This window comes from Pseudomonas sp. rhizo25 (assembly GCF_031931935.1).
Lineage (GTDB): Bacteria > Pseudomonadota > Gammaproteobacteria > Pseudomonadales > Pseudomonadaceae > Aquipseudomonas > Aquipseudomonas synxantha.
In genome coordinates, this window is record NZ_JAUJXA010000019.1 from 1 (window position 1) to 56,220 (window position 56,220).

General features: G+C 61.6%; 53 protein-coding genes (1 of these 53 only partly in view). 29 read left to right on the plus strand and 24 right to left on the minus strand.

Annotation, left to right across the window (positions count from 1 at the left end; genetic code table 11):
- Positions 1-171: 171 nt before the first annotated feature.
- Positions 172-3,246: an efflux RND transporter permease subunit gene (locus tag QZR30_RS25040; RefSeq protein WP_059396921.1), complete on the minus strand. Its 3,075-nt coding sequence runs from the start codon at positions 3,244-3,246 to the stop codon at positions 172-174.
- Positions 3,247-3,248: 2 nt separating this feature from the next.
- On the minus strand, positions 3,249-4,355 hold the full coding sequence (locus tag QZR30_RS25045; RefSeq protein ID WP_046068565.1) for an efflux RND transporter periplasmic adaptor subunit: 1,107 nt from the start codon (positions 4,353-4,355) through the stop codon (positions 3,249-3,251).
- Between the two features lie 101 nt (positions 4,356-4,456).
- Here QZR30_RS25045 and QZR30_RS25050 point away from each other — a divergent pair, with 101 nt between their 5' ends.
- The 4 genes from QZR30_RS25050 (at position 4,457) to QZR30_RS25065 (ending at position 8,705) form a co-directional block, all read left to right on the plus strand.
- A complete protein-coding gene (locus QZR30_RS25050) occupies positions 4,457-5,662 on the plus strand; it encodes a Bcr/CflA family efflux MFS transporter (RefSeq protein ID WP_274354868.1) in 1,206 nt (401 codons plus the stop codon).
- 75 nt (positions 5,663-5,737) lie between these two features.
- Positions 5,738-6,604, plus strand: coding sequence for a pirin family protein (locus tag QZR30_RS25055; RefSeq protein WP_059396923.1), 867 nt, complete (start codon positions 5,738-5,740; stop codon positions 6,602-6,604).
- A gap of 124 nt (positions 6,605-6,728) precedes the next feature.
- On the plus strand, positions 6,729-8,174 hold the full coding sequence (locus tag QZR30_RS25060; RefSeq protein ID WP_056846261.1) for a mechanosensitive ion channel family protein: 1,446 nt from the start codon (positions 6,729-6,731) through the stop codon (positions 8,172-8,174).
- Between the two features lie 93 nt (positions 8,175-8,267).
- Positions 8,268-8,705 (plus strand): carboxymuconolactone decarboxylase family protein, encoded by a 438-nt coding sequence (locus QZR30_RS25065; RefSeq protein WP_043051565.1) that lies wholly within the window; start codon positions 8,268-8,270, stop codon positions 8,703-8,705.
- A 19-nt stretch (positions 8,706-8,724) separates the two neighbouring features.
- Here QZR30_RS25065 and QZR30_RS25070 read toward each other — a convergent pair whose 3' ends face one another.
- Positions 8,725-10,875, minus strand: a complete 2,151-nt coding sequence (locus QZR30_RS25070; protein ID WP_274354867.1) for a TonB-dependent siderophore receptor — start codon at positions 10,873-10,875, stop codon at positions 8,725-8,727.
- Positions 10,876-11,065: 190 nt separating this feature from the next.
- Between QZR30_RS25070 and QZR30_RS25075 the strand changes: the two genes are divergently transcribed.
- Positions 11,066-11,845, plus strand: a complete 780-nt coding sequence (locus QZR30_RS25075; RefSeq protein WP_274354866.1) for an acetoin reductase — start codon at positions 11,066-11,068, stop codon at positions 11,843-11,845.
- A 131-nt stretch (positions 11,846-11,976) separates the two neighbouring features.
- On the opposite strand, the gene QZR30_RS25080 is transcribed toward QZR30_RS25075, so the two are convergent.
- Positions 11,977-13,833: a sigma-54-dependent Fis family transcriptional regulator gene (locus tag QZR30_RS25080; protein ID WP_274354865.1), complete on the minus strand. Its 1,857-nt coding sequence runs from the start codon at positions 13,831-13,833 to the stop codon at positions 11,977-11,979.
- A gap of 309 nt (positions 13,834-14,142) precedes the next feature.
- On the opposite strand from QZR30_RS25080, the gene QZR30_RS25085 reads away from it, so the two are divergent.
- Genes QZR30_RS25085 through QZR30_RS25095 form a run of 3 tightly spaced genes read left to right on the plus strand, consistent with a single transcriptional unit; the run spans position 14,143 to position 17,266 of the window.
- Positions 14,143-15,120, plus strand: coding sequence for a thiamine pyrophosphate-dependent dehydrogenase E1 component subunit alpha (locus tag QZR30_RS25085; protein WP_311904461.1), 978 nt, complete (start codon positions 14,143-14,145; stop codon positions 15,118-15,120).
- Between the two features lie 26 nt (positions 15,121-15,146).
- Positions 15,147-16,166, plus strand: a complete 1,020-nt coding sequence (locus tag QZR30_RS25090) for an alpha-ketoacid dehydrogenase subunit beta (protein WP_059396929.1) — start codon at positions 15,147-15,149, stop codon at positions 16,164-16,166.
- The gene (locus tag QZR30_RS25095; RefSeq protein WP_274354864.1) at positions 16,163-17,266 is read left to right on the plus strand and encodes an acetoin dehydrogenase dihydrolipoyllysine-residue acetyltransferase subunit; all 1,104 of its coding nucleotides are present in this window, start codon (positions 16,163-16,165) and stop codon (positions 17,264-17,266) included. The genes QZR30_RS25090 and QZR30_RS25095 overlap by 4 nt, the downstream gene beginning before the upstream one ends.
- 118 nt (positions 17,267-17,384) lie before the next feature.
- Here the strand turns inward: QZR30_RS25095 and QZR30_RS25100 are convergent, their stop codons facing one another.
- Entirely contained in the window at positions 17,385-18,281 is an 897-nt protein-coding gene (locus QZR30_RS25100) for a helix-turn-helix domain-containing protein (RefSeq protein WP_311904463.1), read from the minus strand.
- 138 nt (positions 18,282-18,419) lie between these two features.
- On the opposite strand from QZR30_RS25100, the gene QZR30_RS25105 reads away from it, so the two are divergent.
- From QZR30_RS25105 to QZR30_RS25120, 4 genes are all read left to right on the plus strand, one after another.
- On the plus strand, positions 18,420-19,778 hold the full coding sequence (locus tag QZR30_RS25105; protein ID WP_311904464.1) for a glutamine synthetase family protein: 1,359 nt from the start codon (positions 18,420-18,422) through the stop codon (positions 19,776-19,778).
- 25 nt (positions 19,779-19,803) lie between these two features.
- Positions 19,804-20,892 carry a polyamine ABC transporter substrate-binding protein gene (locus tag QZR30_RS25110; protein WP_311904465.1) on the plus strand — a complete coding sequence of 363 codons (1,089 nt, stop codon included), beginning with the start codon at positions 19,804-19,806 and terminating at the stop codon, positions 20,890-20,892.
- On the plus strand, positions 20,889-22,181 hold the full coding sequence (locus QZR30_RS25115; RefSeq protein ID WP_311904466.1) for an NAD(P)/FAD-dependent oxidoreductase: 1,293 nt from the start codon (positions 20,889-20,891) through the stop codon (positions 22,179-22,181). Before QZR30_RS25110 ends, QZR30_RS25115 begins: the two co-directional genes overlap by 4 nt.
- 216 nt (positions 22,182-22,397) lie before the next feature.
- Positions 22,398-23,282, plus strand: a complete 885-nt coding sequence (locus QZR30_RS25120; RefSeq protein WP_311904467.1) for an EamA family transporter — start codon at positions 22,398-22,400, stop codon at positions 23,280-23,282.
- Between the two features lie 104 nt (positions 23,283-23,386).
- Here QZR30_RS25120 and QZR30_RS25125 read toward each other — a convergent pair whose 3' ends face one another.
- Positions 23,387-24,325: a LysR substrate-binding domain-containing protein gene (locus tag QZR30_RS25125; protein ID WP_046068551.1), complete on the minus strand. Its 939-nt coding sequence runs from the start codon at positions 24,323-24,325 to the stop codon at positions 23,387-23,389.
- Positions 24,326-24,435: 110 nt separating this feature from the next.
- On the opposite strand from QZR30_RS25125, the gene QZR30_RS25130 reads away from it, so the two are divergent.
- From QZR30_RS25130 to QZR30_RS25140, 3 genes are read left to right on the plus strand one after another with little or no spacing between them, the layout of a single operon-like run.
- On the plus strand, positions 24,436-25,440 hold the full coding sequence (locus tag QZR30_RS25130) for an aldo/keto reductase (RefSeq protein WP_059396935.1): 1,005 nt from the start codon (positions 24,436-24,438) through the stop codon (positions 25,438-25,440).
- 18 nt (positions 25,441-25,458) lie between these two features.
- Positions 25,459-26,256 carry an SDR family NAD(P)-dependent oxidoreductase gene (locus tag QZR30_RS25135; protein ID WP_046068549.1) on the plus strand — a complete coding sequence of 266 codons (798 nt, stop codon included), beginning with the start codon at positions 25,459-25,461 and terminating at the stop codon, positions 26,254-26,256.
- Between the two features lie 25 nt (positions 26,257-26,281).
- Positions 26,282-26,698, plus strand: coding sequence for an SRPBCC family protein (locus QZR30_RS25140; RefSeq protein WP_046068548.1), 417 nt, complete (start codon positions 26,282-26,284; stop codon positions 26,696-26,698).
- Positions 26,699-26,704: 6 nt separating this feature from the next.
- Here the strand turns inward: QZR30_RS25140 and QZR30_RS25145 are convergent, their stop codons facing one another.
- Positions 26,705-27,223: an AAA family ATPase gene (locus QZR30_RS25145; RefSeq protein ID WP_068967370.1), complete on the minus strand. Its 519-nt coding sequence runs from the start codon at positions 27,221-27,223 to the stop codon at positions 26,705-26,707.
- A gap of 157 nt (positions 27,224-27,380) precedes the next feature.
- Between QZR30_RS25145 and dapF the strand changes: the two genes are divergently transcribed.
- Positions 27,381-28,184 carry a diaminopimelate epimerase gene (gene dapF / locus QZR30_RS25150; RefSeq protein WP_059396938.1) on the plus strand — a complete coding sequence of 268 codons (804 nt, stop codon included), beginning with the start codon at positions 27,381-27,383 and terminating at the stop codon, positions 28,182-28,184.
- Here dapF and QZR30_RS25155 read toward each other — a convergent pair.
- Together QZR30_RS25155 and QZR30_RS25160 are read right to left on the minus strand one after the other, a co-directional pair.
- Entirely contained in the window at positions 28,181-29,314 is a 1,134-nt protein-coding gene (locus QZR30_RS25155; protein ID WP_059396939.1) for a PAS domain-containing sensor histidine kinase, read from the minus strand. The two genes, dapF and QZR30_RS25155, sit on opposite strands and share 4 nt — an antisense overlap.
- Complete coding sequence (locus QZR30_RS25160; protein WP_059396940.1) at positions 29,307-30,119, minus strand: alpha/beta fold hydrolase; 813 nt, start codon at positions 30,117-30,119, stop codon at positions 29,307-29,309. The genes QZR30_RS25155 and QZR30_RS25160 overlap by 8 nt, the downstream gene beginning before the upstream one ends.
- Before the next feature lie 131 nt (positions 30,120-30,250).
- Here QZR30_RS25160 and QZR30_RS25165 point away from each other — a divergent pair, with 131 nt between their 5' ends.
- The gene (locus tag QZR30_RS25165) at positions 30,251-31,450 is read left to right on the plus strand and encodes a TPM domain-containing protein (RefSeq protein ID WP_068967369.1); all 1,200 of its coding nucleotides are present in this window, start codon (positions 30,251-30,253) and stop codon (positions 31,448-31,450) included.
- 177 nt (positions 31,451-31,627) lie between these two features.
- On the opposite strand, the gene QZR30_RS25170 is transcribed toward QZR30_RS25165, so the two are convergent.
- On the minus strand, positions 31,628-32,119 hold the full coding sequence (locus QZR30_RS25170) for a GNAT family N-acetyltransferase (RefSeq protein WP_046068542.1): 492 nt from the start codon (positions 32,117-32,119) through the stop codon (positions 31,628-31,630).
- A gap of 367 nt (positions 32,120-32,486) precedes the next feature.
- Positions 32,487-33,902, minus strand: coding sequence for a purine-cytosine permease family protein (locus tag QZR30_RS25175; RefSeq protein WP_311904473.1), 1,416 nt, complete (start codon positions 33,900-33,902; stop codon positions 32,487-32,489).
- Positions 33,903-34,154: 252 nt separating this feature from the next.
- Between QZR30_RS25175 and QZR30_RS25180 the strand changes: the two genes are divergently transcribed.
- Positions 34,155-35,066: a LysR substrate-binding domain-containing protein gene (locus tag QZR30_RS25180; protein ID WP_056846247.1), complete on the plus strand. Its 912-nt coding sequence runs from the start codon at positions 34,155-34,157 to the stop codon at positions 35,064-35,066.
- A gap of 119 nt (positions 35,067-35,185) precedes the next feature.
- Here the strand turns inward: QZR30_RS25180 and argE are convergent, their stop codons facing one another.
- From argE to QZR30_RS25205, 5 genes are all read right to left on the minus strand, one after another.
- Positions 35,186-36,331, minus strand: a complete 1,146-nt coding sequence (gene argE, locus QZR30_RS25185; RefSeq protein ID WP_311904474.1) for an acetylornithine deacetylase — start codon at positions 36,329-36,331, stop codon at positions 35,186-35,188.
- Positions 36,328-37,005 (minus strand): DUF1028 domain-containing protein, encoded by a 678-nt coding sequence (locus tag QZR30_RS25190; RefSeq protein WP_046068538.1) that lies wholly within the window; start codon positions 37,003-37,005, stop codon positions 36,328-36,330. The genes argE and QZR30_RS25190 overlap by 4 nt, the downstream gene beginning before the upstream one ends.
- Before the next feature lie 11 nt (positions 37,006-37,016).
- Positions 37,017-37,427: a RidA family protein gene (locus tag QZR30_RS25195; RefSeq protein WP_046068537.1), complete on the minus strand. Its 411-nt coding sequence runs from the start codon at positions 37,425-37,427 to the stop codon at positions 37,017-37,019.
- A 24-nt stretch (positions 37,428-37,451) separates the two neighbouring features.
- Entirely contained in the window at positions 37,452-38,783 is a 1,332-nt protein-coding gene (locus tag QZR30_RS25200) for a flavin-containing monooxygenase (protein WP_411741014.1), read from the minus strand.
- A 130-nt stretch (positions 38,784-38,913) separates the two neighbouring features.
- Entirely contained in the window at positions 38,914-39,516 is a 603-nt protein-coding gene (locus QZR30_RS25205) for a LuxR C-terminal-related transcriptional regulator (RefSeq protein WP_046068535.1), read from the minus strand.
- Positions 39,517-39,699: 183 nt separating this feature from the next.
- On the opposite strand from QZR30_RS25205, the gene QZR30_RS25210 reads away from it, so the two are divergent.
- Positions 39,700-41,313, plus strand: coding sequence for an ATP-binding response regulator (locus QZR30_RS25210; protein ID WP_046068534.1), 1,614 nt, complete (start codon positions 39,700-39,702; stop codon positions 41,311-41,313).
- Here the strand turns inward: QZR30_RS25210 and QZR30_RS25215 are convergent.
- Entirely contained in the window at positions 41,303-41,638 is a 336-nt protein-coding gene (locus QZR30_RS25215; protein ID WP_046068533.1) for a hypothetical protein, read from the minus strand. The two genes, QZR30_RS25210 and QZR30_RS25215, sit on opposite strands and share 11 nt — an antisense overlap.
- A 175-nt stretch (positions 41,639-41,813) precedes the next feature.
- On the opposite strand from QZR30_RS25215, the gene QZR30_RS25220 reads away from it, so the two are divergent.
- Positions 41,814-42,296, plus strand: a complete 483-nt coding sequence (locus QZR30_RS25220; RefSeq protein WP_311904475.1) for a GNAT family N-acetyltransferase — start codon at positions 41,814-41,816, stop codon at positions 42,294-42,296.
- Here QZR30_RS25220 and QZR30_RS25225 read toward each other — a convergent pair.
- The 3 genes from QZR30_RS25225 to QZR30_RS25235 all read right to left on the minus strand — a co-directional run bounded on the left by QZR30_RS25225 (position 42,280) and on the right by QZR30_RS25235 (position 44,092).
- Positions 42,280-42,771, minus strand: coding sequence for an HIT family protein (locus QZR30_RS25225; RefSeq protein ID WP_046068531.1), 492 nt, complete (start codon positions 42,769-42,771; stop codon positions 42,280-42,282). The two genes, QZR30_RS25220 and QZR30_RS25225, sit on opposite strands and share 17 nt — an antisense overlap.
- Positions 42,772-43,001: 230 nt before the next feature.
- Positions 43,002-43,484: a copper chaperone PCu(A)C gene (locus QZR30_RS25230; RefSeq protein ID WP_046068530.1), complete on the minus strand. Its 483-nt coding sequence runs from the start codon at positions 43,482-43,484 to the stop codon at positions 43,002-43,004.
- A complete protein-coding gene (locus QZR30_RS25235; protein WP_043050409.1) occupies positions 43,484-44,092 on the minus strand; it encodes an SCO family protein in 609 nt (202 codons plus the stop codon). Before QZR30_RS25235 ends, QZR30_RS25230 begins: the two co-directional genes overlap by 1 nt.
- Before the next feature lie 194 nt (positions 44,093-44,286).
- Between QZR30_RS25235 and QZR30_RS25240 the strand changes: the two genes are divergently transcribed.
- The 5 genes from QZR30_RS25240 (at position 44,287) to QZR30_RS25260 (ending at position 51,112) form a co-directional block, all read left to right on the plus strand.
- On the plus strand, positions 44,287-44,670 hold the full coding sequence (locus QZR30_RS25240; RefSeq protein ID WP_046068529.1) for a DUF2946 domain-containing protein: 384 nt from the start codon (positions 44,287-44,289) through the stop codon (positions 44,668-44,670).
- 62 nt (positions 44,671-44,732) lie between these two features.
- Positions 44,733-45,278 carry a putative natural product biosynthesis protein gene (locus tag QZR30_RS25245; RefSeq protein WP_046068528.1) on the plus strand — a complete coding sequence of 182 codons (546 nt, stop codon included), beginning with the start codon at positions 44,733-44,735 and terminating at the stop codon, positions 45,276-45,278.
- A 152-nt stretch (positions 45,279-45,430) separates the two neighbouring features.
- Entirely contained in the window at positions 45,431-45,988 is a 558-nt protein-coding gene (locus QZR30_RS25250) for a cytochrome b (RefSeq protein WP_056846240.1), read from the plus strand.
- Positions 45,989-46,342: 354 nt separating this feature from the next.
- Positions 46,343-50,815, plus strand: a complete 4,473-nt coding sequence (locus QZR30_RS25255) for a hypothetical protein (protein ID WP_311904478.1) — start codon at positions 46,343-46,345, stop codon at positions 50,813-50,815.
- Positions 50,816-50,905: 90 nt separating this feature from the next.
- Entirely contained in the window at positions 50,906-51,112 is a 207-nt protein-coding gene (locus QZR30_RS25260) for a hypothetical protein (protein WP_046068526.1), read from the plus strand.
- A 169-nt stretch (positions 51,113-51,281) separates the two neighbouring features.
- On the opposite strand, the gene QZR30_RS25265 is transcribed toward QZR30_RS25260, so the two are convergent.
- The 3 genes from QZR30_RS25265 to QZR30_RS25275 form a co-directional block, all read right to left on the minus strand.
- Positions 51,282-51,758, minus strand: coding sequence for a hemerythrin domain-containing protein (locus tag QZR30_RS25265; protein ID WP_056846237.1), 477 nt, complete (start codon positions 51,756-51,758; stop codon positions 51,282-51,284).
- A 322-nt stretch (positions 51,759-52,080) separates the two neighbouring features.
- Positions 52,081-52,641, minus strand: a complete 561-nt coding sequence (locus QZR30_RS25270; RefSeq protein WP_046068524.1) for a type 1 glutamine amidotransferase domain-containing protein — start codon at positions 52,639-52,641, stop codon at positions 52,081-52,083.
- A 30-nt stretch (positions 52,642-52,671) separates the two neighbouring features.
- On the minus strand, positions 52,672-53,175 hold the full coding sequence (locus tag QZR30_RS25275; protein ID WP_043050416.1) for a DUF4142 domain-containing protein: 504 nt from the start codon (positions 53,173-53,175) through the stop codon (positions 52,672-52,674).
- 197 nt (positions 53,176-53,372) lie between these two features.
- Here QZR30_RS25275 and QZR30_RS25280 point away from each other — a divergent pair, with 197 nt between their 5' ends.
- The 4 genes from QZR30_RS25280 (at position 53,373) to QZR30_RS25295 (ending at position 56,016) form a co-directional block, all read left to right on the plus strand.
- On the plus strand, positions 53,373-53,597 hold the full coding sequence (locus tag QZR30_RS25280; RefSeq protein WP_046068523.1) for a hypothetical protein: 225 nt from the start codon (positions 53,373-53,375) through the stop codon (positions 53,595-53,597).
- A 2-nt stretch (positions 53,598-53,599) separates the two neighbouring features.
- Positions 53,600-54,031: a DNA methylase gene (locus QZR30_RS25285; RefSeq protein WP_311904481.1), complete on the plus strand. Its 432-nt coding sequence runs from the start codon at positions 53,600-53,602 to the stop codon at positions 54,029-54,031.
- Positions 54,028-54,774 (plus strand): DUF72 domain-containing protein, encoded by a 747-nt coding sequence (locus tag QZR30_RS25290; protein WP_235577305.1) that lies wholly within the window; start codon positions 54,028-54,030, stop codon positions 54,772-54,774. The genes QZR30_RS25285 and QZR30_RS25290 overlap by 4 nt, the downstream gene beginning before the upstream one ends.
- 81 nt (positions 54,775-54,855) lie before the next feature.
- A complete protein-coding gene (locus QZR30_RS25295; protein ID WP_046068521.1) occupies positions 54,856-56,016 on the plus strand; it encodes an alpha-hydroxy acid oxidase in 1,161 nt (386 codons plus the stop codon).
- A gap of 192 nt (positions 56,017-56,208) precedes the next feature.
- Here QZR30_RS25295 and QZR30_RS25300 read toward each other — a convergent pair whose 3' ends face one another.
- Positions 56,209-56,220, minus strand: partial view of an alpha/beta hydrolase gene (locus QZR30_RS25300; RefSeq protein WP_046068520.1) — the final stretch only. 915 nt of this gene lie beyond the right edge of the window; 12 of the gene's 927 nt are visible here — the last part of the coding sequence; its start codon lies off the right edge, out of view; it ends in the stop codon at positions 56,209-56,211.

A 56,220-nucleotide genomic window follows, 5' to 3' on the forward strand; every position in this document is an offset into this window, starting at 1 on the left:
CCAGCTCGTGTTCGATAGCGGCGATGTGGGTGGCGTGGGTCATCCGCGACCACTCCCCACGGGAGACGGCCACGCAACCAGCGCACTAACAAGAAAAACCATCTGCAATCCCTCGCACTGTTCAGTCAGGCGAGGGACTTTGCAGAGGTTTGCAGGGAGGGGGAGTAGAGCTTATCCGGCGTTTACGTGGGACGTTTCAGCAACCTCGTCGCGTAGCACCAGGCTGCACAGCGCCGGCAGGAACAACAGCGTCAACACCGTGCCCACCAACACTCCGCCGATGAGTACATAGGCCAGGGACGACCAGAACACCGACAGCGTCAACGGAATAAACGCCAGCGCCGCCGCCAGTGCGGTGAGGATCACCGGACGCGCTCGACGCACCGTGGCTTCGATGATTGCCTCGCGAATCGCCATGCCGTGGTCCTGGTTCTGGCGAATCTGGTCGGTGAAGATCAGCGTGTTACGCATCAGGATGCCGCCAATGCCGATCAGGCCCAGGATCGCGTTAAACCCAAACGGTTGATTGAACAGCAGCAAGGTCGGCACTGCGCCAATCAGGCCCAAGGGCGCGGTGGCGAAGACCATGAACATCACGCCGAATGAGCGCACCTGGAACATGATCACCGTGAGGGTCAGCAAGATCATGATCGGGAACAATGCCGCCAGCGCCACGTTGGCCTTGGCGCTTTCTTCCACCGGGCCGCCGATGTCGATGTGGTAACCGGTCGGCAGCTTGGCGATCAGCGGTTGCAGGTCTTTGTATACGGCCATTTCCACATCGGGCGGTTGTACCCCGTCGATGATGTCGGCGCGCACTTCCACGGTGGTTGCGCGGTTGCGGCGCTTGAGGATCGGCTCTTCCATCACTGCCTGGAAATGCCCGACCTGAGCCAGCGGCACCGACGTACCGGCGCTGTTGGTCAGGGTCATGTTGTTCAGGTTGGCGAGGTCCTCGCGCTGGCTGCCTTGGGCGCGGGCCACCACCGACACGGTGCGGTTGCCCTCGCGCACTTCGGTGATCGGGTTGCCGCTGAGCAGGGCGTTGAGCTGGGACTTGACCTCGTCGGGGGTGAAGCCGAGTAAGCGCAGGCGATCCTGGTCCAGCACCAGGCGATAACCGCTGGCGCGCTCGCCCCATTCGAGGAAGGTGTCGCGGGTCAGCCGATTGGCGGCCACCACTTGGCGCACTTGCTCGGACAGCCCGCGCAGCTCGTCCAGGTTGGGCCCGGATACACGGAACACCACGGGGAACGGCACCGGCGGGCCGAACACCAATTGCGTGACACGCACCCGCGCCGCTGGAAACTCACCAGCCGCGATGCGCTCGCGCATGCGCACTTTCAACGCGTCACGGGCGTGGGAGTCCGGGGTTTGCACGATTAACTTGGCGAATGCCGGGTCGGGCATTTCCGGGTTCAGCGACAGAAAGAACCGCGGTGCACCGCCGCCTACGTAGGTGTCGACCATGCTGGTCTGCGGCTCCTGCAACAGGGCTTTCTCCACCTGCGCCGCCACCGCTTCAGTGCTTTTGAATGCGCTGCCGGGCGGCATATACACTTCCAGGATCAGCTCCGAACGGTCGGAGTCGGGGAAGAACTGTTTCTTCACCACCGCCATACCCAGGCCGCACAGCACAAACGCGGCCACCACCAGCCCGGTCACCAGCCAGCGCCCGCGCACGCAGGCCTCCACCAAGCGACGGAGTTTCTGATAATAACGCCCGGCATAAATCGCATCGTGCCCACCGGGCACAGGCTTGATCTGCGGCAACAGCTTCACGCCCAGATAGGGCGTGAACACCACCGCCACCAACCACGATGAAATCAAGGCAAAGCCGACGATCCAGAAGATATTCCCGGCGTACTCGCCTGCACCGGAGCGCGCAAACCCCACGGGTAAAAAGCCGATGATCGTCACCAGCGTACCGGTCAGCATGGGCGCAGCTGTGGAGCTCCAGGCGTAGGTCGCCGCATGGATACGATCAAAACCTTCTTCGAGTTTCACCACCATCATCTCGATGGCAATGATCGCGTCATCCACCAGCAGGCCCAGGGAAATGATCAGCGCGCCCAGGGTCACGCGGTCGAATTCGCGCCCGGTGACCAGCATGATCACGAACACGATCGACAGCGTCAGCGGCACGGCTGCCGCCACCACCAGGCCCACGCGAAAGCCCAGGGCCAGCAGGCTGATCAGCATCACCACGGCCAGGGCGACGAAGAACTTGAGCATGAACTCATTCACCGCCAGGCTGATGTTTTTCGCCTGGTCGGAGACCTTGACGAAGTTCACGCCCAGGGGCAGGTCGGCGCGGATTTTGGCTTCCTGGGCCTGCAGGCTCTGGTCCAGTTCCAGGCCGTTCCAGTGTTTCTCCATGATCACCCCGAGCATCAGCGCCGGGTCGCCCTGGTGGCGGATGCGGTAGCTGGGCGGGTCCTCATAACCGCGGCTGACGCTGGCGACATCGGCAATGCGCAGCACGCGGCCATTGACTTGCAGGGGCACGTTTTCAATCAGCGCCAGGCTGTCGAAGGCTCCGTCGATACGGATATACGCACGGGCACCAGCGGTCTCGACAAAGCCTGAGGGCGCCACCGCGTTTTGTGCGGCGAGGGCGGCGAAAATCTGCTCGGGCTTGATGCCCAGGGTCGCCAGGCGCTCATAGGAAAACTCGACAAACACCCGCTGGGCCTGCTCGCCAAGAATATTGACCTTCTTCACCCCCGGCAGGTTGAGCAAACCCTGGCGCAGGGTCTCGGCCATTTGCACTTGCTGACGATGGGGCAGGTGTTCGGCTTCCAGGGCGTACAGCGCGAAATACACATCAGAGTATTCATCGTTGAAAAACGGGCCGATCACGCCTTTGGGCAATTGCGCGGCTTCGTCACTGAGCTTCTTGCGGGTCTGGTAGAACAGTGCCTGGATTTCGCTCGGGCGCGTGGATTCGAGAAAGGTCATGCGCATCGACACAAAGCCTGGCTGGGCGATGGTCTCGACGCGGTCGTAGTAGTCCAGCTCCTGCAGGCGCTTTTCCAGGCGGTCGGCCACCTGTTCCTGCATCTCCTGGGCGGTGGCGCCCGGCCAGGCGGCGGTGATGGTCATGACCTTGACGGTAAACGAGGGGTCTTCGGCGCGCCCCAGTTTGCCGAACGCGAACATTCCGGCGACCAGGATTGCAATGAGCAGGAACAGCGTCACTGCGCGGTGTTTGACTGCCAGTTCGGAGAGGTTGAGCCCGCGCATGGTCATTGGTCCTGCTTGCGGTTGAGGGCCAGCGCCTGGGCGGGTAGCAAGCGCACCTTGTCGTCGCCGTGCAGCAGGTGCGCCCCCAGGGCGACGATGGTTTGCCCAGGCAGGACGCCGCTGTCGAGCAGGGCGTCTTCCTGGCCGAGGCGGGCGACTTTCACCGGCGCGAAGGTCAGCGTGTTGTCATCGCCGATCAGCCACACGCCGGGGCCCTGGCCTGCGTCCTGCAACGCGCCAATCGGCACGCGGGTTTGCGCGGCCTGGCCGTTGCCTTGCAGGCGTACGGTGATGGTGGAACCGAGGGCGAAACGCTCGACGGCACCGTGCAACACATAGCGGGCGCGGTAGGTGCGCGTGATGGGGTCGGCGCTGGCGGACAGCTCGCGCAGGCTTGCGGCCACGGCCTGATCGGGGGCGCCGAAGGGGAAGGCCAGGGCTTTTTGCGCGGCCAGGTCGCGCTGGTTTTCCGGCAGGTTGACGATGGCTTCACGGGCGCCGTCGTGGGCCAGGCGCGCGACGATTTGCCCTTCGGCCACCACTTGGCCGCGGTCTGCTCGCACGTCGGTGATGATGCCGTCGCCATCGGCCTTGAGCACCGAGTAGGTGCGGCGGTTTTCGATCTGGCTGGCATCGGACTGCGCCGCGGCCAGTTCCGCCTCGGCAACACGCAGGTTGGTGGCCGACTGGTCGAAGATCTGCCGTGACACTGCGCCGGTACTGGCCAGGCGCTGGTAGCGGTTTTCATCGTCGCGGCGTTGGCGCAGCTGGGCCTGGGCGGCGTTGACGCGATTCTTGGCCGAGCGCAGCGCCAGTTCGAAGTCGCCGATGTCCAGCACCAGCAGGGTATCGCCACGGGCAACGCGCTGGCCGGGGTCGACCTTGCGCTCGATCACCTTGCCGCTGACCCGGAAGCCCAGGTCGCTTTCGGTGCGGGCAGCGACCACACCGGTATACGCGCTTTGCTGGGTGCCAGCGGCTTCGACGGTGGCCGCCAATACGGGACGTGGCTGCGGCGCTTGAGCGGCGTTGTCAGCTTGGCTGTGGCAGCCACCGAGCACCATCAACAGGGCCAGGGGCGTGAGAAGACGCAGGGGGAGAGGGGGCATGGCGGGCTCCAGGGGTAACCATTGGGCAAAAAATTATGGACATAATTTTTTACTCATATTATGGTCGAAATATAAATTAATCCAGCCCCCGGATAATCCCCATGGCAATCGCCCCGGCACCTTCACGCAGCTTGTTGTTATTACTGGTTGCCTTAACGGCCTTGGGTGAAGTCTCGACCCAGTTGATCATTCCGGGCCTGGGCGCCATCGAGCAGGCGCTGGCGGCGCCGGTGGGCTCGGCACTGCTGGCGCTGTCAGCGTTTGTCGGTGCCTTTGGCCTGGGGCAGTTGCTGTTCGGGCCGCTGTCGGACCGTATTGGCCGACGCCCGGTATTGATCGCCGGCCTGGCGTTGTATGTGCTGGCCACGTTATCGATGCTGCTGGTCAGCGATATCCAGCAATTTATCCTCGCCCGCGTGTTCCAGGGCCTGGGTGCGTGCACCGCGTTGGTATTGGCCCGCACGGTGGTGCGGGATGTGTGGAAAGCCGAGGCGGGGCCGGCCCTGGCGCTGACCATGATCGGCATGCTGTATGCCATCGTCGTCGCGCCGATGCTTGGCGGCTTGTTGATCAAGCTACTGGGTTGGCGAGCACCGATCAGCCTGGCGTTGGTGATCGGCAGCCTGGTGCTGGTGCTGGCGCTGCTGTTCTTCCGTGAGAGCAACCACCACCTCGATCCCAAAGCCGCTCACTGGCGTACCCTGGGCGGGCAATACCTGGACCTGCTCAAGGGCCGCCAGTACCGGGCCTATGCCGTGGCCCTGGCCTGCACCTACGGTGCGATGTTTGCGGTGATCGCCGGCTCCTCGGCGGTGTTCATCAACCTGCTGGGGTTCAGCAGCCTGGAGTACGGCCTCAACTTCGGATTGATCGTGTCGATGCTGATCGTGGGCTCCACCTATACCCGGCGTAATATCCAGCGCCTGGGGCCGCAGCGGATTGTGGCGATGGGCGTGACAATGGTCGCGGTCGGCGGGGTGGCGGCGCTGGTGATCTACGCGCTGTTCGGGCTGTCGGTAGTAGGGCTGGATGTGCCCATTGCCGTCGCTACTCTCGGCGGTGGGCTGGTGTTGCCCGGTGCGGTGACCGGCGCGGTGATGCCCAATGCGCACCGTGCGGGTTTGGCGGCAGGGCTGATGGGCTTTGCGCAGATGTTCGGTGCCACCTGCAGCGGTTTGCTATTGAGCCAGCTGCGCGATGGCAGTGCCGCGCCGATGGTGATTATTCAAGCCGGTTTTGCGCTGTCGGCCTTTGTTGCATTTCACCTGTTGCGCCAGCGCCAGGTTAAAATATTGTCCTATACATAGAACGATCAGGGCCGGTTTTGCCGTCTAGTGCTTAGGAGTGAGGCGATTTATTGTGTACCCACTTTGGAGGTACACATGAAAAAGCTGATTGGTATCTACACCAGCCCTCGCGCCCACTGGGTCGGCGATGGCTTCCCGGTACGCACTTTGTTTTCCTACGACACCATGGGCAAGCACATCAGCCCATTCCTGTTGCTGGACCACGCCGGGCCGGCCGAATTCACGCCCACCGAACAGCGCCGTGGCGTCGGTCAGCACCCGCATCGCGGCTTTGAAACCGTGACTATCGTCTATGACGGCGAAGTCGAGCACCGCGATTCCACCGGTGCCGGCGGCAAGATCGGCCCCGGCGATGTGCAATGGATGACCGCGGCCAAGGGCATTCTCCACGAGGAGTTCCACTCCCAGGATTTCGCCCGTCGCGGCGGGGCGCTGGAAATGGTGCAACTGTGGGTCAACCTGCCGGCCAAGGACAAAATGGCCGATGCCGGCTACCAGACCATCATCGATGGCGATATTCCGGTGCTGCCACTGGCGAACGACGCTGGCAACCTGCGCCTGATCGCCGGTGAATTCGCCGGTGCTCATGGCCCGGCCCGTACCTTTACGCCGATTGACGTGTGGGACTTGCGCCTCAATGCCAATAAGGCGGTCACGCTGGACCTGCACGCCGGGCGTAATACGGCGCTGGTGATCCTCAGCGGCACTGTGCTGGTCAATGGCGATGAAGTTGCGCGCCAAGGTCAGCTGGCGCTGTTCGAGCGTGACGGTGACCAGGTCACGCTGGAGTCGAATGACGACGCCAAGGTGTTGCTGCTCAGCGGCGAACCCATCGACGAGCCCATCGTCGGCCACGGTCCGTTCGTGATGAACACCGAGCAGGAGATCCATCAGGCGTTCGCCGACTTCCAGTCGGGCAAGTTCGGGCAGATGCACGCCTGAATGCCGGGTTGGTTTAAATAACCCTTGTGGGAGGGGGCTTGCCTCCTCCCACATTTTTTCCTGCGCTATACCCGTCTTATCGATTTCATGCGATCTTCTCGGCATTCGCCCTGGAGTCGCCTGGATGCCCTCATTTATCGCTGATCACCCGATGCTGTGCGCCGTGGCGTTGATCTTTATCGACATCGCCGTGTGGCGTCTTATCTCCGCCGACCTGGCCAACTGGAAACTCGCCGCGCGGTTGGTGATCTTCGCGGTATTCAGCGTCGTGTTGTTCAACGACGGCATGAACCCCATGCAAGGGGCGCCCTATGCTGACGACACCACCTTGCACCTGGCCGCCACGGCGTTGCAGATCGGCTGGTGGTTGTTCGCTGCGCGCACCCTGACGGTGTTGCTCGGCGCGGTGATGATGCAGCGGGTCGGGCATACCGGGCGCTTGTTGCAAGACCTGATGGGCGCGGTGATCTTCCTGATCGCGATCATCGCCGCCATGGCCTATGTGCTCGACCTGCCGGTCAAGGGCGTGCTGGCCACCTCCGGTGCGGTGGCGATCATCGTCGGCCTGGCGTTGCAAAGTACCTTGAGCGACGTGTTTTCCGGGATCGTCCTCAATACCACCAAGCCTTACCAGATCGATGACTGGATCTCCATCGACGGCACCGAAGGCCGTGTCACCGATATCGACTGGCGCGCCACGCGTTTGCAAACCTCCCAGGGCAGCCTGGCGGTGATCCCCAACTCCCTGGCGGCCAAGGCCAAGATCATCAACTTCTCGCGCCCGGCGGACATGTTCGGCCTGGCAGTGAGCCTGCAAGTCAGCCCCCACGCACGTCCGCAAACCGTGATCGAGGCCCTGGAACGGGCAATGCAGGGCTGCCGGCCATTACTGGCCCAGCCCGCCCCGAGCGTGGCGTTCAAAGCCTCGACCAGTGGCGGCGTCGAATATGAAATCAGCGGGTTCGTACCGGCCATGGGCCTCAAGCGCGAAACGCGCAACCTGCTTTACGATTTGGCCTACCGGCACTTGCAGGCGGCGGGCGTGGGGCTGCTGTCCGCCACCGAGGGCAGCACGCCGCCAACCGTGTCCGGCGCCCGGGCGTTGCTGGAACGCTCGTCGATTTTCTCCACCTTGCGCCAGGAAGAAAAAGACACCTTCAGCCAGAACATGACCCTGCATACCTACCGCGCCGGCGAGATGATCCTGGCGGCGGGGGAGGTCAGCGATCACTTGTTCATCATCGAATCCGGCGTGGTCTCGGTGCTGTTGGTCAAGGACGGGCACAAGTTCGAGGCTGGGCGCATGGGCCCCGGGGAGGTGATCGGCGAATCCGGCATCCTTTCGGAACAGGCGGCGCTGGCAGATTTTTCGGCCAAGACCTACTGCACGCTTTATCGCATCGAAAATGAATACCTCAAGCCCTGCCTGGACGCACGGCATGATATCGGCGAAGCCATGAAGGCGCTGCTGGACTTCCGTCGGCATGCCGCCCAGGCCCTGACCGAAGACGCGCCGGTGGTGCCGGTGAAGAAGGGTTTCCTGCAATGGCTGCGCAAGCGTGGCCTGTAGATTGGTCACCTGTTCTTCGCCCGGATTGGCTATTCCTCCAGGACGCCTTGGTGACTAACCTGCTCACCAATCCCACCGTTCTGGAGCAACACCATGCAAACCCGTACCGATTTCTACACCGCTTCCCCAGACGCCATGAAAGCCATGCTGGCGCTGGAAGCAGCGGTCGGCAAACTCTCCATCGAATTGCCGCTGCTCGAATTGGTGCGCCTGCGCGTCTCGCAGATCAACGGCTGCGCGTTCTGCCTGGACATGCACACCGCCGACGCCCGCAAGGGTGGCGAAACCGAGCGGCGTTTGTACACCGTGTCGGCCTGGCGCGAGACCCCATTCTTTACCCCGCGTGAACGCGCTGCGCTGGGCTGGGCTGAAAGCCTGACCCTGCTGAGCCAGACCCACGCCCCGGATGAAGACTTCAATGCCCTGGCCGCCGAGTTCAGCCCACAGGAACAAGTCGACCTGAGCGTGGCCATCGCCACCATCAACAGCTGGAACCGCCTGGCGGTGGGCTTTCGCAAGATGCCCAAATAACCCCGGTAGGGCGGGTGAATCAGAAATTCACCGATGCACTCAAGCGCGCCGTCAACGGCGCGCCCTGGAACAGGTAGTCATCGCCCATGTACTCGCCCGCATCGCGCCAGTAGCGCTTGTCGAACAGGTTGTCGACGCTCAGGCGAAACACCGTTTCATACCCTTCGACCTTGGTGGTGTAGCGGCTGCCGAGATTGACCACTGCATAGTCGCCCACCTCCACAGTGCCGTTGCGGTTGGCCGACTTCCTGGCGCTGTATTGCACACCGCCCAGCACCGCCAGGCCATTGACCCACGGCAACGCATAGTCGGCGTACAGGCTGGCGCGCAGCTTGGGTACGTTGATCGCCTGGTGGCCTTCATAGTCCGGGGTGCCGCTGCCGCTCACCCGTGCGCGGATGGCGGCCACGCTGGTTGCTATTTGCAGGCGCTCGGTGGCCCAGCCGTTGGCGGACAGTTCCAGGCCGGTGTTTTTCTGCTCGCCCTGTTGCACATAGGTAAAGTTGCCCGCGCCATCCGGCTTCGAATATTGGTAGGCCTGGCGTGTCTGGAATACGGCAGCGGCGAAACTGATGCGGCGCCAATCGTACTTCACCCCGGCTTCGATCTGCCGTGAAGTGGTGGGCGCCAGGGTTTCGCTGCTGTTGGTGGCAAACCACGGCGCGGTGCCGCCCAGAGACAGGCCCTTGCTGTAGCTGGTGTAGAGCGAGATGTTCTCAATCGGTTTATAGATCAGCGAGGCCTGGGGCAGGAATACATACTGCTGAGTATGCCGTGACTCAGTGCCGTTCTTGTCGAAAGCCTTTTCGTCCAGGCGCACTTCACGCCCACCCAGAATGGTTTGCCATTGCTCATTGAAGCGAATTCGGTCGGTGACGAACAACCCGTACTGGCGGCTGTCGAGGTTGCGATGGCTATCATTGAGCGGCTTGTCGGTGGGAGGGAAGCTCGGCGCATCCTGATGGATATTGCCGCTGCCGATGTATTCATTGACCGAGTCGCGCTTGTCGACCACCCGGCGAAATGCGCTGGTGCCGAAGGTCAACTCATGACCCAGGCCCGCGGTGTCGAATAGCCCGGTCATGGCTGCCTGGATTTCATCATCGCGGCGGGTGTCGTCGGGGCTGCGATAGTCGTAGATGTCGTAGTCACCTCCGGGGCTGAAGGTGTTGGCATTGCAGTTGCTGACGTAATAGCAGCCCCACGCAAACGAACTGTAGTCATCAATCACCACCTTGCTACGCGCCGCGCTGACAGTGCCTTTCCACTGGTCGCTGAAACGGTACTCGAACTTGCCGTTGAGGTTCAGCGAGTCGATCCCCACTTGCTTGCCGCCGCTCTGATGCCCCAGCAGCTTCTTCGGCGAGGCGTCGTGGGGCACTTCGGTGCCACCCAACAGTTGGTAACCCGGCACCGAGCGCTGTTGCTTGTTCTGGTATTCGGCATCCAGTTGCAGCAGGGCGTCGGGGCTGATGTTCCAGTCCAAGGCCAGGGACACAAAATCGCGCTGGCCATTGGCGTGTTCCACATAGGAATTGAGGTCTTCATGGGCGACATTGGCGCGCAGGCCCAATTGCTGCTCGCTGCCAAACCAGCCACCGACGTCCGTGGCGATATAGCCGCTGCCGCGATCATCGGTAGAGACGGTTACCGAGCGTACATCCTCGGGGCGCTTGGTCACGTAGTTGATCACGCCGCTGGGCTCGGAAATGCCGCTCTGCAACCCGGCCAGGCCCTTGAGCACTTCCACCTGCTGCTTGTTTTCCAGGGCGACGTTCTGCTCGCCGGTGATGGTGCGCCCGTTGATCTTGTAGCTGCTGGCCGCGTTCAGCGAGAAGCCACGCACCACGAAATTTTCGTAATAGCCAATCGGCGCATAGCTGTCACCCACCGACGCATCGTTGCGCAGCACTTCACTGAGCAGGCGCGCTTGCTGGTCCTTGATCAGGGCGGCGTTGATCACCGTAATCGAGGCCGGCGTGTCCAGCAACGGTGCTTCATCGAAACCGCCCACCGAGGCAGTTTCGTTACGGTAGCCGGACTCATCCTGCCCCTGGACCTTGACCGCCGGCAGTTCAATCTCCGCGGCCAGGCTGCTGCCGATGCCGCCGCTGAGCAGCAGGCCGAGAGCCAAACGTGTACTGACGACGGGACGAAAACGCAAAACCATGGGGCAGGGCCTTATAGCGCAGGGCGGGGGCGCATAAGCTAGGCATAACGGCCAGGTTTTACAAGCGTTCGGTACGCGCGCGCGTGCTGAGACACAGCGTCTCAACCTCTACGCCAAACCCCTTGCGCCTCGACAGCGCCGGCAGGCATCTGCGATAGACAAGGCTCTTTCACCGTTGCAGGAGATCGTCATGAGTATTGCTGGAAAAGTTGCGCTGGTGACCGGCGCCGGGCAGGGCATTGGCCGGGCCATCGCCCTGCGCCTGGCACAGGACGGTGCCGACATCGCCCTGGTCGACATCAATGGCGCCAAGCTTGAAGCCGTGGCAGCAGAAGTAGTGGCCTTGGGGCGCAAGGCCTCGGTGTTTATCACCGACGTGTCCAAGCGCGATCAGGTGGTGGCGGCAGTTGAGCATGCGCACCAGACCCTTGGCGGCTTCGACATCATCGTCAATAACGCCGGTATCGCGCAGATCGACTCATTGCTGGACGTCAGCCCTGAACAGGTTGAGCGCACCCTCGGTATCAACGTGCAGGGCGTGCTGTGGGGTATCCAGGCCGCCGCCAAGAAATTCAAGGCGCTCAAGCAAAAGGGCAAGATCATCAATGCCTGCTCTATCGCCGGCCATGAAGGCTTTGCGCTGCTGGGCGTGTACTCGGCCACCAAGTTCGCCGTGCGTGCCCTGACCCAGGCGGCGGCCAAGGAACTGGCAAGCGCCGGGATCACGGTCAATGCCTACTGCCCAGGCGTGGTGGGTACCGATATGTGGGTGGAGATCGACAAGCGCATGGCCGAGATTACCGGGGCTGAAGTGGGGGCGACCTACAAGAAGTACGTGGACGGAATTGCCCTGGGCCGTGCACAAACGCCCGAGGATGTAGCCGGGTTAGTGGCCTACCTGGCCGGGCCGGATGCGGATTACATGACTGGGCAAGCGCCGTTGATCGACGGTGGCTTGGTCTACCGCTGACCTCTCAAGACCTGCTCGGCCGAATGTGGGAGGTGGCTCGCCCCCGATGGCGTCAGCCCAGCAAACATAGATGTTGGCTGACCCACCGCCATCGGGAGCAAGCCCCCTCCCACATGTTTAATTCCGTTGTGTCAGTGCTTGCGGGGCATGTCGATGCCCAGTTGGTTGACCCGGCGGTACAGGGTTGCCCGGGAAATACCCAGCGCCTGCGCCGTCGGCAACGGCTTCCAGCGGTGCCGGACCAACGCGTCCAGCACCACCTGACGTTCGGGGCTCACGCGAGGTTCTGCAGCCAGCGAAACCTGTTCGCCGCGCACCTGCACCGGTAGATCCGCCAACTGGATGGTCCCGCTCTCACACACGGCACAGGCATACGCCAGTACGTGGTGCAACTGGCGCACATTGCCCGGCCAGGCATAGCCCAGCAGCCGTTCCAGTGCCGCCTGGCCGATGCCCACCGAGACGCCGCCGCGTGCTTGCTGCTCCAGCAACCGGTTGATCAGTGCCAGCTTGTCACTGCGCTCGCGCAGCGGCGGCAGGCAAAAGCGCGCGCAGCCGAGGCGGAAGTACAGGTCTTCGCGAAAGCGCCCGTCGCTGACCAGCGCGGCCAGGTCACGGTGGCTGGCGCAGATCACTTGGATGTCCACCGTGCGGCTCTTGGCCCCGCCCAGGGGCGCGACTTCACCTTCGGCCATCACCCGCAGCAGGCGCGTCTGCAACGCCAGCGGCATATCGCCGATTTCATCGAGGAACAACGTACCGCCATCGGCCTGTACCAACAGCCCCTGCATGCCTTTGCTGGATGCACCGGTAAAAGCCCCTGCCACGTAGCCGAACAGCTCGCTTTCAATCAGGTTCTCGGGGATCGCTGCGCAGTTGACCGCGACAAAGGGCCCCGTACGCCGGGCGCTGCGTTCGTGCAGTTGGCGAGCGAAAACTTCCTTGCCGGCGCCGGTTTCCCCCTGCACCAGTACCGGCAGGTTGCGGTCCTTGACGCGCACGGCCAGGCGCAGGTGTTCTTCCACCCGCGGGTCGACCTGAGCGTGCGCAACGGCTCGCGGCGGTTTGCGTCGCGGGGTATTGACCCGCACGTGCAATACGCCAGGCTCGCCCAGCCATGGCAGGTGTTGGGTCGATTGGTCCGTCACCGAGCGCAACGCATTCAGGTCGAACACTTCACCGATGTAGTCGGGCACCTGGCCGAAGCGCCGGCGCAATGCCTGGCGCGCCTTGCTGTTCAGGGCCTGTAGCCGGCCGTCCTGATCCCATGCCAGCAGCAGGTCCGGCTGGCTGTCCACATAGCCCGGTGTGCTGTGGGCCTGGAGCACCCAATGCTCGCGGGCGCTGTGCATGAAGAAGGCGTTTTCGATGGCTTGCGCACTCTGCGCCACCATCTGCCGCACCAGGTGCTGGCTGCGCCGGTCATCCGGGGATTTGAGCGCCGAGGCATCCATTACCCCCAGCAGGTTGCCCTGGGGGTCGAAGATCGGGGCGGCGGAGCAGGTCAGGCCAATAAAGGCGGCACGGAAATGATCGCGCTTGTGCACGGTCACGGCGGCTTTGCTGGTCAGCACCGTGGCCACGCCGCAGGTGCCTTCCTCGGCTTCGGACCAACAGGTGCCGAGATACAGGCCGGCTTTGCGACAGTCGCTGCGAATGGCGGTGTCCACGCGGTGGTCAAGGGTCTGGCCCTGGGCGTCGGTGAGCATCACGCAGTAGTCGGCGTGGCGCACACGGTGGTGCAGTTGCCCGACTTCTTCGCCGGCGATGCGCATGAACAGCTCAGCGCGTTCGCGACATTCCTTGAGCAAGGGTTCGGTGAGAATGCGCGGCCCCTGCAGCGAGCCGGGGTCGAGGTGGTATTGCTCCATGGAACGGCGCCATGAATCGAAAATCAGCGACGGCACCGGCGCCTGGGGCAGTCGATCGGCATTGCGGACCACGCGACTGACACAGTCGACGTGTTCTCTGGAGTTCGCGGCGAGCATAAGGCCTCCGGTTCTCGATCCTTGTTGTTATGCCCGCCATTAAGCGCCCATGGGCGCCGACCGACAAGGTTGGCCTGACCAACAGCCAGAGCTGAGACGCAGCGTCTCAGTCCGCCTGAGACGGAGCCTGCACTGTGCAATGGCGGGTCTCATTCTGCGCTGGCATGGCGCAGCGGTACAACCGTTCGGCACTGCTCTGGGTCAAGGCTTTGCCGGTTTTTCGTGGGCCTTGGCACAGCCTGTGCTCAAGCGCTTACAGCTGGCCGCAGCCAGCCTTTTGTGTGTCGAGACAACCTGGAGAACAACAAGATGTCCACTCACCTGTCCACCGATCAATTGCTGCATGCCTACACAGTGATGCGCACCATCCGTGACTTCGAAGAACGCCTGCATGTGGAATTCGCCACCGGCGAGATCCCTGGTTTCGTGCACCTGTATGCCGGCCAGGAAGCCAGCGCCGCCGGGGTCATGGCGCACCTCAACGATGAAGACTGCATCGCCTCCAACCACCGTGGTCACGGCCATTGCATCGCCAAGGGCGTGGACGTGTTTGGCATGATGGCCGAGATCTACGGCAAGAAAACCGGCGTGTGCGGCGGCAAGGGCGGCTCCATGCATATTGCCGACCAAGAGAAGGGCATGCTCGGCGCCAACGGCATTGTCGGTGCCGGTGCGCCGTTGGCGGCAGGCGCTGCGCTGGCCTCCAAGCTCAAGGGCAGCCAGGGCGTGGCCGTGGCGTTCTTCGGCGACGGCGGCTCCAACGAGGGCGCGGTGTTCGAGGCGATGAACCTGGCGTCGATCATGAAGCTGCCGTGCCTGTTCGTCGCCGAGAACAACGGCTATGCCGAGGCCACCGGTTCCGGCTGGTCGGTGGCGTGCAAGGACATTGCCGAGCGGGCAGTGGGCTTTGGCATGCCGGGGGTGATTGTCGATGGCAATGATTTCTTCGCGGTGTACGCGGCGCTGGGCGTGGCGGTGGAGCGCGCACGCCAGGGCGACGGGCCGACCTTGGTGGAAGTGAAGCTCAGCCGCTTCTATGGCCACTTCGAAGGCGATGCACAAACCTACCGCGGCCCGGATGAAGTCAAGAACCTGCGCGAATCCCACGACTGCCTCGCCCTGTTCCGCCAGCGCTGCAATGCCGAAGGCTGGCTCGATGCCGCGCAGTTCGAACGTATCGACGGCGAGGTCGCGCAGTTGATCGACGACGCCGTGCGCCTGGCCAAGTCCGATCCCAAACCCCAGGCCGTCGACCTGCTCAGTGATGTCTACGTCGCTTACCGCTAATAACAACAACAGGTGGAGAAAATCCCATGGCTCGCAAAATCAGCTATCAGCAGGCAATCAACGAAGCCCTCGCCCAGGAAATGCGCCGGGACCAGAGCGTGTTCATTATTGGCCAGGATGTGTCCGGCGGCACCGGTTCGCCCGGCGAGCAGGACGCCTGGGGTGGTGTGCTGGGGGTGACCAAAGGCCTTTACCCTGAGTTCCCGGAGCGCGTACTCGACGCGCCGTTGTCCGAAGTCGGCTACGTCGGCATGGCCGTCGGCGCCGCCACTCGTGGCATGCGCCCGGTGTGCGAGTTGATGTTTGTCGACTTTATCGGCTGCTGCCTCGACCAGTTGCTCAACCAGGCCGCCAAGTTTCGCTACATGTTCGGCGGCAAGACCACCACGCCGCTGGTAGTGCGCGCCATGTACGGCGCCGGCCTGCGCGCGGCCGCCCAGCATTCGCAGATGCTCACCTCGATGTGGACGCACATTCCCGGCCTCAAGGTGGTGTGCCCGGCTACGCCGTATGACGCTAAGGGCATGTTGATCCAGGCGATCCGCGACAACGACCCGGTGATCTTCCTAGAACACAAGATGCTCTACAGCCTGCAAGGCGAAGTGCCGGAAGAGCTCTACACCGTGCCGTTCGGCGAGGCCAATTTTGTGCGCGAAGGTCGCGATGTGACCCTGGTGACCTACGGGCGCATGGTGCACGTCGCCCTGGAAGCCGCCGCCAACCTGGCGCGCCAGGGCATCGACTGCGAGGTGTTGGACCTGCGTACCACCAGCCCGCTGGACGAAGACAGCATCCTTGAGAGTGTGGAAAAAACCGGGCGCCTGGTGGTGATCGACGAGTCCAACCCGCGTTGTTCCATCGCCACCGATATCAGTGCGTTGGTGGCCCAGCAAGGCTTTTCTTTCCTGCGTGCGCCGATCGAGATGGTCACTGCGCCGCACACGCCGGTGCCGTTTTCCGATGCCCTGGAAGACCTGTACATCCCCAACGCAGCGAAGATCGAGGCCGCGGTGCTGAAGATCGCCGACAGGAGGAATGCCGCATGATCCATACCTTGACCATGCCCAAGTGGGGGCTGTCGATGACCGAAGGCCGCATCGATGTCTGGCTCAAGCAGCCCGGCGACCGGGTGGAGAAGGGCGAGGAGTTGTTGGACGTGGAAACCGACAAGATCTCCAGCAGTGTCGAGGCGCCGTTCAGCGGTGTATTGCGCCGAGTGCTGGCGCTGAGCGACGAGACCTTGCCGGTGGGTGCGCTGCTGGGGATCGTGGTGGAAGGTGAGGCCAGCGAGGCGCAGATCGATTCGGTGATCGACAGCTTCAACGCCGGCTTTGTTTCCAGCCGCACCGAAGCCGAAGCCACCGGGCCGAGTGCGCAGAAGATCGAGGTGGGCGGGCGCCTGTTGCGCTATCTCGACCTGGGCGAAGGCGCTACACCGCTGGTGCTGGTGCATGGTTTTGGCGGCGACTTGAACAACTGGCTGTTCAACCAACCGGCCCTGGCCGCCGAACGCCGGGTGATCGCCCTGGACCTGCCAGGGCATGGCGAGTCGGGCAAGGCCCTGCAAACGGGGGACGCCGAGGAACTGAGCCAGGCGGTGCTGGCCTTGCTCGATCACCTGCAGCTCGACCGCGTGCACCTGGCCGGGCACTCCATGGGCGGGCTGGTCAGCCTGACGGTTGCGCGCCAGGCACCCGCGCGCGTTGCCTCCCTGACCCTGATCGCGAGCGCCGGGTTGGGGGCGGCTATCAATGGCGATTACCTGCACGGTTTTACCGAGGCCAACAACCGTAATGCGCTCAAGCCGCAACTGGTACAACTGTTCAGCGACCCGGCGCTGGTGACGCGGCAGATGCTGGAGGACATGCTCAAGTTCAAGCGCTTGGAAGGCGTGGATCAGGCCTTGAAGCAACTCAATGCGCAGTTGTTTGAAGGCGGGCGCCAGCGCCTGGATTTGCGCAACGTGGTGGGGCAGCAACCGAGCCTGGTGATCTGGGGCAGTGACGATGCAATCATCCCGGCCGACCATGCCCAGGGCCTGGAGGCCCAGGTGGAGATACTGCCGGGGCAGGGGCATATGGTGCAGTTGGAAGCGGCGGAACAGGTCAACCAGCTGATCGCAACCTTCCTCAAATCCCAGCCTTGAAATGCGATCCCCTGTGGGAGGGGGGCTTACATCCCGATAGCGTTGGGTCAGTCTCAGTATCAGGTGACTGATCTACCGTCATCGGGAGCAAGCCCCCTCCCACATTTTTGACTGCATTTCAAAGTGAGCGCTTGAGCGTTTCGCTGGGCAGTTCCTTGAACAATCCCCGATAGCTGTTAGAGAACCGCCCCAAATGCCAGAACGACCAGTTCATCGCCACTTCGGCAACCGTCGTGTTCGTCGCGCTCAACAGCTCCCGCCGCGCCCCATTCAAGCGGCGCATCCTTAACCACTGCGCCGGGCTCATCCCGGTATAGGTCTTGAAACCTTGCTGCAATTGGCGCAACGGCACGCCGGCAATCTGCGCCAGTTCCAGCAGGTTGACGCTTTCATCCGGCGCATCCGCCGTCCATTCGCCGATGCGCGCCATCAACCGGCGTGCTTCGCTGCGCTTTTGCAATGAGTCGCGGTCCAGGCACACGCAGGCGTTGTCGAGGATAAACAGGCAGTCGTCGAGCAGTTGCTGGGTAAGGGCATCGCGGCTGATGGGGTCGGTCAGTGCCGACAAACGCGTCAGCGTGCCACTGAGCCAGCGGGTGAACAGCGCGTTCTGCTGGCACCTCAAGGGAGCCATGAACAACCCTTCAAGTTTTGCTACGTCCAGCCCATGTCGCTGTACAAACTGCGGGCCGAACACCACCGCCACTTCACGGTAGTTTTCCGGGGTGATCCAGGTATTGCGGCTTTCGCCATTGAGCATATACAGGCTGTTGTCGCTGCCGTCGAAACAGAACGCCAGGGCCCCGGGTGGTGCATTGAAATGCTGTTCCACGCGGGTGTTCATGCACTCCTCGTATACCTGCACGCCTTGCAGGTCGAGGTAGCGTACCCGCCCGGAAAAATGCCCGGGGGACATCTGCTGGTACTGCTGCATCCAACCGGGTGTCGCACTGCATTGGGCGGCCACATCGCCGGTAGCGAAGGCCTGTACGCGCAAAGCGGTTGCCTGTGTCATGGGTGATCCGTGCGCACTCTATTGGTGCGTTGTGCTGCGTGCAAAGTGGATAGATGCGGTTTGAAGGCTGGCCCAAGATAGACCTCAATGCGCCGCAAGTACAAGCCGGCGTCGCATCCCACCCAAGACGAGGTCCTTATGAACGCCCCCTTCGATCAGCTCTCCACCTGGCTGAAAGAACACAAGATTACCGAAGTTGAATGCGTGATCAGTGATTTGACTGGCATCGCGCGCGGCAAGATTGCACCCACCAACAAGTTCCTGCATGAGCGAGGCATGCGCCTGCCGGAAAGTGTGTTGCTGCAAACGGTAACCGGGGACTTTGTCGACGACGATATCTACTACGACCTGCTCGCCCCGGCCGATATCGACATGATCTGCCGCCCGGTGGCCAACGCCACCTACGTGGTGCCCTGGGCCATCGAACCCACTGCCATCGTGATCCACGACACCTTCGACAAACAGGGCAACCCCATCGAACTGTCGCCGCGCAACGTGCTCAAGAAAGTCTTGCAGCTCTACACCGACCAGGGCTGGCAGCCGATTGTCGCGCCGGAAATGGAGTTCTACCTGACCCAGCGCTGCGAAGACCCGGACCTGCCGTTGAAGACCCCTATCGGCCGCTCCGGGCGTGCCGAAACCGGGCGCCAATCGTTTTCCATCGACGCCGCCAACGAATTCGACCCGCTGTTCGAAGACGTCTATGACTGGTGCGAAGCCCAGGGCCTGGACCTCGACACGCTGATCCACGAAGACGGCCCGGCGCAGATGGAAATCAACTTTCGCCACGGCGATGCCCTGGACCTCGCCGACCAGATCACTGTGTTCAAGCGCACCCTGCGTGAGGCCGCGCTCAAGCATAACGTCGCCGCGACCTTCATGGCCAAGCCGGTGGCCGATGAACCGGGCAGTGCCATGCACCTGCACCAGAGCGTGGTGGAGATCGCCACCGGCAAACCGGTGTTCGTCGATGCCGATGGCCGCATGACCCCCTTGTTTTTGCATCACATCGGCGGCTTGCAGAAGTACATCCCCAAGCTGCTGCCGATGTTTGCGCCCAACGTCAATTCGTTCCGCCGCTTCCTGCCGGACACTTCGGCGCCGGTCAACGTCGAGTGGGGCGAAGAGAACCGCACCGTTGGCCTGCGTGTGCCCACCTCCAGCCCGGAGGCGATGCGCGTGGAAAACCGCTTGCCGGGCGCCGATGCCAACCCGTACCTGGCGATTGCCGCCAGCCTGCTGTGTGGCTACCTGGGCATGATCGAGCAGATCGAACCCAGTGCGCCGGTGGAAGGCCGCGCCTATGAACGGCGCAACCTGCGCTTGCCGTTCACCCTTGAGGATGCGCTGGCACGCATGGAGGACTGCGACACGGTCAAGCAGTACCTGGGAGAGAAATTCGTGCGCGGCTACGTCGCGGTCAAGCGCGCCGAGCACGAGAATTTCAAGCGGGTGATCAGTTCCTGGGAGCGTGAGTTCCTGCTATTGAGCGTCTAAAAACAATCATAAAAGGGGTGTCGATATGCGTCTTGTGAACAAGCTTCTCCCGCTGGCCCTGGTGGCGGCATTCAGCAGTGCCGGTCAGGCCGCGCCGACGGTCAGCGTCTATAACTGGACTGATTACATTGGCGAGACCACCTTGGCGGATTTCCAGGCGAAAACCTCGATCAAGGTGATCTACGATGTGTTCGACTCCAATGAAACCCTGGAGGGCAAGTTGCTTGCCGGGCGTACCGGCTATGACGTGGTGGTGCCGTCCAACCATTTCCTGGCGCGCCAGGTGAAGGCCGGCGCGTTCCTCAAGCTCGACCGTGCGCAGTTGCCCAACTTCAAGAACCTCGACCCCAAGCTGCTCAAGTTGCTGGAGCAGAACGACCCGGGTAACGCCCACTCGGTGCCTTACCTCTGGGGCACCAATGGCATCGGCTACAACGTCGACAAGGTCAAGCAGGTGCTGGGCATCGACCATATCGATTCGTGGGCGGTGCTGTTCGAGCCCGAGAACATCAAGAAACTCAACCAGTGTGGCGTGGCCTTCCTCGACTCGGCGGACGAACTGTTCCCGGCGATCCTTAACTACATGGGCAAGGACCCACGCAGCGAGAACCCCGAGGACTACAAGCAAGCCGAGGCCAAGTTGCTGACGTTGCGGCCCTACGTTACCTATTTCCATTCCTCCAAATACATTTCGGACCTGGCCAACGGCGATATTTGCGTCGCGTTCGGCTATTCCGGCGATATATTCCAGGCCGCCAACCGCGCCAAGGAAGCCAAGAATGGGGTGAACATTGCCTACTCGATTCCCAAGGAAGGCTCCAACCTGTGGTTCGACCTGCTGGCGATCCCGGCAGACGCCACCAACCCCAAGCAGGCCCACGCCTTTATCAACTACCTGCTCGACCCCGAAGTGATCGCCAAGGTCAGCGCCTCGGTGGGCTACGCCAACGCCAACCCGGCGGCGAAGCCGTTCATGGCCCCGGAACTGGTGGACAACCCCGAGGTGTATCCGCCCCAGGCAGTGCTCGACAAACTCTATATTTCCACCACGCCGACCCCGGCAACCATGCGCCTGATGACCCGCGCCTGGAGCAAAGTGAAGACCAACAAATGATGCTGTCCCATGACCACGCCCAGTCCTATTATCGCGCCTCGGCCCACGCATTCCCTGAGCGTGCCGCCCTGGGTACAGACCTGAGCGCCGATGTGTGTGTGATCGGCGGCGGTTTTACCGGCGTCAACACCGCCATCGAACTGGCCCAGCGCGGGCTCTCGGTGATCCTGCTGGAAGCTCGGCGCATTGGCTGGGGTGCCAGTGGGCGCAACGGCGGGCAGTTGATCCGTGGCATCGGCCATGATGTCTCGGGGTTTGCCAAATACGTGGGTGAGGAGGGCGTGCGTTACCTGGAGCGGGCCGGCATCGACTCGGTGGCGTTGGTGGGCCGGCGCATTGTCGAGCATGGCATTGATTGCGACCTGCGCTGGGGCTTCTGTGAGCTGGCCAACACCCCGGCGCAGTTTGCGGCGTTCAAGGGCGAACAGGCACATTTGGCGGCCATGGGGTACGCCCATGAAACGCGACTGGTCGGCCCCCAGGACATGGCGCAGGTGGTGGGCTCGACGGTGTATGCCGGCGGTCTGGTCGACATGGGCTCAGGACATCTGCACCCGCTCAACCTGGTGCTGGGCGAGGCCCAGGTGGCCGAGGCCCTTGGCGTGAAAATCTTCGAGCACACGAAAGTGCTGGAACTGATCCATGGCGACACCGTGCAGGTGCGCTGCGCCGCGGGCACTGTGCGCGCCGCCCAACTGGTGCTGGCGTGTAATGCGCATTTGGAAGACCTGGAGCCGCGTTTGAGCGGCAAGGTGCTGCCGGCCGGCAGTTACATCATTGCTACCGAGCCGCTGCCTGAACGCGTGGCGCAACAGTTGATCCCACAGAACCTGGCGCTGTGCGACCAGAAAGTCGGCCTGGATTACTACCGGCTTTGCGCTGACCGACGCCTGTTGTTCGGTGGCGCCTGCCATTACTCGGGGCGCGATCCCCAAGACATCGCCGCGTATATGCGCCCGAAAATGCTCAAGGTGTTCCCGCAACTGGCCAACACCGCCATCGAGTTCCAGTGGGGCGGCAAGATCGGCATCACCGCCAACCGCTTTCCCCAGGTCGGACGGTTGCAGCAGTACCCGAATGTGTTCTATGCCCAGGGCTATTCCGGCCATGGCCTCAACGTCACGCACTGGTGCGCACGGCTTCTGGCCGAAGCGATTCACGCCGGCAGCAGCCGCGGCCTGGATATATTCAGCCAGGTGCCGCACATGACCTTCCCGGGCGGCAAGGCACTGCGCTCGCCGCTGCTGGCGCTGGGCATGTTGTGGTATCGCTTGCGCGAGATGCTCTGACCCCAGGCGGTGTTTAAAGGGGCGGGGCATTGTGGCGAAAAGCGGAAGGGCTTTTTTCAAGACACTTTTTCCGTCCCTTGGCTACTGACCGTACGGTTAGTTACCCGCGTGCAGATCTTTGCGTAAATTTCGCCCCGCACAAGCTGCGGTCCAGGGAGGAGCTTATAGACAGCCCCCGTGCCGCCCAAGACGCTGGCATAACGGGGGGGAAGGGCCATGCGCCTGAGTAAATCCGATTTAATCGCAGGGCTGGCGGTAACGATAATCTGGGGCGCCAACTTCTCGGTCATTGGCCTGGGCCTGGAGGATTTGGACCCGTTTGTGCTGACCCTGCTGCGGTTCACCTTCTGTGCGTTACCCCTGGTGATATTCATTCCTAAGCCACAGGGCGCTTCCTACGTCCTGCTGGCCGCCTATGGCGTGTTGTTCGGCGCCGGGCTGTGGGGCGTGGTCAACGTGGCGATGCACAACGGGCTGTCGGCGGGGATGTCTTCGGTGTTCCTGCAGTTCAGTGCGTTCTTCACCCTCATCATGAGCCGGTTGTTTCTCAAGGAACCCATAAGCAGGGTCCACGGGGCGGGAATGCTGTTGTCTGCGCTGGGGCTGTTCATGATCCTGCACCTGTCGGCACACGTCTCGACCACGCTGGGCATTTTGCTGGTGTTGCTGGCGGCGTTGTCGTGGTCGTTGTGCAACTTGATCGTCAAGGTCAACCAGCCTGAGGACATGGTGGCCTTTATCGTCTGGTCCAGCCTGTTTTCGACCCCCGTCCTGTTGTTGATGACCTTGTGGTTCGAGGGTGCCGAGCCGCTGACCCACCTGGTCACCGATCTGACCTGGGGAGCGGGGTTCTCGATTGTGTTCCAGTGCTATATCACTACCATCGTCGGGTACCGGGTATGGAACAACCTGATGAAGAAATACCCGGCTTCGCGGGTGGCGCCGTTGTTGTTGATGGTACCGGTGTCGGGGCTGTTCACGTCCTATGTATTCTTCGGTGAACAGCTGAGCCTGGGGCAGGGGGTTGCGATTGGGCTGGTGTTTGTGGGGATTACGATTTTCGTCAACTCGGCGGGGATCATGGCGAGGTTGGCGCGCTAGAAATGTGGGGTTGGTGTGATGATTCGATGGTGGTGGGTCAGTCACGGATCTGCTTGCTGACACTCCCTCATCGGGGGCAAGCCCCCTCCCACAGTTGATCGCATTTATTCAGGCAAAACGCGGTTGAAATGTGGGAGGGGGCTTGCTCCCGATAGCGGTGGTTCAGTCAGCACCTTGCGAAACGTTTCCACCAATGGTCGCAGGTTGACCCGGTGCCATGCCGCCCACAGCGGTGTGGTGTAGCTCAGCCATGGCAGCTCGCGCAACACCACGCCGGGCGGTGCGTTGCGGCTCAGGCCCTTCTGCACCATCGCCACTCCAAGCCCCGAGGCCACCAGGCCCAATGCGGTAAAGGGCTCGCTGGCTTCCATGGGAATCTGCGGGGTGAACCCGGCACGGATGCAGGCGGCGACGAAATCATCGGCGGGGTTGGCGCCGGGTTTGCGCTGCACGCCGATCCATTGTTGTTCGGCCAGGTGTTCAGGCAACAATTCGCTTTGCCTGGTCAGCGGATGCTGTTCGGGCAGGGCCAGCAGCATCGGGTCGTCGAGCACTTGCAAGGCGGTCAGGTCCGGGTCGTCGGCGGCAGGCGGTTCGCCCACCAGGGCGATGTCCAGGCTGCGTTGGCGCAAGCCCTCCAATTGCTCAAGGGAGGGCAGGTTGTACAGCTTGATGTGCACGGTGGGCCGGTCATCGCGCAGGATGCGCAGGGCATTGGGCAGTACGCCGGCATGCATGGCATTTTCGATATAGCCGATGCACAAGCCGCCTTCTTCCCCACGGCCCAGGCGCTTGCCCAGGGACTCCAGGCGATTGGCGTGGGTCAGCAGCGCCTTGGTTTCGGCCAGGAAGGTCTGGCCGTCGCGGGTCAGGCGGATGCGCTGCTGGCTGCGTTCGAACAGGGTCAGGCCCAGCCGCTCTTCGAGCTGGGCGATCTGGCGGCTCAGGGGTGATTGAGAGATGTGCAGGCGTTCGGCGGCGCGGCCGACGTGTTCTTCTTCGGCGACCACTTCGAAGTAGCGCAGTTGGCGTAGATCGATCATGTAAGACCTCTGGGGACTCAAGTTGGTCGCAGTATGTCTTGGACGGTCTGATCAGCGCAATCTAGGATCTGCTCAACGGTCACCCCCTTGAACCGATTGAGGATCCCACCATGAGCTTGAAAGACAAACTGCCCGGCGTACTGGGCTTTGGCACCGCCCCCCTTGGCAATATGTTCCGCGCCATTCCTGAAGATGAAGCCCAGGCCACTGTCGAGGCCGCCTGGAACCACGGCGTGCGTTACTTCGACACTGCACCCTTCTACGGCTCGGGCCTGTCGGAAATCCGCCTGGGCCAGGCCCTGTCTAACTACAATCGCGATGACTACGTGCTCAGCACCAAGGTCGGCCGGGTGATTCTGGATGAAGTCGAAGCCGGCTCCCGCGACCTCGGCGAAAAAAGCGGCGTGTTCGAACACGGCCGGCCGAACAAGATGCTCAATGACTACAGCGCCGACGCCACTCTGCGCTCTGTTGAAGACAGCCTCGAACGCCTGCAGACCGATCGCCTGGACATCGTGTGGGTTCACGACATCGCCCAGGACTTCTACGGCGACCAATGGCTGGAGTACTTCAACCAGGCCCGTACCGGCGCGTTCAAAGTATTGACCCGCTTGCGTGAAGAGGGCGTGATCAAAGCCTGGGGCCTGGGCGTCAATCGCGTCGAGCCTTGCGAACTGACCCTGGACCTGGCTGAGGCCCAGCCCGACGGTTTCCTTTTGGCCGGCCGCTACACCCTGCTGGACCACGAGCGCGCCCTGCAACGCTTGATGGATTCGGCCTTGGCCCAGCACGTCGAAATTGTCGTTGGTGGCCCCTACAGCTCCGGCATTCTTGCCGGCGGCACGCACTTCGAATACCAACCAGCCAACCCGGCGATCATCAGCAAGGTCGAGCAGATCAAGGCGATCGCCCAGGTGTTTGGGGTGAGCGTGAAAGCCGCGGCGCTGCAGTTCTCCCTGGCGCACCCGGCAGTGGCGGCGGTGATTCCCGGTGCCAGTCGTCCGGGGCGGATTGCCGAAGACGTCGCGGCGTTGTCAGAGAAGATTCCAGCAGCCTTCTGGCAAGCGTTGCGCGAGGCCCGATTGATATCTGACCGTGCGCCTTTGCCTCTCTAATTCCCAAGGAGTTTAAGTATGAACATCGATGTGAGCGGCAAAGTGGCCATCGTCAGCGGCAGCACCGCTGGTATCGGCCTGGGCATCAGCCAGGCCCTGGCGCAATCCGGGGCCACGGTAGTGGTGATCGGTCGGGACCCGGGCAAGGTCGAAGACGCCTTGGCCAGCATCCGCCAAGTGGTGCCCGGCGCCGAACTGCGCGGATTGGTGGCCGACCTCGGCACCCTTGAGGGCGCCGAGAAACTGTTCGCCGCCGAACCTCGCGCCGATATCCTGGTCAACAACCTCGGCATCTTTAACGATGTTGATTTCTTCGAGGCGCCGGACAGCGAGTGGGCGCGCTTCTATGAGGTCAATGTGATCTCCGGCGTGCGCCTGGCGCGCCATTATGCGCCGGGCATGGTCGAGCAGGGCTGGGGCCGGGTGATCTTTGTGTCGTCGGAGTCCGGCGTGGCTACGCCGGCCGACATGATCAACTACGGCGTGACCAAAAGCGCCAACCTTGCGGTGTCCCACGGTTTGGCCAAGCGCCTGGCGGGCACCGGCGTCACCGTGAATGCGATCCTGCCGGGGCCGACCTTCACCGACGGCCTGGAGCAGATGCTCAAGGACGCTACGGCCCAGTCCGGGCGCAGTGCACGGGAAGAGGCCGATGTGTTCGTGCGCAATGCGCGGCCCACCTCGATCATCCAGCGCGCCGCTAATGTGGATGAAGTGGCGAACCTGGTGGCGTACATTGCTTCACCGCTGTCGTCTGCCACCACCGGTGCCGCGTTGCGGGTCGACGGCGGCGTTGTCGACAGCATGGCGATCTGATTTTTCTCTGTTTGGAGTATTTATCGTGGCAACAGCATCTTCTGTAATTGAAATCCCGGCACCGGCCGATCAGGTCTGGCAACTGATCGGCGGCTTCAACAGCCTGCCCGACTGGCTGCCCTTCATCGCCAAGAGCGAGCCAGGCGACGGCGGCCGTGTGCGCCACCTGACCACGGCTGACGGCGGCCAGATCGTCGAGCGCTTGCAGAGCTTCGACAACGTGGCGCGCACCTACAGCTATACCATTGAGGCGTCGCCGTTTCCGGTGAGTGCTTATCTGGCGACCCTGCAGGTTGAAGCGCTGACTGAGACGTCGGCGAAAGTGACTTGGTCCGGCGTGTTCACCCCGGCAGCAGGCACTACGGATGCGGCAGTGGAAGAACTGTTTGCCGGCGTCTACAGCGGTGGGCTCGAGGCGTTGCGCGGTAATTTCCCCGACTGAATCCGGCTAAAGCTCGACAGCTCCCACATTGAATAGGTGTGCGTGGGCTGTCGCGACTGCCTGTGCCGGCGTCATCCGCGCTGTATCAAGCCTGAACGCCGGTTCATCCCAGGGTTCGTACTCATGCACCAGCACTGACTGCCAGGTCGGCGACGTCAGCCCGGGAACATCGCCCACCCGGCTTTCCACACGGCGCCGGTGCTCCTGCTGATCTGAACACACCACCTGGATATTGATCAGTTCTACCCCCGCTGTCGTCGCCACCGCCTGCCAGGCTTGGCGGCTCTCCCTGACCGGGTTCACGCAATCGGCAATGACCCGCTGCCCCAAGCGCAAATTACTCAGCGCCAGCGCATTCGCCACGCCGTAGCCGCTGGCACCCACATCGCCCATCAATACCGCTGCGTCCCGCAGTGCCTGTTCGATCACATCGATGCGCAGGTAAACCGCGCCGGTCTGTCGCGCCAGTTCCCTGGCAATCGTGGTCTTGCCGCTGCCGGGCAGGCCGCTGAATACGATAAGCATGACCATCAACCCTTTGTAGGCGCGAGCTTGCTCGCGAAGAACGTCAACGATAACGCGTACTTGCAGGTAAAACGTGTCGTCTTCACGATTTTCGCGAGCAAGCTCGCTCCTACAGTGTTATTAGAACTGCTTCACTTCGACAACAGGACCTGCACCCATGACCTTGCCGTTCGTGAAAATGCACGCCCACGGCGACGACTTCATCATCATCGACCGCCGTGGCCAGGACAACCCCATCACTGCGCAGGTTGCCCGTCGCCTGGGTAATCGCCACACGGGCATCGGTTTCAATCAACTGGCGGTGGTGCTCGACTGTGAGGATGCCGCCGCGCGTATTCAATTCTGGAACCCCGACGGCACGCGCCTGCACACTTGCGGCAGCGCTACCCGCGGCGTGGCTGACCGCCTGATGCACGAGGCCGGTACCCAGACCGTCGTGCTGCGTACCGAGCGTGGGTTACTGACGTGTACCCGCGTCGACGGGCAGCAGGTGTCGGTGGACATGGGCGCGCCGTTGCTGGACTGGGCAGCGGTGCCCCTGGCCAAGGCGATCGACACCCGCGTGCTGCCCATCGATGGCAGCCCGGCGGCTTGCAGCATGGGCAACCCGCACTGTACGTTTTTCGTGGAGGACATCGCCGCCATCAACGTCGCGACGGTCGGCCCGGCACTGGAAGTTCACCCACTGTTCCCGGCCAAGACCAATGTACATTTCGTACAAGTGCTGAGCCGCAGCCATATCCGCCTGCGCATCTGGGAGCGTGGCGGCGCTGTGCCGTTGGGGTCCGGTTCGTGTTGTTGCGGGGCGGTGGTCAATGGAATTCGGCGCGGGCTGCTCGATGACACCGTGGCGGTCGAGTGCGACGGCGGTACGGTCACGGTGCAATGGGACGGGCAGGGCGGGGTGATACTGACCGGCCATGTAGAACCGATCATGCAGGGCGCCGCGTACCTGTACTAGAACATCACGGTAAAGGTGGTGCCGGCCACCACACAGGAACTCACCGCCACATCGCCGCCGTGCACCCTGGCCAGTTCGCGCACGATATACAGGCCCAGGCCGACGCTGCGCACGTCGCTGCCCTGATCGGTGCCACGGGTCATGGGTTCGAACAGCCCCGCAAGCAGTGTTTCGGGAATTGCCGGGCCATGGTTGTGCACGGCGACGGCGCAGGCGTTGTCGCCCAGGCGCGAGGTGATGGTGATCGGTTGCAGCAGGTCGCCATAGGCCACGCTGTTGGCGACGAGGTTGCCAATGATCTGCTGCACCCGGTCGGCATCCAGGCACGCTTGGCCAAGGCCCTCGGCGTGATGCACCAGCGTGGCGGCAGGGAAGGCTACGCGCAGTTCGTCCACCGCATGCTGGATCACATTGTGCAAATCCAGCGGTACCGCCTTGATGGTAATGCCTTGGCCGACTCGGGCCTGGGTGAAGTCCAGCAGGTCGGCGATCATGCGTTGAGCGCGTTCCGACGACTGGCCGATGTGCCCCAGCAACTGGCGCTCCTTGGCCGTGCGCTCGCCGCGCTGGAGAAAGTCCGAAGCCATGCGGATCGCGGTGAGTGGGTTTTTCAAATCGTGGCTGACAATCGCCACCATCTGCTCGGCGAACAACGCCCGGCGCTGGGCGATGGCATAGGCCTCGCTCAATTCGGCCTGGGCCTGTTGCAAGGCCAGTTCGGCGGCGGTTTTTTCCTGGAGCAGGGCTTCGGCCAACTTGCGCGCATTGAGCAGTTCGCGCTCGTACTTGTCACGGTCGGTGGTGCCGAACAGCGCCAGGTCACACACCACGCCGTCGGGCTGCTGGCGTTGGTTGGCGTTAAGCAAGACGGTGACTTTATGCCCGGCGCAATGGCGGATATCGAGCTTCACCTCGGTGACGCTGCCATGCATGCGCAGCATCGGCGCCAAGTGGGTCTGGTAGAAGATCCGTCCGCCCATGGTCAGCAGATCCTGGAACCTGCGCCCCCGCAACTCGGCCGCGCTGAACCCGAGCCAGTCGCTAAGGCGCGGGTTGACGTGCAGGATCGTACCGTCCTCCTGGGTCACGGCCAGGGCGCAGGCGGCGCTGTCAAACAGCGAGTCAGGCATCGGCAACTGCCCATGGCGCCAGGAACGAGTCCATCGCCGCCGCGCACGCCTGGGGCGCGCTCATGTGTGGGCAATGGCCGACATTGTCCACCAGGCAATAGGTGCTGTTGGGCATCACAGCATGCAGGTATTCACCCACGGCCACGGGGGCGATCAAGTCGTCGCTCGATTGCAGGATCAGTACCGGAGTGGCCAGGCCCTGCACGTCGTGGCGGTTATCCGAGAGGAAGGTCACGCGGGCGAACTGCTTGGCGATGTCCGGCTCGGTGCGGCAGAAGCTTTCGGTGAGTTCGTTGCTCAATGCCGGTTGCGTCGGGGCGCCCATGATCACTGGGGCCATGGCGCTGGACCAGCCCAGGTAGTTGCTGTCGAGGGTATCGAGCAGGTCTTCGATATCGTCGCGCTTGAAGCCGCCGACGTAATCCGCGGTATCGATATAGCGCGGCGATGGGCCGATCATCACGTGCGCGGCAATGCGCCCGGGGGTGAAACGGTCGGCGAGGGTGCCGATCATCGCACTGACGGAGTGGCCAACCAGAATCACCGGGCCTTGGGCGTAGGCGTCGATGATCTCGTTGAGGTCGCGGGCATAGCCGTCCAGGCTGCTGTATTTGGCTTTGTCGAACGCACTCAGGTCCGACAGCCCGGCGCCGACCAAGTCATACAGCACCACGCGAAAACGCTCGAGAAAGTGCGGCGCCAGGTAGTTCCACATCGCCTGGTTACAGCCAAAGCCGTGGGAAAACACCAGGGTCGAAGGGCCATGGCCCATCACACTGACATTGTTGCGGTGGCGTAGGTCCATGGCGTTCTCGTAGATGGCGAATAGCTATGTGGGCGTGGCGGCAGTTTAGATAGTCGCAGGCCTGGGGTCACGTGTTATACGTCGATAAGGTAAAGTCGGCGCCTTCAGGAAGATACTTCAGGTAACAAAGCATGGTGATGATTCTGCGGCAATCGGTGTTGAGTCTATTGGCCCTGTTGCTTGTCGGCGTGATGAGCCTGGCCCAGGCTGACCCGTCGCCTATCGGGGTGGCCCTGGACCAACGGGTGATTGATCTGACCAATACCCTCGACGCCACCACCACCCAGCGCTTGAAAAACCAACTCGCCGAGCTTGAACAGCGCAAAGGTGCGCAAGTCGCGGTATTGCTGGTGCCGACCACCGGCAGCGACGGCATCGAGGACTATGCCAACCAACTGTTCCGCGCGTGGAAGCTGGGGCGCAAGGACGTCGACGACGGCATCCTGCTGGTAGTGGCCAAGGGCGACCGCAAGGTGCGCATCGAAGTGGGCTACGGCCTGGAAGGCACGGTCACCGACCTGCTGGCCCACCGCATCATAGAAGAGCGCATCACCCCGGCGTTTCGCCAGGGGGACTTTGCTGGTGGTGTCCAACAAGGTGTGGATGCGCTGATCGTGTTGGTGGACGGCGGCGACCTGCCCAAGGTGGCCGGGCCCGGGGTCAACCCCCAATTTATCGCGATACTGGCGGCGTTTGTCCTGGGTGGCCTGGGTGGCGTGCTGCTCGCCGCCGGCAAGCTGCGTTGGCGCAAAGGCTTGATCCTTGCGGTGGCGGCCACGTTGTTGCTGGCACTGCTCGGTGGCGGTCAACAATGGCCGATGTTCCTGTTTGTCATGCCGCTGACCCTGTTGATTGGCGGCGCCACCTTCGGTGCCTTGTGGCAGGTACGCCCGCTGTTCTACGGCGTGATCGGGCTGCTGGTCTATAGCGTCGGGTTGGTGGTTGCGGATCACTATGTGGACGTCAGTTTTATCCATTGGCTGCTATGGCCGCTGTGCGTAGGGGTAGTGCTGGGCTTGTACCTGGTGCTGCTGCTGATCATGAGGCACACCTGGAGGAGCAGCCGCGCAGGGTTTTTCGTGCGACTGCTGGCGGCGTTGGCCGTGTACGTGGTCGCCGGGCTGGTGATTGATGGCGGACGCGATGGCTGGCTGCTGGCGTTTCCCATCGCATCGTTTGTCGCGCTGATTATCTTTGGCAAGGTTGGCGAGGGGTCTGGATCTGGCTCGGGCGGCGGGTCCGGTTCGAGTTCCAGCAGCTCCAGCTCCAGCAGCAGTTCGTCTGGTGGCGGTGGTTCCAGTGGCGGTGGTGGGGCTTCTGGCAGTTGGTGACGCGTTGGTTGATGCCCAATTCAGACGTGGGAGCGAGCAAGCTGGCGCCCACATTCAGGCTGTGATTCGGCTCTGGCAGGGTTTGTAGCCCGCCCAGCCTTTAAAGCCTGGGTTAGGCTTTTACCCAACCGGGTTTTACTCTTGGCAACATAAATACGATGATTTCCATGAAGGGCGCTACAGCACCATCACCATCTCATGCCACGCCATCCCACCGTGATCCGACGGCGACGGGCGCACATAGGTGTAGCCCATGCGGGTGTACAACGGCACATGCTGCTCCTTGCACATCAGGTGAATGGTCTGCTTGCCCAGCGTACGCATGCGTTGCACGAACTCAGTCATCAGGGTTGTTGCATAGCCTTTGCCCTGATGCGCCGGGTCGACCACTACCGACATGATCACCACATTCTGTGCCTCGGGTGAATGACCGACCAACTCCTTGAAGGCTTCGTCCGACATTACCACCTCGTGGGCGCAGCCTGAGTTGATAAACCCGACCACATCGTCGTCTGCTTCCAGGATCAGAAAACCCTGGGGATACTGCGCGATGCGCGTGGCGATCTTTTCCAGGGTGGCGGCTTCGTCGCCTTCGTAGGCGCTGGTTTCGATTTCAAAGCAGCGGTGGGCGTCAGCGGGGAGGGCGTTGCGCAAGGTGAGGGTGGGCATGGGTGTTTCCTGGGGCGTTGAGCGAAAGGCCACATCATAGAGAAACATTGGGTGTATGGCACCGGAAGGCTATTTGCTTCGAGGGGAAGAAGTGAGGTTCAACTGACCCATGCAGATCCAGATCAAGAGCGGCTCGCTTCGCATCGTGGTTACGTATCGGGGGCAAGCCCCCTCCCACAGTTGACCGAGTTCGACATATCCTGGCGGTAGGTTTGAGTTCTTCAAAAACCAGAAAACCCGCCGAGGCGGGTTTCGTCACAGCCTTGCTGCTGCGAAACAGACTGGGGGGCGACTGTGCTCGGGTTCGCAGACCAGGAAGAATCACCCCCGGCAGACCCGAAGGTCTCCCACGCACAGCTGCCGTTAATCAGACCCCACCCACCAACTTGCCCCCATCCATGCGGCGCTTATACGCACTGTCGCGACTCGCCAACCAGAAGTACAACGGCGACGTCACCACCAACCCCACCACCCAGGACAGATCCGCACCGTTGATGTGCTCGGAAATCGGCCCCACGTACAGCGGTGTGTTCATAAACGGAATCTGCACCGCAATCCCCACCGCATACGCCAGCAACGCCTGGGGGTTGTACTTGCCGTAGATGCCGCCATCCACGCGAAAGATCGAGGCGATGTCGTACTTGCCTTTGTGGATCGCATAGAAGTCGATCAGGTTGATCGCCGTCCACGGCACCAGCACCACCAGCAGCACCAGCACCATGTCGACGAAGTGGCCGATAAAGTCCTTGGAGGCGAACACTGCCGCAATCGAACAGGCGGCCAGCACGATGATGGAGATCACGGAGCGGCTTTTGGCCGTGGGGATCCAGCGGTAGGCGAAGGTCTGCACCAGGGTGATGATCGACAGTACCGCGCCGTACAGGTTGAGGGCGTTGTGGCTGATCACGCTGAGCAAAAACAGCACCAGCATCAACGGGCCGATGGCCCCGGTGGCGAGTTTGACGGCGTCCATGGTGTCCATGCCTACCGGGGTGGCGAGCACGGCGACGGCACCGAAGATGAAGGCCAGGCTCGAACCCAGGGCCGAGCCCAGGTAGGTGGTCCAGAAGGTCGCGGCGACGGGTACGTCGGCCGGCAGGTAGCGGGAGTAGTCCGAGACGTACGGCGCAAAGGCGATCTGCCACAGCGCAGCCAGGGAAACAGTCGCCAGCCAACCGGAGATGTTGAAGCTGCCGCGGGTCAGGAAGTCGGTGGTCTGCACGTGGGTGAAGATGTAGCCGAAGCCCAGCACGATGCCGGCGCCCAGCACCCAGGTGCCAATACGGTTGAGCACGTGGATAAAGCGATAGCCGATGATGCCGATGATGCCGGAGCCGATGGCGCCGATCACAATGCCAACCGGCACGGGCACCGCGTCGACCACGCCGTGCAGGGATTTACCGGCGAGCACGATGTTGGACGCGAAGAAACCGATGTACATCACCCCGGCAATCACCACCACCAGCAGCGCACCGAGGGAGCCGAACTGGGCGCGGCTTTGGATCATCTGCGGGATGCCCATCTGCGGGCCCTGGGCCGAGTGCAACGCCATTAACACACCGCCAACCAGGTGGCCGACGAGGATGGCGACAATGCCCCACACCAGGTTGAGGTGGAACAGTTGCACACCCAGTGCGCCGGTGACGATCGGCAACGGCGCAATGTTGCCGCCGAACCATAGGGTGAACAGGTCTCTTACCTTTCCATGGCGATCTTCCGGGGGCACGTATCCAATCGTGTGTTTTTCGATAAGCGGGGCGCTGGATGTTGCAGTGGTAACCATGACGAGCTCCAAGGCAAGGTGAGTACGTTGACGTACTTCGCTATGCGCTGCACGGGGCGGCGCTTTGTTGTTGGAGTGATCATCTGCAATGGGCGCGGGGAGGTAAATTAGTAAGTTTGTTGCTATAGACCTTAAAAAAAGTATCTCGCGCAGATTTTTGCTCCGGTATGTTGCATGGGCTCGAATCGATGAAAAAAAGCGCGATTTTTTCGCACTTGTTTGGGGCGAAATCCCACGTTTATGGAGGTGCCGATGGCTGCCTATAACCTGCGCCAGCTCAGATATTTTGTGACAACTGCCGAATGCGGCAGCGTCGCCGAGGCGTCGCGCAAGCTGTATATCGCCCAGCCGTCGGTGTCCACGGCGATCAAGCACCTGGAGGAGAGTTTTGGCGTGCAGCTGTTTATCCGCCATCACGCCCAGGGCGTTTCGCTCACCCCCAGTGGCGCGCGTTTTTATCGCAAGGCCCTGGAGCTGTTGCGGGTGGCCCATGAGTTCGAGCAGAACGCCCTGGCGGACAATGATGTAGTGGCGGGGCAGATCGATATTGGCTGCTTTGAAACCGTGGCGCCGCTGTACCTGCCGCGTTTGATCGCCGGTTTCAAGGCGCGCTGGCCGGGGGTTGAGATCCGTATTCGCGACGGCGAGCAGCAGGAGCTGGTGCAGGCGCTGACGGCAGGCAGTATCGATGTGGCGATGCTGTTCGAACACGACCTGGGCGGCACCATCGAGACCACGTCACTGATGCCGCCGCAACAGCCTTATGCGTTGCTGCCGGCCGATCACCGTTTTGCACAACAGGCCAAGGTGTCCCTGGCCGACCTGGTGCTGGAGCCGATGATCTTGCTCGATGTGCTGCCCAGCCGGACCTATTTCGTGAGCATCTTTGAAGAGCGCGGGCTGACGCCCAATATCGTGTTCAGCTCGCCGTCCATCGAGATGGTGCGCGGCATGGTGGGGCGCGGCTTCGGGTTCTCGATCCTGGTGACCAAGCCGTTCAGTGAGTACACCTATGATGGGCAGAAGGTGGTGTGTATTCCGTTGGCGGAAACGGTGACGGGGTCGGGGTTGTCGGCGGTGTGGCTGAGGCGGGCCCCGCTGACCAAGCCGGTGCAGTTGTTTGTGGATTACTGCCGTGAAGAGCTCGCACGGTTACTCGGCTGAACGCAGGACCCAGTGTGGGAGGGGGCTTGCTCCCGATGGCGGTGTGTCAGTCACAGCTGCTTTCACTGCCACTCCCTCATCGGGAGCAAGCCCCCTCCCACATTGGATCTGTATTTTCTTCAAATCTGAATCGAGTCCAGCATCCTTCGCAGCATGGCATCGCAGCCGTCGAGCTGTTCCACACTCACAAACTCATCCGGCTTATGCCCCTGGTCCATGCTCCCTGGCCCGCACACCACGGTCGGAATACCCACCGCATCAAACAACCCACCTTCGGTGCCAAACGCCACGGTGCCAAAGTCCCGCGAGCCTGAGAACGCGGCGATCAACTCCGCTGCCTGGCTGCGTTCATCCGTGACCAATCCCGGGTAGGCCGACAACTTGGTAAACCGAATCGAACTCTGCTTACTCACGGCCTGCATCTTCGGCAGCACCTGCTGCATCGCGTACGCTTGCAACTCTTCAGCCACTTCACCTGGGTCCATGGCAGGCAGGGCGCGCACTTCGAAATCGAAGCGGCAATCGGCGGGCACGATGTTCAATGCCTTGCCGCCGCTGATCATGCCGGTCTGTACCGTGCTGAACGGCGGATCGAACCTCGGGTCCTGGCGCGAGCGCAAACGCTGGCCAATACGGCCCAGCTCGCTGATCAATTCGGCGGCGTGTTCAATCGCATTCACCCCCGAGGGCGCATACGCCGAATGGCATGCGTGGCCCTGCACATCGCAGCGCATAGCCAATTTGCCCTTGTGGCCCAGCACCGGTTTGAGTTCGGTCGGCTCGCCAATAATGCACAGCATGGGTTTTACCGGGCGCAGCTCCAAGACCGCGAGTAGCGAGCGCACACCGAGGCAGCCGACTTCCTCGTCATAGGACAGGGCGATATGCACCGGCAGGCGCAACGGCGTCTTGACCAACTCCGGCACCAGCGCCAGCACACAGGCGATATACCCCTTCATGTCGGCAGTGCCGCGCCCGAACAGCTTGCCGTCACGCTCGGTCAACTCGAACGGCGGCAGTGTCCAGGGTTGCCCATCCACCGGCACCACATCGGTGTGCCCCGACAGCACGATGCCTGGCAGTTCTACCGGGCCGATGCTGGCAAACAGGTTGGCCTTGCTGCGCTGCGCGTTATAGACGAGTTCACTGGCTACACCAAATCCGGCGAGGTAATCGCGCACAAACTCGATCAACTGCAGGTTGGTTTCGCGGCTGGTGGTATCGAACCCCACCAGCGTGCGCAGCAATTCGCGGCTGCGGCTCATCGGTCGTCTCCGGCCACGCCGTAGCCGGGGGAGCGGTCGGGGGCGAGGGCGCGGTCGATATAGTCCTGCACTTGCGGGCGGTAGGCGTCCCAGAGTGATTGAAGTTCGACAAGGGGGGCTTCATCGGCCCAGTCCACACGCAGATTGATGATCGGCCAGGTCAGCTCGCCCACCACCACCAGCGCGGCAGAGTGCACCGGACCGGCTTCGCCACCGGCGGCGATGGCGGCATGCATGGCCGCCAGCAGCCGGTCTGCCAGTTGCCCTTCACCCTGTTCGAAGGCGGTGACCATCGCCGTGATGACTTCGCGGTCGGCGAGCATATTGCCCGCCGCCACGCATTGCTCGCCCGATACCGCATGATGGGTACCCAGGGTCTGGCTGCCGCTGAAATGCACGCTGCGGCCCAGGTGGTCAATCGCCGTCACTTGCCGGTATTGGCTGTAGCCGTTGCGCGTTAGGGCTTGGTCGAGGGCCTCGGCCGGAGCCAGGCCCTGTTCCAGCAGGTCGAGCACGTCCGGGCCGAGGGCGGGCAGGGTGATGTTCTGGGTCGACACCGCGCCCACACCGGGCCGCAGCCACGGGCAGCGGGCGCCCACGGCAATGCTCGATGAGCTGATGGCGATGCCCAGCTGGCCGGTTTCCGCACAACGGCCGACGATGGAAAAGGTCATGGCTAGCCTCCTTACTCTGGAATAACCGCGATCACATCGATTTCCATCAGCCACTGTGGCTGGCCGAGGGCCGAGACCACCAGCCCGGTGGAGATCGGGAACACGCCTTTGAGCCACTTGCCGACTTCTTGGTACACCGGTTCGCGGTAGCGCGGGTCGATCAGGTAGGTGGTGGTCTTGACGATATGGCTGAGGTCGCTGCCGGCTTCTTCGAGCAGTTGCTTGACGTTCTTCATCGCCTGTTCGGCCTGGGCGCGGGCATCGCCAAGGCCCACCAGGTTGCCGTCGAAATCGGTACCCACCTGGCCGCGTACATACACGGTGTTGCCGGCGCGCACCGCCTGGCACAGGTCGTTGTCCAGGCTCTGGTTGGGGTAGGTTTCTTTGGTGTTGAACATGCGGATGCGAGTGTGGGTAGGCATCAAAAAAACTCCAGGAAAAAGTGCTCAGGCGCTGACAGGGGTGTGGTGAACAACCGGTGCGGGTTCGCGGTACTCAAGGTACTGACGCTGGATGGCGATGTGGTCGGCCACGTATTTGGCGTCGTGCCACACACCCCAGATGAATGACGAACCACGCCGCGATTGCCACGGCAAGCCGAGGAAGTAGATGCCCGCTTCACTGGAGACCCCGCGCTGGTGCTGGGGCTTGCCGGCGGCGTCGAAGGCGTCGACTTTCAACCAGCTGTAATCCGTGGCAAACCCGGTAGCCCAGATGATCGAGGTGATGCCGGCCTGGGCCAGGTCCAGTTGCAGGATCGGGTTGCTGATGCATTCGGCATCGGGAAACACGCGACGCGCTTCGGGCTCCAGCGGCAGGTCGAGGCCGTTGCGCTCGATATAGGCGTCAGCCGCATCCAGCAGGGCCAAGTAGTTTTCGTCGCCGCGGGCCAGGTTTTCCACCAGGTTGGGCTGGAAGGTGGCCACGTTGCCGTCAAAGGCTTGGGTCAGGCCGACCAGGGTCATGCCTTGCTGGGCCAGTTCACGGAAGTCGATGGTCTTGCCGCCGTGGGCGCCGCTGACCGCGATGGTCACATGCTCGCGGCCGGGCTTCATCGCCACCTGGTCCCATTCACCCAGCACCCCCAGCCACCAGCAGAAATCGCGGTTGCGATAGGCGCGGGGCGGGCGGTCATGGGCGCCGACCGACAGGTACACCCGGCGCCCGGCGCGCTGCAATTCATCGGCGATCTGCACCCCGGAAGAGCCGGCGCCCACCACCAATACAGCGCCCGCCGGCAGTTGCCCGGGGTTGCGATAGTCGGCGGAATGGATCTGGTGCAGCGCGGTGTCTTTGGGCGCAATGGCCGGAATCACCGGCTTCTGGAACGGCCCGGTGGCAGCCACCACGCGGTTGGCTTCGATCACACCTTCGCTGGTGTGCACACTAAAACCGGGACGGCCGACGTTGCGTACCACTGAGGTGACGTCCACCCCGGTGCGGATCGGTGCATTGAACTTGCGTGCATAGGTTTCAAAGTAATCCGCCACGCGTTCTTTGGGCGCGAAACCATCGGCGGGCACATCAATGAATTCCAGGCCGGGGAAGCGGTCATGCCAGGCCGGGCCATTGGCGACCAACGAGTCCCAGCGCCCGGTGCGCCAGCGCTCGGCGATACGGCTGCGCTCCAGCACCAGGTGCGGCACGCCTTGCTTGCTCAGGTGCTCGCTCATGGCTACGCCAGCTTGACCCGCTCCCACTACCAGCGTGTCTATTTTTGTTATTGCTTGAGTCATGTGTCTGTCCTTGCGTAATGCAGTTGGATTCAGCTTGGGCATGACGTCAAGTTAGGCGGCGGGGGGGGATTAATAAAATATTATTAAGCTGGGAATTGAGCATAAATATCGGATGCAGAGCCGTGAAGGGCCGACTGCTGCACCTCGGTCTAATGTGGGAGGGGCGGTGGACCTACAACTCTCCGGAATACTTCACCGCTGCTGCCGCCCGTGACGGCACGTCCAGCGTGCGCAGCAGCGATGACACATGGATACGCACGGTAAACGGCGAGATATCCAGGGCCTTGGCAATTTCCTTGTTGGTCTTGCCCTGGGCAATCAGGCGCAGCACTTCCCGCTGGCGGGTGGTGAGGGTGTGAGTGCCCAGCGGCAGCAGGCCCGAAGGCGCGAACTTGACCAGCACTTCGCCGTCGCGGATCGCCAGCAGCGCCTGGCCGATCTCGTCGGGGGTGATGTTCTTGCCGATAAAGCCGTCCATGCCCAGGGCCATGACCTGTTCGATCAGCGCGGCGTCGTCGACCATCGACACCACGATCAGGGTGGTACGTCGCAGTTGCTGGCGCAGTTCGGCCAGTTGGCTGATGCAGGTCAGGCCGGGGAAGCGCAGGTCGAGGATCAGGGTGTCGACTTCGCCAGCCTCGCGCAGCAGCGCATTTACCGTGGCCAGGTCGCCGGCCTCTTTCACCTGGGCATCGGGCAACAGGCGTTGCACGGTACGCGCCATGCCTTCGCGAAACATCGGGTGGTCGTCGGCGATGATGATCCGGCCGGTCATGGTGTGCTCCTTCCTGGGGCAAGGGTGTGCTGAGGCATGTTACTTTACCCCTCTCAATACTGTAGGAGCGAGCTTGCTCGCGAAGGACGCACAGGCACCGCGTAATATCAGACAACACGCGTTATCGGTAGCGTTTTTCGCGAGCAAGCTCGCTCCTACAGTGGATATGTCAAGGATATGACTATGGGTCTCGAGACCAACTCTGAACTCGACCAGGCTAACCTGCGCATTGTGGTGGCCACCATCGCCATTGTGTATATCAGCCTACTGGGTTTCCTACCCGGGCACTCGCTGGACACCTACCTGCCGGTGATCCTGTATATCTTCATGTTCCTGCTGGCGTCCATCGTGTTGCGCCAGGTCATCGCACGTTGGCCCGGGCATTACCCGGCGCGGCGCATCTTCGGCATGCTTCACGACTACACCGGCACTTCGTTCGGCCTGGTGGTGGGCGGTGAAGCGGCGTTGCCGCTGTATGCGGTGATGGTGTGGGTGAACCTGGGCAACGGCATGCGCTACGGCTCGCGCTACCTGGCGATTGCCACGGGGCTGGCGTTGCTGGCGCTGTTGGTGGTGTACCAGCTCACGCCGTTGTGGCAGGCGCAGCCGTTCATGGTGCTGATGCTGATGATCACCAGCACGGTGATCCCGGTGTACGCCCATATCCTGCTGGAGCGTACGCGCAAGGCTTCCGAAGAAGCCATCGCCGCCAACCTGGAAAAATCCCGTTTTCTCGCTCAGGCCAGCCATGACCTGCGCCAGCCGATCCACTCCATCGGCCTGTTCACCGCCTGCCTGCGCGAAGCCCGGCTGGGGGATGACGAGCGGCGGCTGGTGGATAACATCGACCGTTCGCTGCTCAACGTGTCGCAACTGTTCCGTTCGATTCTTGATCTCTATACCCTCGACAATGGCCGGCTGCTGCCCAAATACCAGGTGATCCACCTGGGCGACTTCCTCGCCGACCTGATGCGCCAGAACGCCGAAGCCGCACGCTGGGCCGGCGTGGAGCTACGCTTGCGGCCTTGCACCCACTGGGTACTGGTGGACCCGGGTATGTTGGCGACCATGGTGCAGAACCTGCTCTCCAATTGCTTCAAATACGCTGCACAACGGCCAGTGCTGGTCGGCGTGCGTATTCGCGATGACGGTCTGGTGGTGGAGGTGCATGACCAGGGGCGGGGGATTGCCAGGGAGCATCTGTCACAGGTCTTCGAGGAGTTCTATCGCGTGCGCCAACTGCGTGACAAGGACGTCGAAGGCGTTGGCCTGGGGCTGTCCATCGTCAAGCGCCTGGGGCAATTGATGGGGCTGCGCGTGAGCCTGCGTTCGCGGGTGGGCCGTGGCACCTCAGTAAGCCTGCATGGCCTGGCACTCGCCACTGCGCCGGTTCAACCGACATTGCGCGCCGATGCGCGCCAGGCCGGCCTGCTCACGGGTTTGAAAGTGTGCCTGGTGGAAGATGACCACAACGTACTGCTCGCCACCCAGGCCCTGCTGGAGCGCTGGGGTTGCGAGGTGCAGGCCGAGTCCAGTGGGCAGGGCCTGGTGAGCGACTGCGACATCATCGTCGCCGACTATGACCTGGGCAACCACGCCACCGGTATCGAATGCATCGATCAGCTACGCCAGCAACGTGGCTGGGCGGTGCCGGCGTTGATCCTCACCGGTCATGACGTGGAGAAAATCCAGGCCGCGTTGCACGACCGTCAGATCGCAATACTCTCCAAGCCGGTGCGCCCAGCGGAACTGCGCGGCAGGTTGCGCGACCTCAGACGGGAAAACATTACTGCATGAATGGCGTCAGCCCGTTGCCACGTGCGCCTTTGGGCTGGCAGTAGGCGGCAGGTTTCATCAGGCCAAAGCTGGCGATTGCGAACGCACCGCCGCTGGCGCCGCTGGGTACGGAGCAGTTGTATTCGCCGGATGCGGTGTTGGCCACATAGTAGGTGGTCATGGAGTCGCTGCGCACATTGGAGATACGTTTTACCGGCTCGCCCAGGTTGGTCTCCGAGAGCGTCTTGAGATGGTCTTCGGTGGGCTTGATATTGCTGCAACCGGCTACGCCGATGATCAGGGCGCCCAGCAGGGCAAGGCGAGTAACGGGGGAGTGGAGTTTCATGGTGCTTCTTCCTTGGGGTTGTTATGGTTTTTCCAGCGCACAACGAACCCGCGCGCAATGGATGCGCGGTGCCGGAGGAGCGTTGGAAGTGCCGGGGAATATAGCGCCGCAGGTGGGAAGGGTCGATTAGCACAAATGGGCTAATGGCAAATTGAGGTCACACAAGGACATTGCAATGCTGGAGATAATCCGCGCGACACCCGAGGACGCCAACTGCGCGTTTGACATCCGCCGCGACGCCATCCTTGGCCAGTGCATCGGCGCCTACAGTGCCGAGCAGCTGGCGCTTTGGACGCGGGGCAAAGCCGCCGATGGCTATGACACGCTGATGGACAAATTGTTTTACCTGGGGTGGGTGAATGGCGTGGCCGTCGCCACCGGCATGCTCGATCTTGATAACAATGAAGTGGGGGCGTTATTCGTGCGGCCTGGGTTCACCGGACGTGGATATGGCAAGGCGATGCTTGACCATTTGGAGGACGTTGCGCGACTGAGGGCCATTGAAGAGGTGATGCTCGATTCCACCTTGAATGCGGTGAGTTTCTATCGGGCGTGTGGTTATGTGGGCGATGAGCAGGCGGTGTATCACTCGCCGTCGGGGCTGGCGCTGGCGTGTATTCCGATGGTGAAGCGGCTGCGTGTCATGCCTGAGGCTTGAATGCCGCACGCAGTTGCTCAATCACCTGCTCAACCCCCGGCCCTTGAATCTGCGGGGGTGTAGTGCTTTCGCCAAACTCACGCCATACAAACAGGGTCAGTTCGGCCCCATCGGTCAGTGTTTCCTGGAGTTCCTGGGCGCCAAAACGCTGCAGTGTGCGATAGCGTTCATCCTGCCAGAAGGCTTGCTCTACCCAGTCATAGACGGGGATGAAGTGAAAGTGCAGCGGCAAGCCTGGCATATGACCGTAACGGCTGATGTACAACCATTTTGGCTGGAGTTGGGCTTGCATCACGCGCTGGATGTTGGCGAGCAAGCCGCCCAGTTCGGCCAGCGCGGCGTCAGGCATATCGGCGAGCGAATCGATCGGTGCCTGGGCGCCCAGCATCAGGTAGCCCGGCAGCTTTGACGCCTGGTGGTGATTGAGCAGCCAGTGCTCGGTCTGGTGCAGGATGAAGGCGGGGGCGATCTGCATAGGCGCGCGTCCATGTGGGTTGGAGCGGCAGGATAACAAGTATCTTTGGATTGGTTGTATTCGGTCAAAATGTGGGGCTTGTCCTAATGCCAGTCAGTTAAGGCTTTTGTAGGAGCGAGCTTGCTCGCGAAAAACTCACAGGCGCCGCGCTCATTCAGGAAGCACGCGTTATCGTTGACGTTTTTCGCGAGCAAGCTCGCTCCTACAAAGGGCCCTCTGCCACAGCCCAATCAATGCATCTTGCTATGGTCCATCTTGCTGTGGTCCATGCCATCCAGGCCACGGGCGGCAGCCTTTACTTCAACCGTCTGCTTTTCACCCTTGGCATCCTGCACCGTAAGGGTCAGCGGCACCTGGTCGCCTTCCTTGATCTGGCCGGTCAGGCCCATCAGCATCACGTGGTAACCGTTCGGGTCGAGCTTGACGGCTTTGCCAGCAGGCAGGGCCACCGAGTCCACCGGGCCCATGCGCATCACGTCGTCCTTCATGCTCATTTCATGGATCTGCACGTCCTTGGCCACCGGCGAGGCCACGCTGAGCAGTCGGCTGTCGCTGTCGGCGGTGACGGTCATGAACGCGCCGCTGGACGGCTGGCCTGCTACTGAGGCGCGCACCCAGGCGTCGGTGACCAGTACCTGGGCGCTGGCGTGGGCGGCGATGCCCAGCAGGGTGAGGCCCAGGGTCAAGCGTTTGAGGTGTTGAACGGCAGTCATTAGCAGACCTCCATGACGGTGAGCAGGTCTTCTGCACACTCTTGAGCGGTAAGGGATGCCTGCAAGCCAAGGCGCAGGTTGCCACGGGTGTCGAACACGAAACTGGTGGCGGTGTGGGACAGGGTGTAGGTGTCGCCGGCAGGGATCTTTTCATAAAAGATCCCGAATTCCTTGGCGGCCACGGCGATTTCTTCCGGGGTGCCGTAGAGCGCTTCGAAGCTGGGGTCGAAGGCCTTGACGTATTTGTCGAGGATTTCGGGAGTGTCGCGCTCGGGGTCCAGGGTGATGAACACCACCTGCATGATCTCACCGTCGCGGCCCATCAGCTTCTTGGCCTGGGCGGCGCGGGCCAGGGTCGTCGGGCAGACCGCCGGGCACTGGGTGAAGCCGAAGAACACCACCGGCATCAGCCCACGGTACGAACTCAGGGTGACGGTTTCGCCGTCGGTGTTCTTGAGCTTGAAGGTGCGGCCCATGATCTTGTCACTGAGGTCCTTGCCGTATTTGAAATTCAGCTTGGGGCTGTAGTCACAGCCGCCCAGCAGGCTGCCCAGGCCCAACAGGCCCATGCCGGTCAGCACTTTGCGGCGGGTGAATAACGTACTCATTAACTGTGCATCCTGTGAAACGCCTGCATTGCTCTGGATCTACACATCAGGCTTTGAAAGCCAGGCTTTGAAACGTAGAAACGAGGAGGGCCCACAGTCTAGCAACCCTGGCTGGCCCACGTAATCTGCGACGTTCTGCCACAGGGGCGCGCCGCACTTCATCCTTTTGCGGCTTCGGTGGTAGAGTCGCCGCCATGAAATTGCGCCATTGTGACCGTTCGCTGATCGCCTGGGCCCTGTACTTTTGCGTGCTGATGAACCTGTTCGCCTGCGGTTTAGGGCATGGTCAGATGATGGGCCAGCAACTCAATGGCATCGGTGGCCTGTTCTGTTCAGCCGACGGCGGCCAGTCGCCGGTTTCCGATAAAGGGTTGGCTAACCCGAATTCCAGCAACATCTCGAACTACTTTGCCTGCCCGGTGTGCAGCGCCGTTACCGTCGCCATTGTCTTCCTGATTGGCCTGGCGTGGCTGTTGGGCCAGGCGCAAACCCCGCGTCCTGCCCATGAGCGGCGCAATAAGGCGCCACCGCGTTACTCCTGGCCCTCGGCCAACCCCCGCGCTTCCCCAGACTTCTGACGTGTGCCTTGGGCCCCCTGTGACCAGGGGGCGTTCTATCGTCACGACTGTGAGTGCGACCCATGAATCATCAATTGCCTGCAGGCGCCAACCGCCTGGTCAGCAAGGCATCTCGCCGCCTGCGCGCGGAGCCGACGCTGCCCGATTACCCGAGTAACTCCCGCTGTTTCGTGCACCTGGATGCACGCCTGTTGCCCCATTGGCACACGTTGTTTGATATCTGCCCGGCACTGCTCAAGCTCGACCCGCCGGAGGGGCTGAACCTGTTTCGCAGTTTCATGACCTGGGCCTACCGCAATCAGCCGGCGCTGGATTGGACCTACCACCTGAGCGTGTGCCGCTGGCTGCTGGGCTCGACTTACCGGGCGCAGATCGACGACGAGCCTATCGAAGCCTTTATGGCAGCCTCGGCGGCGTGTTGGGTCAATACCGATCAAAGCCAGGCCCTGGGCATAGTGCTGGCCTGGCAAGGTACAAGGGTTTTCGATTGGAAGGGCGTGCCGTTACCTGGTGTCGAGCGCCAGCTGTTGCCCGCTCCGACAGGGGACGTTGCCTGGTGCCCATTGACCCGCCAGGCGGGTTTCAGCGCGTGGTTACCGGTGCCTTGAGGCGCTGTGCGACGCGGCTGACGGCATCGCCCTGGTGGTATTTAATGAGCTTGTAGGAATTACCTGATTTTTCCTACTGCCTATGGGAATGGTGTTTTTTTACCGGCAGGAGTGCGATGTTCACCTTAGATATCAAAAAAAAAGAGGCCGCGATGAAGGATACTTTCGAGACACCCCGTTCCCCTGATGATCACTACGATGCTGTCAGCCGAACACTGCATTGGCTGATGGCTCTGGTGTTCACCTGGAGCTATTGCACGGCAGTGGCCCATTACCTGGCGTCCGATTCTGCGCTGGACAAACTGCTATGGCCCTACCACAAGCCCGCGGGCCTGCTATTGCTGGTGCTGCTGATACTACGGGCCGGCTGGAACCTGCTGCAGCGCCACAACCGTCCGCCGAGCGTCAACCGCCTGGCGTCATTCGGGCATGGCGCACTGTATGCGTTGATGTTCCTGATCCCGACTATCGGGCTGCTGCGCCAGTACGGTTCCGGGCGGGAATTCTCGGCATTTGGCCTGACCATCATGCAGGGGTTCGAGGGTGAGAAAGTGCAGTGGATGATCGACCTGGGCCGGGATTTCCATAGCGAACTGGGGTGGGCGATGCTGGTGTTGATTGTCGGTCACATCGGTGCGGTGATCCTCCACGCGCTGCGAGGCGATACCCGGGTGTTGCGGCGTATGCTGGGCAAGGTTCGCCGGGTCTGAGTGCATGACTTCCTTGCATCACAACACCCTGTCGCTGACGGTCATCGACCCTCGTGGCTTGACCGTACGCAACGTGACTTACCACCACCATATAGCCGAGCCGCCGCCCCAGGCGTTCGTCACCTTCAGGTGTTCGACCCCCGGGGCTTCTTGCAGCGGTAATGGGACCCACGGCTGTTCAGGCGGATCCGAAGTCGCGTTTCCAGCGACGGGTATCGATCTGTTCATCTTTGCTCACAGGATTTACTGGAACCTGGCAGTGCAAAGATCTCACCCAGGCGAGGCACGTTAAGGAAGATCACTACACCGATTGTCATCAGGGACGAATGGCCTCACTCATCTGAGAACACTCGAATGTCCACTGCTATCGCCAGCCATCGTCCGCGCCTGGAGTTTATTTCACCCCCCCTCAGCCCTCTGTCGTTGCACGCATCGACCCTTGCGGAGGTGGAGGGGATTGCGCCCGTACGCGCCAATCGTTCAGGCCTGCTAAGCGGGCTGCAGATCACCAACCAACGCCTGCTGCTCAACGAGTACCAGGCCCTCAACCAGCAAATCCAGGGCCTGATGGACAGGCAGCCAACCCGCACCGACTCGCCGGCGGAGCAACCAGGCCAAGCCTCTGAAGAACCGTCGCCGTTGAGCCCTTCGCGGTTCTGGACTGAAGCGCGCCCGGGGGAGGTCAACCCTGAGCCCGCGCAAAACCAGCTGTTGGCCATTCATCGGCAAATGCTTTCGACCCTGGCCGCGCTGCTTGTAGAGGACGGCACGTTGTCATTGGCCGCCAAGGCGCTGATCGATACCGCGTTCGAACATCCCACCCTGGCCGAGCGTGAACGCGCCATACCGGATGGCGAACGGCCTGGAGTCTACCCGCTCAAGCTCGATACGCCCATGCCTGACGGCACGCTGATGGCGGGCAGCTTCCTGATCACTCGCGCCGATGGGTCGTCACAGACGCGTCGGTATGACAGCCCCGACGCCGACCGGACCTTGCAGCCTGGGGATCAACAAGGCCTTACGGTGTTGTATACCCCGCGTGATGGCTTCGAGGTATTCAATACGCCGGCGCAGGCCTTGCAGAGGGTTCGCCGGCGTATCGCCGACGACCCAGACGCCGCGCAGCAGTTCAAGCACAGCCTGCCCCTGGCGACTCAGCACAGCCTCAAGCCGGGCTGGGAAAACCAACTGAGCCAGGCCCTGGCGCCACTGCACAACGACGTGATTGCCGCAGGTGTACAGCAACTGCTGGAGGGGCTGGAGCAAGGAGCTGACCTGGCGCCCCATTTCGACGGCAGCGATGCGCTGTGGGCTCGCAATGAACGCCTGCTGGAGCGCCTGGATAGCCTGGATGCGCGCCAGGCGCTGGGCCAACACGTGGAGAACCAGAAAAACTGGCAATACCTGGCACAACAACTTGCCCTGGCTGCCCAGCGCCTGCCGGAAACGGCTACACCGCGGGAGGTGGCGGCGGTGTTGAAAAGCGCGCCGATGAATGTGGCCCCGGGCTCGGCCCAGCATGTGCCCTACATCCTGGAGCCTGGAAAGGCGGTGACCCTGGAAGCCTTCATGGTTGAAAACGGGCTGCCTTTGCCCACGACCCAAAGCGAGTTGCTGGCGCTGGCACGCACCGTGGCGGGGCGTGCCCTGCAGCACCCGTTCGGCAACTTCGGCGGCGCCTTGTCCTGGCCGATACCCTTGAGTGCCAGCGAGCAGCAGGTGCTTCGGGCAACCGCGATTGAACAGGCAAGCCAAGCTTCGGATTCAGCTCAAGAGCCCGCGGCACAGGGTTTGCTGGACTATTTGAACCGGCATGTGCAACTGTCGGGCGCGGCACTGGAAGACCCGGTCAAGGTGCTCGAAACCTTGGTCACTTCCAGCGAGGGGCAGGTGCTGGGCCGGGCCGCACAAGCCAAGTTGAATGGCATCGCCACGGACACCAGCGTCAATGACTACACCCTGGCTGCGATCCAGCTGGCGCTGGATCCGGAGTCGATCACCACGCCTGGGCGCAATCGGGTGGCCGGTTTCGACCTGGCGGCGCCTCAATATGCGTTCCAGCCGCCCTCGGTGGTTGTCGAAGGCCTGCGCCAGCATTTGATCGATACCGAACGGGTTTCACCGGCACTGGCCCAGACGGCGGCGCATGCGCTGTTGATGCGGGCAGCGCCGCAGTTCCTGGTCAAGGATATTCCCGACACGGTGCTTTACGGCAGCCAGGCCTGGGCGAATCTGTGCATCGCGGTGGCCGCCGCAGGCACGGGGAACAACTTTGCCGAAGTGATGGTCAACGCGGCTGGCTTGGGCGCCGCCCCCGAGGCGGCACAAAGGGCAGCGCTGGTGGACTGGGGAGTGGCCAATAACCTGCTCGATGCCAAGGACGACGCGCTTTATACCCAGGCCGATATCGATAGGGTTCATGCGGCGTTTATGCATCAGCAAGCGACCCTCCAAGAGGGCTCGGCCTTGCAGGACACGGTGATGCCCGATCGTCGGCAGATGGCCATGGACTTGCTCAAGCAGACCTTTGGCGACACCGTATCTTTCGAGGACAAGGTGTTTTCCAGGCTATCCGATACCTTTCCTCCCAAGCCCGGCAAGCCTTATTCCATGCTGGATATCGTCATGGAACAGGTGCAGATGGACAGCCGCTGGAGTATCAAGAAAGGCACTGAGGGAGTTGACCTCAAGGCGTTTGTCGCCTTTACCAAAAGCCCGGCGTTCAATATTCAGGAAACCTTCGATAAAGCCTTCTCAGTGGCTACGGACAATCATAAACAAATCAAGAAGCTGTCGGTCATCAATGCATTGACCAACCTGTCGCCTGAAGACAAGAAGAACCTCAGTACCGGGCAACTCAAGTATTACCAGGAGAAAAGCTACAGGATCAGTACGCTCCCTTTTGTCGGACCGACGTTATTCCACACCAGCCCAAAAATACTGGTCACGGCGCAAAACGGCAGCACGCTTTCCAAGTATGAATTTGATACGGAAAAAGGCGTTATCAGGAATATCGGCAACAGGCCTGTGCCACGCGACCCGGAATACGTGGCGGACGAAGTCAGCAAGGTCGAGGAGTTCTTCCCCGACATAGATAAAAGTAAAACCGTGGAAGGGCTGCGTACGTTCGCCAGCTACCTGCCGTTCAATCCGGCGCTGACTTGGGTGAATACCGACAGCTACAAACGCGACCGCCTCGATGAAGAACAACCGTCTACAGCGTCTGCGCCATACATGTTCGTCAACCCGCGTGCCCACCATATCGCTGACTCGATCGTCAAGGCGCTGGATCTCGACAACCCCGCCATCCGCAAAGCCGCGGCAGGCACCACGTCTTCCGAGCAGCGCGCCGAACAGACTCACACCTTGAGGAATGCCTTCCTGGACCTGATTCCGTTTCGTTCGGCCATTGTCAATTTCAGGGACGGCAACTACAGCGAAGGGATCAACGATGTGGCCTTTGATATCTTCGGTTTTATCACCGCAGGAGTCGGCGCCGCGGCCAAGGCTGGAAGAGCCTTGAGCAGTACCGGGTCGGCGCTGGGCAAGGCGCTCAAGGTGACCAAGATCATGGTGCCGCCGTTGCTCAAGGAGCTCAACCCACTCGAAGGCGTGGGTGACGTGCTCATGGGTGCGGGAAAAGTGCTTTACGAGGCCGGCACTGCCGCCAGCAACGGCCTGCGAACCCTCAAGGGCACGGCGGGGCGCGACGCACTGCGTGCGGCGAGCAACCGCTACGACGCTGCGGCACTTGGCACCTTCAAGATCGATGAGCAAGCGGTGCAGGGCTCTGCTGTGCAGCACAATGGGCAATGGTATGCCTACGATGCGCTGACGCAGAAACCTTATGGCCCGCCCAAGACGTTTTCCTCAAGCAATACATTGATTCCGCAGTCGCCCATCCTGCGTGTTGCCAGCAGGGTGGAGGGCGTGCGGCACAACCCACTGAGCAGAAGCGCCCGCCCGGCGAAACCCGCCGCCAGGGTCCCTTTGCCGATGGATGAATATGCAACCAGCAAGCAAACCAATGGAGCACTGATTCCCGACCATTTCACACCGGATAGGATCAAGTTCACCCGGCAGAAATTCACACTCGAAAAAAACGGTCACCTTCAAGATTTCGTCCAAGGCGGTGGTATACAACGCCCCACAATTCCCGAGATCGCCGGTGAGACACCTAATGAATTGGTCGCCAAGGCCTTAGAGCAAACCGACGTATTGGTCTTTGGCGAAAATCACGATGAAATCGCCTCCCTGATAGTGATACGTGACGCCATGCCGACGTTCAAGGAAGGGCAAGTCGAAGCTATCTTCATGGAAAGTATCTCACTGGACGAGTATGGGCTTAACTATGACGGAGCGCTCAGGAACGGCAATCCAGAAAGGGCCAGGCTTTACGAAGAGGTGCTGGCGGCCGCTGAGAAATACGACATCGCTATCATGCCCCTGGAGCACCGCTATTTGACCCGGCACGCAGACGCCCCAGGTTATTTCGACGGCCTGTCAACACTCCCCAGAGCTTCCCCCGAGCGTATGGCATTGTCCAGGCAACGTCTTGACGAAGTGAACTATTACGGTGCCAAGCAAGTGCTGAAAAATGAACTGGGGGGCAAGTCGGTCGTCTGGGTCGGCCGCTCACACATGAACACCTCCGAAGGCGTGCTCGGTATTGCCGATTTGACCGGTGGCATTGGCATCGGGGTTTATCAAAAGCCGGGTATCGAAAAAAGTGTAGGTCGTAAAGCCGAAGGGCATCCCGATCCTTTGGCCAGCCTGTCCGTGGCGGATGACACGGCGGGCGACTTGCAAATCGATATCAAGGTGTAATCCGTCAGGCGCTGGGGCACTCAGGTTTAAATTGGATGGAACCCTCAGGCCAGATACTTGACCTAATGCATAGACCTCAGGAGGTGATTCATGCAAGTAGACTATATCTGGATCGTATTGGCGGTGGTTCTGCTGCTGGCGGAGTTGTGGGCAATCAACGTCGTATTACGCAGCACTGGTGGCTGGGAGACCAAGGGGCTGTGGCTGGTGATCCTGATCTTCGTGCCGTTGCTGGGCTTGATTGTGTGGGCGCTGTTCGGGCCCAAGCGCGAGATGGCCTCAGCGCGTAAAGACTGAGGTGCAGGGTTGGCTGCATGCCAACAGGTAGTGTGTTTAACAATGCCCCGTATCGCAAGATACGGGGCATTGTTGTGATAGCGGTAGAAAAGCCACAGCACGCAGACGCTATCGGATCGGGCGCCTGTGATTGCTTCTGCCGCCATGGCTGAGCACTTGGGCCAGGCCCTCAGGCAGCCAACGGTTTGCTGGCGTGCGCCTTTTTATAGGCCGCTTTCATCGCTTCCATTTCGGCGCCCAGTTCGTCTAGCACCGCCTTGCCCAGCAGTTTCTTGGCCTGGGGGAACATTTCGGTTTCTTCCTCTTCGATGTGGTGCTCAAGCAACTCCTTGACCACTTTGACCCGCCCGGAAAACTCGGTGGACGATGGGTCGGTCTGCTTCAGGTCGGGCAGCACCAGTGTGTCGACGGTGCGGTGCTCTTCCTTGGCTTCGTGGTACATGATGTCCTGCTCCTTGCCGCCGGCTTTGCGGAAAGCGGGGTAGAGGATTTCCTCTTCGAGCTGGGTGTGCAGGGTGATTTCCATCTCGAGCTTGGCCAGCAACTCGGTACGCTTTTTAACCCCGCGCTCGGTGGATTCACTCAATTGGGTCAGCAGGGTCTTCACGCGCTCGTGGTCGGCTTTGAGAAGGTCGATGGCATTCATGTAGAACCTCACGGTAGTGGACGGGCGTGTCGAAATGCACGCCTCGTATTAAGGCTATTGCATCAGGCGTACCAACTTTTTCTTCTGAATATTTATGTTTAAAATCAATTATTTATAAGTTAAGCAATGATTGGCTTTCGTGCAGCTTGCATGGTCGGGCTCCCGCAGGATTGCACAATGCTGCCCCGGGCCAAATGTGAGAGGGGGCTTGCTCCCGATGGCGGTGAGTCAGCTACACATAAGTTGACTGAAACACCGCTATCGGGAGCAAGCCCCCTCCCACATTTGGATCTCCAGCGTCCTGGAGATTTTTATCTCGTGATCAGCCGGCGACAGCCTTGGCAATCGCCTCGTTGAACGCCGGCAAGTCGTCCGGCGTACGTGAGGTGATCAAGGTCCAGCCGTTGGCCTTGCACTCCTTGACCTCGGCATCGACCACACCCGCAGCACCTGCGTTTTCAAGGTCGATGCGCACGCTTTTATAGGAAGTCAGGGTCTTGCCCTTGACCACGCCAGCATCGATCAGAGCCCATGGCCCGTGACAGATGGCCGCGATGGTTTTACCGGCGTCGGCAAAGTCCTTGATCAAGCGCAGCGCTGCTGCGTCCTGGCGCAAGGTATCTGCATTCACCGTGCCGCCCGGAATGACCAGCGCATCGAAGTTGCCGCTGACCACATCCGACAATTGCACGTCGGACTCCACGGTGCCGTCCTTTTCGGTATCGCCGACAAAGGTCTGGGTGGTGCCGCCTTTGCTGGAAGCGTGGGTCACGGTGGCGCCGTAGCCCCGCAGGGCTTCCAAGGGTTTGAGCAGCTCGTCGCGCTCGATGCCGGTATTGGAGGTGATGATCAGGATTTTCTTACCGTTGAGTTGCGCACTCATGAGCGGATATCTCCTGTGTGGGTGAGTGAATTACTTGGCGTATTTGCTTTGCAGCTCCTTGGCCATTTTCAGGTGTTTTTCCAGGGTCGGCAGCTTCTCGCTGGCAAAAGCCTTCAGCTCGGCGTTGTCCGAGGAAGTCGATTCTTTCTTGAAAAGTTCGACGGCTTCTTCATGGGCATTGACCTGGTTGTTGGCATAGGCCTTGTCGAAGGATTCGTCGCGCATCTCGAGAATGGCTTTCTTGGCCTTGTCCATGAGCGCGGCATCATCCGGCACTTCAAGATCATGTTTCTTGGCCAGTGCCATCAGTTCCTGGTTGGCCTTGGTGTGGTCGTCGACCATGTGCTGGGCGAAGGTCTTCACGTCAGCCGAACTGCTTTTTTGCAGGGCGAGCTTGCCGGCCTCGACTTCGGTGATACCACTCTGCGCGGCCTTGTCGACGAAGTCATTGGAGGTCGCCGCCATGGCAACGGAAATCGAACCCGCAGCCAGTGCGAAGGTCAGGCCCATCTGTTTCATCAGCTTGCTAGTCATGGTGAATCTCCTTATGGATGACGTGATGTCGTTACCTGAGTGTTGAGCCGGCGGCCGCGCAAAAGGTTTAAATTTTTTTTGCGTTTTTTTCGCCAGCGGTGACGAGGGCAATTTCCTTGAACTATCGAATTTCGTCGGGCTCTTCTGCATAAGTGCCTGCCAATTTTCGCAGGCTCGCATCTGCCAGGAGATACACCGTGACTGACCCCAAGACTGCCGACAAAACCCCCAACCCCATCAGCTCCGAAGACGCCCAGAAAGGAGCCGCAAAACCCGCCAAGGGGCAGACCCTTGAGCATCCGGACCCAAAGACAGAAGCCGTCGACAAGGTCCTGACCCCGACGTCGATCAAGGAAACCGAGCGCCAGACTGACGCCATCAATGAGCAGGCCGACAAGGCCGAGCGCAAGCTGGGCCACTGAGCATGGCCAAGTCGATCACGGCGTCTGAACTGGGCATCCAACTCACGCCTGACGATGACGCCAGCCTGTTTAAATGGTTTATCGCCAGCTTTCTAATGGGCAAGCGTATCCAGGCGCCGATTGCGGCCCAGGCGTATCGGGTGATTATCGAAGAGGAGGGCCGCGATACTGCGCGCAAGCTGCAGCATTGCACCTCCCGTGAGCTGGTTTCGATGTTGGGGCGTGCCCACTACGTACGCTACGACGAAACCACCGCCCAGCGCCTGCTGGACCTGAGTGCCAAATTGAATGCCGAGTACGCGGGCAAGATCACCCAGATCAAACACGCCAGCGAGGACCGTCACGCTTTCGAACAGCGCCTCGGCGAGTTTGACGGGGTCGGGCCCAAGACCATCGAGATTTTCATGCGCGATGCAGCCAAGGTGCTGTTTTGACGGCACCTGTGTATGTGGGATGTGCGGGGTGGAGCCTGCCGCGCGAACACTGGGCGGCGTTTGCCGAAGAGGGCACTCACTTGCAGCGCTATGCCTCGCGCTTCAACGCGGTGGAAATCAACAGTTCGTTTTACCGTCCGCACCTGCCCAAGACCTATGCACGCTGGGCGCAGTCGGTGCCGTCGGTATTTCGTTTCTCGGTCAAGGTGCCCAAGCGCATTACCCATGAACTGCGCTTGCAAGGGTGCGCTACCGCGCTGGATGAGTTTCTTGAACAGTGCCTGCATCTGGAGCAGAAGCTGGGCTGCCTGCTGGTACAACTGCCGCCTTCGTTGCGCTATGAACCAGCGTTGGCCACAGGTTTTTTCACTGCACTGCGCCAGCGTTTTGCCGGCGCCGTGGTGCTGGAGCCACGTCACCCCAGTTGGCTTGACGCCGAGGCCATGTTGCTGGACATGCAGATAGGCCGGGTAAACGCCGACCCGGCCGTCATCGACCCGGGCGCCGGCTGGCAAGGCGTGCAATATTGGCGCCTGCACGGCTCGCCGCGCATTTATCACAGCGCCTACGGCCCGCAGCGTGTGCAGGCCTATGCGCGGCTGTTGGAGGCGTCGGCTGCGGCGGGTGTTCCCACTTGGTGCATCTTCGATAATACGGCCAGCGGCCATGCGGTGATGGACGCTCTTTTGATGGTGAACAGCGAACATCTGGTTATGCCGCACGCTGCACCTCTTAGCCAATAAAACGTTGGTTGCGAGCCGGTGGTTGGCTGCGCAGCCGATCGCCGGTTAATCTCTTGCCTCAGTTCAGGGAGAGGTGACCCGATGTCGTTGATCACAACCATCGAAGACTTACGCAAGCTGGCGCAAAAACGCGTGCCACGGATGTTCTACGACTACGCCGATTCAGGCTCCTGGACTGAGAGCACCTATCGCGCCAATGAGCGTGATTTTGCGCGCATCCAGTTCCGCCAACGGGTGGCGCGCAATATCGATGAGCGTTCGATCCGCGCTACGATGATCGGCCAGGACATGGCCATGCCCGTGGCCCTGGCGCCCACCGGCCTGGCGGGCATGCAGCATGCCGATGGCGAGATCCTCACCGCCCGTGCCGCTGCCGCATTCGGGCTGCGCTATACCTTGTCGACCATGAGCATCTGCTCCCTGGAAGACATCGCCGAGCATGTCGGCCAGCCGTTCTGGTTCCAGCTGTATGTAATGCGCGACCGCGGATTTATCGAGCGGTTGATCGAGCGTGCCAAGGCCGCTGGGGTGGATGCGCTGGTGCTGACCCTTGACCTGCAAATTCTTGGGCAACGCCACAAGGACTTGATCAATGGCCTGTCGGCACCGCCCAAGCTGACCCTGCCGAATATCCTCAACATGATGACCAAACCACGCTGGGTGATGGGCATGCTCGGCACCCAGCGCCGTGGCTTCGGCAATATCGTCGGGCATGTGAAGGGCGTGGCCGACATGAGTTCGCTGTCGTCCTGGACCGCCCAGCAATTCGACCCACGCCTGAGTTGGGACGATGTGCAATGGATCAAGCAGTGCTGGGGCGGCAAGTTGATCATCAAGGGCATCCTCGATGTGGAAGATGCGCGGCTGGCGGCCGATTCCGGCGCCGATGCGCTGGTGGTAAGCAACCACGGCGGTCGTCAGCTGGATGGCGCGCCGTCGAGCATCAGCCAACTGCCGGCGATCGTCGAGGCCGTGGGCAAGCGCATTGAAGTGTGGCTCGACGGGGGCATTCGCTCCGGCCAGGACGTACTCAAGGCCATCGCCCTGGGGGCCAAGGGCACCATGATCGGTCGCCCGCACTTGTATGGCCTGGGAGCGATGGGTGAGGCGGGCGTGACCAAGGCGCTGGATATCATTGCCCGAGAGTTGGACGTGTCGATGGCGCTGTGTGGCTATAACGATATACGTGATGTGAACCGCGAGATTTTGCTGCCCGGGAGCTTTCCTGAATGTGTTGCCTGAGCAAAAAAATCGTAAAAAAATAAAAAGAGTTGTCCACGAAAACCGTGGGTATCTCTGTGGATAACTTTACGAAGGCCCGGCAGCGTTGGCGATTTCAATGCAGGTCATTATTTGATCAACTTCTGTTTCGGGCCAGTATGGGCAGGGTTTGCGCTTGACAGCCAAGCGCGAACCCAGTGCCGAAAAGCCTGTTTATGACGCGTT

Coding starts and splice junctions, on each gene's coding strand:
- QZR30_RS25285 (WP_311904481.1), top strand. CDS start 53,600: ATGGCCAAGTCGATCACGGCGTCTGAACTGGGCATCCAACTCACGCCT.
- QZR30_RS25050 (WP_274354868.1), top strand. CDS start 4,457: ATGGCAATCGCCCCGGCACCTTCACGCAGCTTGTTGTTATTACTGGTT.
- QZR30_RS25080 (WP_274354865.1), bottom strand. CDS start 13,833: ATGCTCGCCGCGAACTCCAGAGAACACGTCGACTGTGTCAGTCGCGTG.
- QZR30_RS25205 (WP_046068535.1), bottom strand. CDS start 39,516: ATGACCGGCCGGATCATCATCGCCGACGACCACCCGATGTTTCGCGAA.
- QZR30_RS25095 (WP_274354864.1), top strand. CDS start 16,163: ATGATCCATACCTTGACCATGCCCAAGTGGGGGCTGTCGATGACCGAA.
- QZR30_RS25045 (WP_046068565.1), bottom strand. CDS start 4,355: ATGCCCCCTCTCCCCCTGCGTCTTCTCACGCCCCTGGCCCTGTTGATG.
- QZR30_RS25070 (WP_274354867.1), bottom strand. CDS start 10,875: ATGGTTTTGCGTTTTCGTCCCGTCGTCAGTACACGTTTGGCTCTCGGC.
- QZR30_RS25145 (WP_068967370.1), bottom strand. CDS start 27,223: ATGCTTATCGTATTCAGCGGCCTGCCCGGCAGCGGCAAGACCACGATT.
- QZR30_RS25125 (WP_046068551.1), bottom strand. CDS start 24,325: ATGATCGATCTACGCCAACTGCGCTACTTCGAAGTGGTCGCCGAAGAA.
- QZR30_RS25060 (WP_056846261.1), top strand. CDS start 6,729: ATGCCCTCATTTATCGCTGATCACCCGATGCTGTGCGCCGTGGCGTTG.
- QZR30_RS25235 (WP_043050409.1), bottom strand. CDS start 44,092: ATGAGTACGTTATTCACCCGCCGCAAAGTGCTGACCGGCATGGGCCTG.
- QZR30_RS25100 (WP_311904463.1), bottom strand. CDS start 18,281: ATGACACAGGCAACCGCTTTGCGCGTACAGGCCTTCGCTACCGGCGAT.
- QZR30_RS25265 (WP_056846237.1), bottom strand. CDS start 51,758: ATGAATGCCATCGACCTTCTCAAAGCCGACCACGAGCGCGTGAAGACC.
- argE (WP_311904474.1), bottom strand. CDS start 36,331: ATGAGCCGCAGCCGCGAATTGCTGCGCACGCTGGTGGGGTTCGATACC.
- dapF (WP_059396938.1), top strand. CDS start 27,381: ATGACCTTGCCGTTCGTGAAAATGCACGCCCACGGCGACGACTTCATC.
- QZR30_RS25180 (WP_056846247.1), top strand. CDS start 34,155: ATGGCTGCCTATAACCTGCGCCAGCTCAGATATTTTGTGACAACTGCC.
- QZR30_RS25085 (WP_311904461.1), top strand. CDS start 14,143: ATGTCCACTCACCTGTCCACCGATCAATTGCTGCATGCCTACACAGTG.
- QZR30_RS25260 (WP_046068526.1), top strand. CDS start 50,906: ATGCAAGTAGACTATATCTGGATCGTATTGGCGGTGGTTCTGCTGCTG.
- QZR30_RS25295 (WP_046068521.1), top strand. CDS start 54,856: ATGTCGTTGATCACAACCATCGAAGACTTACGCAAGCTGGCGCAAAAA.
- QZR30_RS25270 (WP_046068524.1), bottom strand. CDS start 52,641: ATGAGTGCGCAACTCAACGGTAAGAAAATCCTGATCATCACCTCCAAT.
- QZR30_RS25155 (WP_059396939.1), bottom strand. CDS start 29,314: ATGCCTGACTCGCTGTTTGACAGCGCCGCCTGCGCCCTGGCCGTGACC.
- QZR30_RS25210 (WP_046068534.1), top strand. CDS start 39,700: ATGGGTCTCGAGACCAACTCTGAACTCGACCAGGCTAACCTGCGCATT.
- QZR30_RS25275 (WP_043050416.1), bottom strand. CDS start 53,175: ATGACTAGCAAGCTGATGAAACAGATGGGCCTGACCTTCGCACTGGCT.
- QZR30_RS25115 (WP_311904466.1), top strand. CDS start 20,889: ATGATGCTGTCCCATGACCACGCCCAGTCCTATTATCGCGCCTCGGCC.
- QZR30_RS25200 (WP_411741014.1), bottom strand. CDS start 38,783: ATGCCCAAGCTGAATCCAACTGCATTACGCAAGGACAGACACATGACT.
- QZR30_RS25195 (WP_046068537.1), bottom strand. CDS start 37,427: ATGCCTACCCACACTCGCATCCGCATGTTCAACACCAAAGAAACCTAC.
- QZR30_RS25075 (WP_274354866.1), top strand. CDS start 11,066: ATGAGTATTGCTGGAAAAGTTGCGCTGGTGACCGGCGCCGGGCAGGGC.
- QZR30_RS25110 (WP_311904465.1), top strand. CDS start 19,804: ATGCGTCTTGTGAACAAGCTTCTCCCGCTGGCCCTGGTGGCGGCATTC.
- QZR30_RS25175 (WP_311904473.1), bottom strand. CDS start 33,902: ATGGTTACCACTGCAACATCCAGCGCCCCGCTTATCGAAAAACACACG.
- QZR30_RS25165 (WP_068967369.1), top strand. CDS start 30,251: ATGGTGATGATTCTGCGGCAATCGGTGTTGAGTCTATTGGCCCTGTTG.
- QZR30_RS25245 (WP_046068528.1), top strand. CDS start 44,733: ATGAATCATCAATTGCCTGCAGGCGCCAACCGCCTGGTCAGCAAGGCA.
- QZR30_RS25240 (WP_046068529.1), top strand. CDS start 44,287: ATGAAATTGCGCCATTGTGACCGTTCGCTGATCGCCTGGGCCCTGTAC.
- QZR30_RS25065 (WP_043051565.1), top strand. CDS start 8,268: ATGCAAACCCGTACCGATTTCTACACCGCTTCCCCAGACGCCATGAAA.
- QZR30_RS25130 (WP_059396935.1), top strand. CDS start 24,436: ATGAGCTTGAAAGACAAACTGCCCGGCGTACTGGGCTTTGGCACCGCC.
- QZR30_RS25225 (WP_046068531.1), bottom strand. CDS start 42,771: ATGCAGATCGCCCCCGCCTTCATCCTGCACCAGACCGAGCACTGGCTG.
- QZR30_RS25220 (WP_311904475.1), top strand. CDS start 41,814: ATGCTGGAGATAATCCGCGCGACACCCGAGGACGCCAACTGCGCGTTT.
- QZR30_RS25055 (WP_059396923.1), top strand. CDS start 5,738: ATGAAAAAGCTGATTGGTATCTACACCAGCCCTCGCGCCCACTGGGTC.
- QZR30_RS25135 (WP_046068549.1), top strand. CDS start 25,459: ATGAACATCGATGTGAGCGGCAAAGTGGCCATCGTCAGCGGCAGCACC.
- QZR30_RS25105 (WP_311904464.1), top strand. CDS start 18,420: ATGAACGCCCCCTTCGATCAGCTCTCCACCTGGCTGAAAGAACACAAG.
- QZR30_RS25170 (WP_046068542.1), bottom strand. CDS start 32,119: ATGCCCACCCTCACCTTGCGCAACGCCCTCCCCGCTGACGCCCACCGC.
- QZR30_RS25120 (WP_311904467.1), top strand. CDS start 22,398: ATGCGCCTGAGTAAATCCGATTTAATCGCAGGGCTGGCGGTAACGATA.
- QZR30_RS25090 (WP_059396929.1), top strand. CDS start 15,147: ATGGCTCGCAAAATCAGCTATCAGCAGGCAATCAACGAAGCCCTCGCC.
- QZR30_RS25255 (WP_311904478.1), top strand. CDS start 46,343: ATGTCCACTGCTATCGCCAGCCATCGTCCGCGCCTGGAGTTTATTTCA.
- QZR30_RS25040 (WP_059396921.1), bottom strand. CDS start 3,246: ATGCGCGGGCTCAACCTCTCCGAACTGGCAGTCAAACACCGCGCAGTG.
- QZR30_RS25230 (WP_046068530.1), bottom strand. CDS start 43,484: ATGACTGCCGTTCAACACCTCAAACGCTTGACCCTGGGCCTCACCCTG.
- QZR30_RS25160 (WP_059396940.1), bottom strand. CDS start 30,119: ATGGACCTACGCCACCGCAACAATGTCAGTGTGATGGGCCATGGCCCT.
- QZR30_RS25215 (WP_046068533.1), bottom strand. CDS start 41,638: ATGAAACTCCACTCCCCCGTTACTCGCCTTGCCCTGCTGGGCGCCCTG.
- QZR30_RS25250 (WP_056846240.1), top strand. CDS start 45,431: ATGAAGGATACTTTCGAGACACCCCGTTCCCCTGATGATCACTACGAT.
- QZR30_RS25190 (WP_046068538.1), bottom strand. CDS start 37,005: ATGACCTTTTCCATCGTCGGCCGTTGTGCGGAAACCGGCCAGCTGGGC.